This window comes from Treponema primitia ZAS-2 (assembly GCF_000214375.1).
Lineage (GTDB): Bacteria > Spirochaetota > Spirochaetia > Treponematales > Breznakiellaceae > Termitinema > Termitinema primitia.
Genome location: NC_015578.1, coordinates 3690334 through 3748004 on the forward strand (window position 1 = coordinate 3690334; position 57671 = coordinate 3748004).

The following is a 57671-nucleotide window of genomic DNA, read 5'->3' on the forward strand; positions in this document are numbered from 1 at the left end:
AACCGGGACCTCCTGGCCTGGATGCAGCGGGTAACGGATCAGCAGTTTGACGAATTTATCCCCATTCTGGAAAAACAGGATCTGCTGGTTTCCACCAACACGGAATTTTCCGCCCCCCATATCGCCGAATATTGTAAAAAACCAATCATCAGAACAGCCTTTGCCCCCTTTATCCCGGGGCGTAAGATACCGCCTCCGGTCATGCCCTGGCCCAGACCAAACCCCCTGATAGTACCGCTGCTCTGGGGCGGGCTGAACCTGGGAGTTAACCTGCTGACCGTGGGTATTATCAACAAAAACCGGAAACGCCTGGGAATGCCCCTCTTCAAGGATCAGGGGGAATACGCCCCCTCCCATGCGGAAAACTTCCTGATGTTCAGCCCATCCCTGGGTTCGGTTGATCCGGACTGGAAATACCCCTGGCATATCGGGGGCTACTGTTTTGACGATGCCATTCCCTACGAAGAAAAAAAATTCCAGGAATTAAAGTCCTTTGTTCAAAAGGATGATAAGCCGGTACTGTTCTTTACCATGGGAAGCTGTAAAACTAAGAAGAAAGAACTTATCTGCGCATGGCTTTTGGATATTTGCCACCACCAGGGGTATAAATTAGTGATCGGTTCAGGATGGTGGCATACCGGAGAAGCCCTGGCGGGACAGGAGAACATATTCCTCATGGATTGTATCATCCCCCACAACCTGGTCTTCTCCCTCTGCGACGGCATCATCCATCACGGCGGAAGCGGGACCACCCACAGCGCTGCCCGGGCAGGAAAACCCCAGATGGTACTGCCCATTTTTGTGGATCAGCATTACTGGGGGGACCGGGTACACAGCCTTGCTGTGGGACCTGATTATTTGACGGCAACTCATGTGACAGAAAAGAAACTGGAAAAACGGGTTCTGGATTTAATGAATAACCGGGACTACAAAAAAAACGCCACGGCATTAGGAGAAAAGCTCGGTCAGGAAAACGGCATTCAGGCGCTCAGCGATTATATCAGCCGTTTCAACGCCCGGTAACAGCAGGATTCAATGAAAGTATTTTTAGTAACCAGAGGGGCCCAAGGGGATGTATACCCCTATTTTGCCATAGCCGAAAAACTGGTCAGAGACGGGCATGAAGTTACCTTAAGCTTGCCCCAGGTCTTTGAGGTACACGCGAAACAGTTAGGTTTTAACTACGTCCTTCAAAATTACGATGATATCAACACCCTCATGGAAACTTCCACCAACAACCGGGAACTCATGGCCTGGATGCACCGGGTAACGGATAAACAGTTTGAAGAATTTATTCCTATCCTGGAAAAGCACGATATCATGGTTGCCACCAACACGGAATTTTCCGCCCCCCATATCGCCGAATACTGCGGGAAGCCCATACTTCGCACGGCCTACGCCCCCTTCATTGCGGGGCGCAAAATACCGCCCCCGGTCATGCCCTGGCCGAAACCGAACCCCATCATCCGGCCCATGATACTCTGGGGCGCCCTGAACATCGGGGTCAATATAATGATCGACGGGATCATCAACAAAAACCGAAAACGCCTGGGGATGCCCCTGTTTAAGAACCAGGGGGAATACGCCCCCAGCCGCTCGGATAATTTTCTCCTCTACAGCCCTTCCCTGGGTTCGGTTGATCCTGACTGGAAATACCCCTGGCATATCGGGGGCTACTGTTTTAATGACACCATTGCCTACGATCAGGAAAAGTACGGAAAACTCAAAGCCTTTATTGATAAGGACGACAGGCCTGCACTGTTCTTCACCATGGGGAGCTGTAAAGCAAAAAAGAAAGACAGTATTTGTGCGTGGCTCTTTGATATATGCCGCCGGCACAATTACAAGTTCGTAGTCGGATCCGGGTGGTGGCATACCGGGGATGAGCTCCTCGGCCAGGATAACATATTCCTTCTGGACAGTTTTGTTCCCCACCATCTGGTCTTCCCCCTCTGTGACGGGATCATCCACCACGGCGGGAGTGGAACCTCCCATAGCGCCGCCAGAGCGGGAAAACCCCAGATGGCCCTGCCCATCTTCATCGATCAGCATTACTTCGGGAATCAGATTTACGATTTGAAGATAGGACCTCATTACCTTGACGCCACCAAGGTCACCCTGGGGGAACTTGAAAAGCGGACGGTGGACCTGTTAAGCAACCCGGTCTATAAACAGAACGCCGCTATCCTGGGAACAAAGGTCCGTAACGAAAACGGCGTCCAGGCTATTTGCGATTATATTTACCGCAAGGTTGATGGGGTAACGGAATTTAAGGCTGCATCCGGTTTTTCATCTTAAGCCGCATAGCTTCAAGACGGTTCAGGGCATCCAGGAGGGTCTCTTTTTTCTTGGCAAAGTGGAGCCGTATCAGATGGCTCACGGGCTCCCGGAAAAAACTGGAACCCGGTACCGCACCGAGACCCACCTTACGGGCCAGGTCTTCACAAAAGCTAACATCACTTTCATAGCCGTATTCGGAAATGTCCAGCAAAATGTAATAGGCGCCTTCAGGATTAGTGTGGGGGAGCTTAAGATCATCCAACCCGTTAACAAAGATATCCCGCCGTTCTGTGTATTCCTCCTGTAAGTGACGGTAGTAATCCTCTCCAAAGCGGAGTGCCGGGACAACCGCCTCCTGCAAGGGCGCTGCGGCACCCACGGTGAGAAAATCGTGGACCTTCTTTGCAGTATCAATAATTTCCGGCGAGGCAATGATATACCCCAAACGCCAGCCGGTGATGGAGTAGGTTTTAGAAAGGGAGCTGCAGGAAAGGGTGCGCTCCTCCATACCGGGAAGAGAAGAAATATAAATATGCTCATTGGGAGCGTAGATAATATGCTCATAGACTTCATCGGTGATCACATAGGCATCGTACTTTTTCGCCAGATCCGCGATAATCCTCAATTCCTCCCTGGTGAACACTTTTCCTGTGGGGTTAGAGGGATTGCAAAGGATCAGCGCCTTGGGGTTTTGCTTAAAGGCAGCTTCAAGTTCATTAGGATCAAAGCGGAATTCCGGCGGACATAGGGGCACATAGACAGGTTCAGCCCCGGAAAGGATGACGTCGGCGCCGTAGTTTTCATAAAAGGGGGAAAAGATAATCACCTTATCCCCGGGGTTTGTCACGGTCATCATGGCAGCCATCATCGCCTCGGTACTGCCGCAGGTGGTTACAATCTCAGTATTGGGATCGATGGAACGACCCATATACCGGGACTGTTTTTCCGCCAGGGCTTCCCGAAAGTTTTGGGCGCCCCAGGTTACTGAATACTGATGGGGTCCTGTCCCGGCAATTGCCGCCAGACGGTCCGTAATTTCCTTTGGGGGATCAAAGTCCGGAAAGCCCTGGGAAAGGTTCAGGGCATTGTACTGCATAGAGATCCGGGTCATACGCCGGATGACCGAATCGGTAAAACCCTTTGTCCTGTCGCTTAATGGTCGCATAGAAAAACCTGGAAACAATTAAATAAAGTACATATAAGACTCGTCGGGGTCCACGGTGCCCACCACTGAAGCCAAGGTTTTCCGGTCTATTACCTGGGAGATACGTTCGTTTAAGCGATCAAACACCGTAACCCTGATGCAGCGCTGGAATTTGTTATCCGGGCTGCCGGGAAGGGGGGGATCAACCACCAGCATGTCCCCTTCCAGTTCCCGCAGGGCGTCACCAATAAGGATGTCCTGGGGCCGCCGGGCCAGGGCATAGCCCCCGGAGGCGCCCTTAACTGAACGGATAAAACCGGAACGTCTGAGTATCACTGCTACCTGTTCAAGGTAACGTATGGATATTTTCTGCCGCTCTGCCACGCTGGCCAGGGCTACATGGGATTCGCTGGTATGTTCCGCCAAATCAATGAGCAGCCGGATTCCGTACCGTCCCCGGGTTGAAATCTTCATATAGCGTACTCCATCTTGTCCATGGCATAGTATGCTTCTACCAGGTTTCCCAGGCTGATTGCATCAACACATTCGGTAATTTCATGGTAAAGTTCGCTCCAAGTCAGGATACTGATACAAGTTTCCTTATAAGGGCAGGTACTATTGTCATTAACACAGGCCACCAGTTCCAGGGGGCCCTCTACCGCCCGCAAGACATCCCCCACGGTAATTTCCTCCAAGGGGCGGCCGGGAAGATATCCTCCCTGGGGTCCCCGTATACCCTGCACTATTCCTGCTTTCCGCAGGGGAATAAAAAGCTGTTCCAAATAACCATCGGAAATCCCGGTTTTCTCCGCAATAGAGCGGGTACTTGTATATTCTCCCTGGGGCAGAAGGGCCATGTACAGCAGGGCCTCAAGAGAATAGCGTCCCTTAGTAGAAATTCTCATTTTTTACTCCTATTTTTCTTTTAATCGGAAGGAAACGCAAAGCGTTTCCCTTACTCCTATTTTTCTTTTAATCGGAAGGAAACGCAAAGCGTTTCCCTTACTCCTATTTTTCTTTTAATCGGAAGGGAACGCAAGGCGTTCCCCTTACTCCTATATACATTTTGAAAAAGCGCCGTCCAGATCCGTAATAAGATCCCCGGCGTCCTCAATACCTACGGACAGGCGCATGAGCCGATCATTCACTCCGGCGGAAAGCCGCATTTCTTCCGGGATAGCCCCGTGGGTCTGCACCAGTGGATAGGTCAGCAGTGTCTCTACCCCCCCAAGGCTTTCTGCAAAAAGAATGAGTGAAATGTTTTTAAGAAGAATCGGCACATCATCCCTGTTCTTCAGATAAAAAGATATCATACCTCCGAAGCCCCGGGACTGGGACTTACTCAAACTGTACTGGGGGTGATCCTCAAACCCGGTATAAAACACTTTTTCTACCCGCTTGTGTTCTCGCAGCCAGGCAGCGATACGGTAGGCGTTTTTTTCATGCTGCTCCATCCTTATCGATAGGGTTTTTATCCCCCGCAGGACGAGCCATGCGTCAAAAGGCGCGAGGGTGGCGCCTTCGCTTTTATGGGCATTGGCCAGGGGCTCGGCCAGATCCTCCCTGGAGTGGACAAGAAGTCCCGCCAGGGTATCGTTGTGCCCTGCCAGGTACTTTGTCCCGCTGTGGACCACAATATCCGCACCCAGGTCCAGGGGGGTTTGGTAATAAGGGGAAAGGAAAGTATTGTCCACGATAAGAATGCCCTGCTGTTTATGGATAAGATCCCCAGAGCGGCGGATATCACTAACCTTCATCATGGGATTGGAGGGGGTTTCAATAAAAATCCCCCGGGTATTGCTCTTCATCGCCCCTTCCACCAGGGCAAAGTTACTGGTATCGATCCAGGAAAAGCTAAAGCCGTACTTGGCGTAGTATTCATGGAAGAGCCGGTAGGTGCCGCCGTAGAGATCCTCCGACACAATAATGTGATCCCCGGGCTTGAACAGTTTTATTACCGATGAGATAGCCCCCATACCGCTGGCAAAGGCAAGGCCGTATTTCCCATGTTCCAGGAGGGCAATAGTCTTTTCCAGTTCCGACCTAGTGGGGTTGACGGCTCGGGAATAGTCAAATCCCGTGGACTCATAGAGCCCAGGGTGCCTGAAAGTTGAACTCTGGTATATGGGCGTGCTGACCGCCCCGGTATGGGGCTCAAACAGGGTAGCCCCATGCACGGTAACGGTTTTAATCGACAGTTTACCGTAAGGGGCCGTACAGGGAACCTTGCCGCAGTCGGCGGCATCCTTGTCGGAATGTTGATTTATACCTTCATGTTTATCGGGCATACACTTTTCCTATTTCAATGCTTCATCAAAATCTTCTATCAAATCCTCCGGGTCCTCAAGGCCCACGGATATCCGTATCAGGGTATCGGTGATACCCAAGCGCAGCCGTTCTGCCTCTGGTATGGAGGCATGGCTCATCTTCACCGGATAGGAGGCAATGGTCTCCACCCCCCCTAGGCTCACTGCAGCGGCGGCGTATTTGACTGTGCCAAGAAAACGGATCGCCTGTTCGGTGGTCTTCGTCTTGAAAGAGAGTACCGCCCCTGCGCCGGAAGACTGGGCCTCGTTGATCCCCCGGCCGGGATGATCCGGCAACCCGGGATAAAACACGGCGTCCACGTTTTTATGCGCCTTGAGCCAGGGCGCCAGTTTGCGGGCCCCGGCTTCCTGGGCTTCCAGGCGCACCCTGAGGGTCTTGATCCCCCGCATGACCAGCCAGGTATCCCAGGGGCCGGGCACGGCGCCGAAGCCGTTCTGCATCTGGTAAACCCGTTTCCCCAGTTCCTCGGTCCTGGTAACCGCCAGGCCGAAGATCACGTCGCTGTGGCCGCCGAGAAATTTGGTAGCCGAATGGACCACGATATCCGCGCCCAGCTCAATAGGCCGCTGAAGATAGGGGGTCATGAAGGTATTGTCCACGATGGTCAGGAGCCCTGCTTCTTGGGCAATTTTTATACACCCCGCCAAGTCGGTGATCTTGAGCAGGGGGTTTGAAGGGGTCTCCAGAAACAGGGCTTTGGTATTAGGCCTGATGGCCCTTTTCACCGCCCCTAAATCCGTGGTATCCACCGGGGTGACTTCAAGGTTCCAGCGTTTGTAGAAGGTGTTGAGGATACGCCAGCTCCCGCCGTAGATATCCTCGGCGGCGACAATATGGTCCCCCCCGGAAAGTATGCCTAAAACCGAAGATACCGCAGCGATGCCGCTCCCAAAGGCATAACCTTTGGCGCCCCCCTCCAGGTCTGCGATGATTTCTTCCAGGGCTTTCCGGGTAGGATTCCCCGAGCGGGCATAGTCAAATTCCCGGTGCTCCGAAAGATCTCCCTGATCAAAGGTAGAGGTCTGGTATATGGGCACCCCCAGGGCGCCGGTATTGCCCCCGACGGAAAAATCCGTTTCAAAGCCGTTGTGGATGAGCTTCGTTCCCCTCTTCATGAACCATCCTTATTAGTAGTTAAAAACCTATATAAATTGTAGGATATAATTTGACTTAAATCAAGGGCCAAAGGGCGCCAAAAAATTCAAAGGTATTGACTTTCCCTGCTGTTATAATATACTAACACAAGGAGCCATTTTGTCAAAATCCATACGCTTGACCTGACGGCTCTAAAGAAAGGGAATTACATGGTTTTATCAGACGCGCCCAATGGGGCTTCCTTCAGGGTGGTTAAAGTCGCCCTGAGAAAAGAAGTCGGCAAACGTCTTGCCGATATGGGTTTTACCGAGGATGCTGAAGGTGCCGTGGTCCGTTCCGGCTTTTTCCGCGGACCCTTACAGGTGCGAATCCGGGGTTATGATATCCTAATCCGCCGTGACGAAGCCGGGGGCATTGAAGTTCTTCCGGTAGGCGACTGGTCTGCGGTGAAGGATGCCGGAAAGATCCTCCGCCGGAAAAAAATAGCTACTCGCAATGCCGACTTCAGTCGGCAAGTTCCCCGTGCGAAGCTTGAGCCCCCTCCTAAGGCTCCGGAAACTCCGGCAAAGCTCCCTGCCGAGACGTGCCATGCCGGGAAATAAAAACACCCTGCGAATAGCCCTGGCCGGAAACCCCAATGCAGGAAAAACCACCCTGTTCAATGCCCTCACCGGGGCTCACCACAAGGTGGGGAATTACCCCGGGGTTACGGTGGAAAAACGGGAGGGCATACGCATACGCCGGGAAAAACAGTACCATTTTATCGACCTGCCGGGTATTTACAGCCTGACCGCCTATTCCATCGACGAGGTGGTGGCCCGGGACTTTATCCTGGATGAAAAACCTGACGTTATCGTGGATGTGCTGGACTCCACCAACCTGGAACGGAACCTCTACCTCTGCCTCCAATTTCAGGAACTGGGCATCCCGGTCATCGGCGCCCTGAACATGAGCGATGAGGCGGAATCAAAGGGCATCTTTATTGACGACAAGCAGCTCACCCTGACCTTGGGCATACCCCTGGTGAAAACCGTGGGCCCCAAGGGTACCGGCGCCGAGGCGCTCCTGGACTGCATAGATCAGGTGATGGCCGTAGAAGAAGGTTCGCCGGCTAAAGCCGACACCGGCAGCGCCAAGAGCCAAAACGCCGGGACCTCTCCGTCAGAAGCCGGCCTGGCCCTCCCGGACAAACGGCTCAGTTACGGCGCTGAGATTGAATCCCGGCTTGAGACGATTCAGGAAGCCATTGCCTCGGATACCTCCTTTGCGGCAAAGTACCCTGTCCGCTGGCTGGCGGTGAAGCTCATTGAAAAGGATACCAATGCGTACCGGCGGCTACAGGAGCATCCCCAGGCCGCTTCGATTGAAACCGCCGCGCGGGAAGCCGTGGTCTGGATCGAAAAGCACTTTGGCAAGGATGCGGAGATCATCATCTCCGAACAGCGTTACGGCTATATACGGGGGGCGGTTAAGGAATCGGTACAAATTGTCAGAAAACCCGATTTTTCCGTCACCGAGGCTCTGGACCGGGTGATCATGAACCGGTTTTTGTCATTGCCCATCTTTATCCTGGTCCTCTGGGCGGTGTTTCAGCTCACCTTCCTCCTGGGGGAATACCCCATGGCCTGGCTGGAAGCCCTCTTTAGCCTTTTAAGCGGCGCCATCATGAATGCCATGCCCGCAGGCCTCCTGCGCTCCCTCCTGGTAGACGGGATCATAGGCGGCGTGGGGGGCGTCCTCTCCTTTGTCCCCCTGATAGTAATACTGTTTTTCCTCCTTTCGATACTGGAAGACGTAGGCTATATGTCCCGGGCGGCCTTTGCAACAGATAAACTGCTCCACAGCTTCGGCCTCCACGGCCAGTCGGTTTTCCCCATGATGCTGGGCTTCGGCTGTTCCGTCCCGGCGATCATGGCCTCCCGGACCCTGAAAAGCCCCCGGGACCGTATCCTCACCATACTCATCACCCCCATGATGAGCTGCGGGGCAAAATTGCCGGTCCATGTGCTTCTGGCAGCGGCCTTCTTCCCGAACCATGCCGCCAACGTGATCATGCTGATCTATGCCCTAGGGGTCATCCTCAGCCTCTGCTGCGCCTTTGTGCTGAAGAAAACTGTGCTCAAAGGGGACCCCACACCTTTTGTGATGGAACTGCCCCCTTACCGCTCTCCCACTCTGCGAGGCATACTCTGGCATGTGCAGGAAAAAACCTGGCTCTATGTCAAAAAAGCGGGGACCATCATCCTGGCCTCGGCGATCCTGATCTGGGCCATCACCAGCTTCCCCGCCTACGAGCCCCCGCCGGGTTTGGCCGAAGATTCGGTCCAGGCAACAGAAGCGGCCCTGGAACACAGCTACGCCGGCCGGCTGGGCAAATTCATCGTCCCCATTTTCCGGCCCATGGGCTTTGAGTGGAAACTAGCCGCCGCCTCGGTCACTGGCTTTGCCGCCAAAGAGGTGATCGTCTCCACCCTGGGCATACTCTACCGGGTCGGGGCCGAAGAAACCGAGGAAAGCGAAGGCCTCAGAGACGCCATCAGGCAGGACCCGGACATGAGCCCCCTGGCAGCCTTTGTGTTCATGCTCTTTACCCTGATCATCCCCCCCTGTTTCGCCGCCCTGGCAACCATCAAGGCGGAAATCGGCTGGAAGTGGCTGGGATTTGAGCTGGTCTTTCTCCTGGCCCTGGGCTGGGTCCTCTGCACCATCGTTTTCCAGGTCGGGAGCTTGATTGGTTTAGGAGGCTTATTGTGAATACCATGATTGAAACCGGGGTTATTGTTGCTGTTATAGCCTTGGCAGCAGTTTTTGTGATTTTACGGGTAGTGAAAACTTTTCGGAGTAGGCGGCCTTCCTGCTGTTCCGGGGATGGGGGGAAGGCTGTAAAAAAGGACGCTTGTCCGCATTGCGCGGGGAACTCCGTTGCAAGTAGCGCGGGGGAATAGTGGCGAACTTTTTACGCCGTATATCTGTTCAGTACCTGGGGCTGATAAAGGCCTGCATAACCATCATTTCTTCATCCATATAGTGTTTGTCTATACAAAACTCCTAAATTTCAACAAATTTCCCGGCGTTTAAAACAATTGTTTTCAGCCAATCAATGTGGATTATCGTTTTCTTTGCAATATTTTAACAAACTCAATAAAACTAATTTCTTGATTAGCCAATTGGTTCAAATACTGTTCATTCCCTGAAATAAAGGCTTTGATCTGTTTCAATTCATCATCACTTAAATTGATTTCAATATCCTTTACCAATATTCGGGGATGTTCTTCAATGCTCATGGAAACCATTTTTGTACGATCTATTTTATCATCAGTATTGGACTTAAATTTTAGTCGTTTATACTTTCCGATATTTTCCCATGCACCAATATCGTCCACTAATAGCTCTACCGGCAATCCGCTTTCCTCTTTAGACAAGCGGCTCATATATTCCATCCGTATATTTTCAGCAATATTCTCATCTTCCGTTTGTAGCCCATTGTCCCAATAATCACCTTTACCAATGTTTTCAATAAAATGCTGATGATCGGTTTTTACTTCAACCCAAATCTCATTTATCCTCAATATATCAAACCATGAAAAAATATGACAATCCAACAATTGATGTATACCATACCCTATATAATACTCGTCAAATTGACCGCTAAAGTACTCGCCATTCCAGTTGGTATCATCTTTCAAAAATCTTAAATATTCCGGGCCAAATCTACCATCAATAATATCATCGGTCCATAAATATTCCGGTAGCGAGGAATACAGTACCCAGTAAATACCTTCTCCCCGCTCCGTTAATTCTCCGGTCTTATTGTCAATTTCAAGAATAAATGGCGATAACTTTATCCGAATGTTAAAATCATCCAAAAAACTATCATTTGAATTTAGTTTTTTGGTTAATTTATCATACAGTATTGCTGCTTCATCATATGCTTTCTTAAATCCGCTAATAATTTTATCGTTCAATTCAAGAAAATGCCTTTTGTTCTTTTCAGTCCAGGAAAAATGTCTATCAAGCTTTATACGTCTTTCTAACAATATTTTTTCCAATAAGCCGGTTTCACCCTTGTTGTAATATGGATGTAGCAATTTATGATATTTACAAGCCATATCTTCAAGGTCGGTGACAGAACACATATCACGGAAATATAGACTTTTTTCTTCATAGGTTTGATTTAGCAGATTATTAAAAAAATCCCTATCATATATTTCACTCATTCATTTATTTACCTTACCATACTTATTTACATGAAACTTTCTAACAGCCTTCATCACGCCAAAATGAAGCGGCAAATCTTTTAGTTTGTCAAAAGTTACCCATTTAAATTGTGAAAATTCATCAAAAGGGGTCGGGTTAATTCGTTTACCAATTTTGACCAGATATGTTTTCCAACGGAAGAACCAGAGGGCATTTATTGAGACCACACCCGTTAAGGTATTGCCCAATTCTGACAGGATAAAACCCGTTTCTTCTTTAAATTCACGGACTGCTCCATCGTAAAAAGACTCGCCTTTTTCAACTTTTCCGCCAGGAAACGACCATTTGCCTTTGCCGGGATTTCTTGTCCGTTTTCCAAGAAATACTGATACATTGTTAATTTCATCAACATGAAAAAGAGAAATACCGGCGCCTTTATAACCACGAAGAAATTTTAATATACGATATAAAAACGTATGCTTGTATTTAGGCATTAGTGCGTCTCCTTTTACAGTAAGAAAAATCTAAGTATAAGTACTACCCATCACGAAAATATTGTTCAAAAACATCCCTAGCCTCTTTTATTGCAATTCTTTCATTGTTTTACCATTGTTGTTTTTCCACACATCTTGACCATTTACAGTTGAACCCAAAATAATGGATGCTGGCTGACTAGGACTACTGAAAATTGTGTTCTCTGTAAATTTATATTGGTCGTTTTCAAATACTAAAATACCGGCATCAATTAATTTTTCTCGATTCTTTTTGTATATAAATGAAGCTGTTACATCCTTACATACAGTAGAATCCTTTAGGACAATATAATGATTATTTTCAATAACCATTCTTGCATAAATTCCTTTCGTTTTATTGTCAATGATAAAAGTATTAGTTTCCAGAATTATCTGTGCAGTAGTCGGTGATAGACATAAAAACCCACATAATGGTAAAACCATTTTTAGTTGTCTGATGAATTCATCGACAATACTTTCATCGGCAAGTGATAAAGTTGAGAGCGTTGGTTTTGTCGCATTAAATATCTTAGAGTTTTTTGCCGAGTCAGATAACTGATAAAGCTTTGACTCCATGTTTTTTATATGCGCTTTTGTGAGCTCACCATCTTTAGTCGAAACAACAACAATGCATTCCTTAAATTCCAGCTTATCAGTTTTTAGATGTTGATTTAGTCTTTCCCGTAAAATTTCTGCCTCACCGATATACACACTATCAGAAAAATTGACATCATCACTATCATAACGTAATATATAAACGCCTGGATTTTCCAATTCTTTTCTTTCAAGCCATTCTGTAATACAGGCAATGGGCGAATATAACACCACCATTGACGAGCCACCAATGTCAATAATCTTTGGGCTATTTTCCGTATCATCCATTTGAAAGATTGTCACTTTTTTAGCCATTTCAATTCCTCCTTAATCCAGTACCCATCCGGCTTTTACCATTTCATGAACATCAGAATAATATTCCACATTCTCATCTTTGTCAACAACGGTATAAACACGGTTCAACGCATTAACCAGAGTAATATGCCCGTAAGTCCCATCATTGCGTTTCAGCATGACTCTACTCCTGGTCTCTAAGTCAACACCAAAAACAAGGTCGGGCAAATCATTTAATGTCCTTTTGATGACTTCATCACTCCACGGCCAGATTTCTTTTGGCTTGGGTGGCGGCTCTTTCAAATTCTCGTAGGAAGCTTCAAGATCACCGGAATTCACCTTGATATATATTCCAATCATATTATCAAAGGTGGTAAGAATTTCCTCATAGTCAATGTCGTTTAATTTGACAGCCTTTCCAATGAAAATCGCTTCTACACCATCAGACGTTTTATTATTGATTTTCTGCACCTGGGTAATATCTACTATACTTCGATTTACTTCACGCCACATCGTATAATCAGAAAACAAATCAGGTGATTTATCATATAGCTTGTTAAAACTTTTATAACATTTTTTTAATTTAGGATCGTCTCTACGGAATGCATACATCCCTTTGTTTTGCAAAGGAAAAGATAAGCCGTACCAAAGTCTATCGGTACTATCAAGGGAAAGGCTAAACATAAAATCACGATGGCCTCCAAAAAGCAGTACCCAATTTCCCCACCATTGGAGAGTATCTTCGCTAATTAAAAAAAGGCGCTGAATTGCTTTTTTCCCCTGTAGTCCCATCTTGTACCGTATTACTTGAATCTCTCCAATGCGGTGAGTTTTTGCCTTTTCGTTCAGGATTTCACCTATTTGCGTAATCTTCATCTTTTCCTCCTTATAAAATAGTATCTGCCTCTGCGAGATTGCGCGGAAACAAGGGAATCCTTCGTATAACGGAATCATACGCTTTCTTCATTTGAGTTGCACAGGACATTGGCGATATCAATCCGGTTAATGTTCCCAACCCAGGACACAAAACTTTTTTTATCGTATTCTCATTGTCTTTATTAAACTTGTTAATTTCTATCAATGCAGCACGAAAAGCCAAATATGCATTTATTGTTTTAGATACATCTTCGGGCAATCTCATCGTGGGAGCAGATATTAAATATTTAACATCTTTATTTTTAGTTTTAATCACCAATGCACTTCCAACAGGAAGTTCACCGTAATAATCTTTTTGGATAGTCTTTTGTAATTTTTTCTGTAAATCCCATCCGAAGTAATGGCTGTACACCAAATCAATACCACCATCCATAAAACCAAAAGAGTTAGCCGGACTGACTATAGCATCTGCTTTTGCGTCAAATATATTTCCACAAGATACCTCAACATCTGAATACCCATTAAACACAGTAGCCCAGGCGTCTACTATTTCTTTAGATAAATCCCTCAATAAAATTTTGACATTCATTAATGAAATCCTCCTAAGAATTCGCAACATCGGTTTCTTTTTAAGACAAAAACCTATTTATCAGAACAATATATCTTTCAATAGCGCCTTACTTTTATTTTTCAAACTCTAATTTCTAAACCTTTTTTGCCAAAAGTGGCGAACGTTTACTATTTCCTTTCTGATAAAATGTTTGCAGCTGTTCTATTTCAAACCTCATTTTATCAACCAATTCCGGGGGACTTAAGACTTTAACCAGATGTCCCAGTGACAATACCCACCGCTGAATTTCCTGAAACTCAGTTGATCTAAAGCTAACTTGTACCGTGTTATCATCAAGGGCTTTCACTGTCTGTTTGGGATGAAACGTGGCTTCACTTGCAAAAGACGTAGCATCTTTCTGAAACAACAATTCAAAAAGATACATCTTATTATCAGCAGGATGGACATCCGCAGAATTTTTTATATGATCCTGAATATTGAAATTGACTGGAAGTTCAAAATAAGTACCTGTACCAAGCACTTTTTTGAACTTCTTTACAGAAAAAATACCCGATTTCCTATCATCGTTGCGATCAAGTGCAAGCAGGTAATAAATATGGTTCTGATAGAAAATATGTACAGGTTCAAGAGTTAGTGTAGAATATTTTCTATTTTCGGCAATCCAACATTGGGCTTTAATAACCTCTTTTTTAATAATGGCTGAATTTATTTCAGTAATAATATCATATTCGTATGAAATTCCAGGGTTAAAAAAATCACTGCCATCAAAATTGTTGACTGGTAAATCCTTATCATATTTGTCCGGGACTACCGCAAGCAGTTTCTGGAATATCTTTTTGAATTTTGCCTCATAAGAATCTTCATCTTCTTCACTGTAAAATCTGTAGTATTGTTTAATTATCTCAAGTTCGGCTTCTGTGAAAAGAATACTCTTAATAAAGAAATTGGGTTCCGTATAATAAAAGCCATTACGGTCACGGTCGAATTTCAAAGGAGCCTTGTATACATCACGTAAATAATCAATATCCCGGTTGATGGTACGGATACTGACTTCTAACTCCTTTGCTAAACCAGGGCAAGTGGGGTAGGAACCTAAACGGATTTTCTCATCAATTTTGAGTACCCGGCTAATTTGTATTTTTTTTTCGTTTTCCCCACCTTTCATTTGGCAATCCTCCTCTTTATAGTTGAAAATATAGCACAGCATCATGCCATATACTGTCAGGGTGAAAAAAATTTAAAAAGGCAAAATAAATTATTGCCATGACAGTATTTGGCATAGTACTTAGAGTATATTGAGTATGTATGTTATACAAGAGGAATAAGGTAGTGGGTTAAAATCGCAAAAAGTGAGTCATTATGACACATTTTTTAATAATGGCATTATTTTAGTCCAGAGTAATACGAGAATCCACCTGAAAAAATAAAAGGAGGTTGATCTTGGACGATGGTATAGGACCTGACATATCGATTTTATATAAACAGGCGAGTAGCTCCAACAGTCAGAGCGGGACTCTTATAAGGTCACGGTTGATGGTGCAAATCCATCCTCGCCTAAACTTTTTAGGTAGTATCAGGGTTAAATAAAATTGAAAGCACAATTAAACCAGGTGAGGACGAATGATAATGTATGTACAAGAATACCTTGATGATATTTCAGCGCAGAATATTTCTAAATACCTGCAATTATCAAATGAAAATGTGCTTGAAAATAATATAGCGTATTTCATGAGCTTTATTAAGAGAAATCATATCTGCACACAATATGTATGCACAACAACACGTGAAAAAGCATTGACATTTCTAAATAAATTGACAGACTATTTTAAGATAGAGTTTATCGATATTGATGAACTCTATAATGAAATAAAATGCAAAGCCACAATATTTATTCAGAGATCGTCCGAGTGGAACATAAAACCCATTACCTTGATCAGAAAAGGCACTGATCAATCAACCTTAAAATGCTATACCGCAAATACAATTTATACAAATTCATGGGGCTATAAATCAGAACAATCAGTTGCCAATATAGTTGTGAACAATGAAAGTGTTATTTGGATTAGTACTGAACATGAAATGCCCCAATATTTTATCTACAAGGATGGTATATTTTTTTGTGTAAAATACCGGCATAAGGAAATTAATATAAAAAGAAATCTTGTTTATACTTTTAGAGAAATGGGCAACATGGATAATTCAAAACCCGATGATATACTAAATAATTATGACAAAATATCAATTAGTCCTATTGAAACTACTATTAATTTATCAGGCTATTTCTTCAAAGGCTTTTTTTATAAAGGGTTGTTATTTGACCGATACTGGAAAAGTGATTTATCGATGATAAAAAACATAGAATTTCTGGGAGATTTTATAAAGGTTGAAATAGAAAATTTAACCTATCCACATAGTAATTATGTTTTATTGGATATTGATAATTGTAAAATTATTAACAAAATGTCATAATATAGCCTATACTATTTGTAAGGATTATACATATCGTCAAAATCCTTTAATTTAGGCAGCTCTTTTATGAGCATTTCGGGATTTGCTATTATATCATTACTGGTAACATCTAAATATTCAAGCTTTTTAAGGTTAGTAATCCAACTGGGAATTTCTGTAATCCAGGTGCTATGAAGATTGAGGATTTTCAATTTTGTTAAATTCCCTATAAAATCAGGTAATGTTTTAAGTTTATTATGACTTATATCCAGCTCTGTTAAATCCTTTAGTTCGCCAATAAAATCAGGAATCCTGCCAAAAGAACTGAGACTGACTTTCCTTAACGTTTTAAGATTTTTCATTGACACTGGAAAACAAAAGTCGGGGGTAATGCTAGTGTAAATAGTTAAACATTTAAGAGATTTAAAATTACCAAAATAATCAGGCAAGCTGGTTAATCGCGTTTCTGCAATAAAAAAATCCTTTAATGATAAAAGGTTCCCAAATGATTCCGGTAGAAAAGAAAACCATGAACCCGGCCCTATTTTTTCTTCCAGTACGGGATGGTTATGTCTTTCCCAAAGCGTGAATAATTCGAGAGAACAAAGTTCGCCAAATGTCTCCGGTAAAGTTCTTAGCTTGTTTTCCGATAGCCTGATTTCTTTTAATTTTTTAAGACCACCAATTGAATCCGGTAATTCCGTTAATTCGTTACAACTTAGGTCTAATAAGGTCAACTCGGGAAAATGACCGATCCATTTTGGCAATTGGATAAGGTTATTGCAGGTTAAATCAAGTTTATTTATCCAAGGCACGCCAGCTAATTCTTCCGGCAATTCGTTGATATAGAGAAATGACAAATCCAAATTTTTATAGTGCTTTTTTTTGCACCGATCTATTCGATGTAAAAATTCCTTTCGATTAAGTTCATTCTGTTTTTCAACAAGGGCAGGGAGATGTTTTATGTCATAACCACGGGTCTCTATTCGTTTAAGTTTAGGTAATTCAAGTATACTCTGCGGGACTTCTTTTAAGTCAACTATACTGATATCCAATACTTCCAGCGTGGTAAGTTTGCTGATAAAAGATGGAACCCTTTTAACGCCGGTGTTATCAAGAACCAACTTTTTTAAATGCGTTAAATTGGTCAAACTGTCGGGCAATTTTCGAATCTTCTGATTTGTACTGAGGTCAAGAATCTTTAAACTTTCCAGTTCACCAATCCATTCAGGCAAAACTCTAATATCCGTACATATTACAGAAAGGCTTGTAAGCCATGTTAATTGCCTGATTTCTTCGGGGAATAGATTAAGATATAAATCATAGCCAATTTCGAGGGATTTTTCATGTTGTTCTCGACATTTCTCGATTTTCTGAAGAGCTTCAAGTATTGCGTCTTTTTGCTTAATCAAAGCCTTTTCATTTTTCTTCTTCATTATGTACCTCCACGTTGGAGATTTGTACCCTCCATCAGGTCTTTACAATAAAATACACCACATAATATGACAAATAATGTCATGGCTTGATCTTTTTGATAAGAAAAATAATTATCTCTCCCCACACTCCAAACTTAGGACGAATAAATAAGCCGCTTTGGTAAAAAAGCAGATCGTTCATTTTCCGTCAACCGACTCCAGTATCTCCAGGGCCCGCTTAAATTCAAACTCCTGCATTTGCTGAATCAGCTCCCCACCTTCCTTGAGCGGAAAGCTTGCGCGTATTTCGTCAATCAGCTTAAGGCTCCCGGCATTCCCCGCCGCCAGCAAAGGCCTGAGCCGCCCCGCCAGTTCCCGTATCTTCACCGGGTCCGCTACTTGCAACGCCGACTTTAGTCGGAGAGTTCCCCGCCCAGGGGGCTCCCCGATCAAAGCCGATGCCGGAAATTCCTCCGTAAAGGCGCCATCCCCGCCGCTACCGGCCCCTTTTCTGTCTCCCGCCGGAATCAGGGTATCCAGCTCTTTCAATACTGCGGCGAATTCCGCTCCCGCCTGTACCATCAGTTTTTCTGCCGCACTGGGATTCTTCTCGGCCAGGGCTTTCTCAATCTCAGAAGAAAGCTGCCGCAACCGGCCGGCGCCAATGAGGCCGGCGGTGCTTTTCAGGGTATGGGCCAAGCGATGGGCCAGGGGCATATCCCCGGTTTCCAGGGCAGTGCGTATCTTTACTATGTCATCGCCATGTTCCTTGCGGAAACTAAGCAGAAGCTGATTGTAGAGTTCTTCGCTTCCCCCAATATCGCTGACCGCCTTATCCCGGTCAATGACAGCAACACTTTCCACTGCGGAAACAGGAGCAGCAGGTTTTGCGTCACTGCTATGGATTTCAACCCAGGTGCATTTGCCCGGGGGCAGCCACTTTTCAAGCTTTCGGTTAAGTTCCGCAGCGTCAATAGGCTTGGAAATAAAGTCATTCATCCCCCCGGCAAGGAAACTCTCCCTGGCCCCGGAAACGGCGTTGGCTGTAAGGGCGATGATGGGCATTTTCCTTAGCCAGGGATCCTCCATGGAACGGATACATTTGGTCGCTTCAATACCGTCCATACCGGGCATCATGTGATCCATAAAAACCAAATCGTAGTTTCTCTCTGACACCTTTGCTATAGCCTCATCGCCGCTTTCGGCGGTTTCCGCATGGATATCGTGGGTGGCCAGAAAAGCCAGGGCAACCTTGAGGTTTATCCGGTTGTCGTCTACCACAAGCACTTTGACATCTCCGGTAGCCTTAATCTGTGCGTTCAGGCCCTTCCGTTCAATCCGCTCAGGGTCCCCCGGAACCAGGGGCAGCAAAACTGTAAATGCCGATCCAGCGCCGTATTCGCTTTCAAAAGAGATTTCCCCGCCCATCATGGTGACTAGGTTTTTGGTGATCGCCAGCCCCAGGCCTGTGCCCACAATGCCCCTGTTACGATCGCTGTCCAACTGCTGGAAATTCCCGAACAGCTTAGGAAAGTCCTCTTTCTTGATGCCGATCCCCGTATCCTTTACGGTAAAGACAAGATAGTCCTTGCCATCCTTTGCCGTAACGTCCACCGTAAAGTCAACATAGCCCTGACGGGTATACTTGATAGCGTTGTTAATAATATTGGTAAGTATCTGGCGAAGTCGCACATCATCGCCGTAGATAATCTGCGGGACCCTGGAGGTGAAGGAATGGCGGAAATCCAGGTCTTTGGACTGGGCGGTGAAGCGGCTCATGGAAGCGATATTATCGTAGAGTTCCATCAGGTTAAAATGCACCGGGGACAGTTCCATCTTCCCCACTTCGATCTTTGAAATGTCCAGCACATCGTTGATGATCTGCAGCAGGGCCTTGGACATCTTCTTGATGTCCGTAAAAAAATCCCGCTGGGTGTCGTCCAGGTTGTCGGTACGCATGAGATCGCTCATGCCGATGATGGCGTTCATGGGGGTGCGGATCTCGTGGCTCATGGAAGCCAGGAAGCGACTTTTGGCCTCAGAAGCGACCTGGGCGGCCCGGGTCTCCACTTCCAGTTCCCTGCCACGTTCATCCGCCTGGTGCAGCAGGTCCTCGGACTCCTTGAGCTTTCGCAAGTCCCGGGTATAAGCTACTACCCGGTAGTCATCCTGCCAGGCAACCCGGACCAGGATTACTTCGGCAGGGATAAACTCACCCTTACTGCTGCGGTGCATCCATTCAAATTCCAGACGCTTCCCGGTGCGGTAGGTTTCAGCTATTTCCCGGGATATACGCTCGTTGCTTATGGAGCCGTCCATTTGGATGAACACAGAAAATCTGCTGAACCCTTCTATGAGTTCCTTTTTTGTCGAAACGTCAAAAAGTTTCAAAGCCTCCTGGTTACAGTCCAATATATTCCCACCGGCATCCCAAAAGGTGCAGGCCAGGGGGGTAGCATCGAACATTACCTTGATCCGGTCATTGGATTCAGCTTGAAGCAGTTCTGTTATATCATGGTAGATAACCAGGACCCCGTCAAAGTTGTCCCCTTCATCCAGAATAGGGGTACTGTTGATACTGTAACTGCGACTGTACCCTTTGCCGGTAAAATCAATGCGGGCAGTATCAGTGATAGTTTTATTGCCCTGTTTGACCCGGGCAAAGCGATCCAGGGATTGTTCCAGAAAGACCGGATCGCCAAAGAAGGCATACACCTCATCAAAAAAACGCCCGCGTATGCTGATAAAGTCGTTTATCCCGGCAAGTTCCAGAAAGGCATTGGAGCAGTAAAGGAAGCGGCCTTCCGCATCCAGGAGGAGGATCACATCAGGGCTGTTTTCCAGCATCAGGGAGAGGTACTTTCCCTGCTTTTCCCAGATACGCCGCTGTTCTCCTTCGTTGGTCAAGATACCACCCTGTTAATTTATATAGTAGCCTTAGCGGCCCTGAAACTGTCCCATCTTTGAAAACATGGATTGTGCTGCCGCGGGATTTCTGCTCAGCTTGGACATCTTCTTCATCATGGTCCGCATCTTTTCGAATTTTTTGAGGAGCCGCCCCACCTCCGCCACGGAGGTACCGGAACCCCGGGCTATCCGGGAACGGCGGGTGGGACCGATGATAAGGTGATTTGCCCGTTCCTTCCGGGTCATGGAGGAAAGAATCGCTTCCTGGTATTTCAGTTCCGCTTTGTCGATATCCTCTTCGCTGATTTGCCCCGACATGCCGGGGATCATCTCCAGCATTGATTGGAGGGAACCCATCTTCTTCATGGACCGGAGCTGGTCCAGCCAATCCTCCAGGGTGAAGTTCTCCTTCTCCATTTTTTTGCGAAGCACTTCCGCTTCTTTCTGGTCGATCACTTCCTGGGCTTTTTCCACCAGGCTGACCACATCCCCCATGCCCAGGATGCGGCTGGCCATGCGCTCGGGGTGGAAGACTTCAAAGTCCTCAGGCTTTTCCCCGGTACCCACAAACTTCAGGGGCTTGCCGGTAATGGTCTTCAGGGACAGGGCCGCCCCGCCCCGGGTATCGGAATCAAACTTGGTGAGGATCACCCCCGAAAGGCCGATTTTCTCGTCAAAGGTCTTGGCAATATCCACCGCAGACTGGCCGGTCATAGAATCCGCCACCAGGAGCAGTTCGTCGGGCTTGGCTGCATTCTTAAGCCGGGCAAGCTCCTCCATCATAGGCTCGTCTATCTGAAGCCGGCCCGTGGTATCCACAATAACCGTGTCGATAAGGTTCTTCTGAGCCCAGTTCCAGGCGTTTTTGAAAACAGCAACACTATCTTTAGCGCCGTCCTCCTTGTGCACCGGGACGCTGATTTGAGTACCCAGGACCGCGAGCTGTTCCATGGCAGCGGGGCGCACCAGGTCGCAGGCTACCAGCAAGGGCTTGCGGCCGTCTTTCTTGAGGCGAAGGGCCAGCTTAGCGGAACTGGTGGTTTTCCCCGAACCCTGGAGCCCCAGCATGAGGATCACAGAAATAGTGTCCGGTCCCTTTAGCTGAAGGTCCTGGGCGGATTGCCCATTGGCGTTCAGGGTGGTGTCCCCCAGGTAACCGGTCAGCTTATCGTGGACTATCTTGATAAACTGCTGGCCCGGGTCAACCGAGCGGAGGACCTTTTCCCCCTTGGCCTCTTCAATGGTAGAATTAACAAAGCGCCGGACCACCCGGAGGTTTACATCCGCCTCCAGCAGTGCCAGCTTGATGGCTTCAACCGCATCATCAATGTTCTTCTCGGTGATCGTAGCCTTGCCGGAGACAATCCTGAGGGCATCGGAAATCTTCGCCGTTAGTTTATCTAACATGTTTTACTGCATCTCCTCCAGGAAGGAGTTCAGGAATTCCTGGGGCTCAATCTCCCTGTTTAGTATCTGGTAGAGCCCGGTGGATATGGGCATCTTGAGTTTGAATTTTTCCCCCAGGGCCTTGATGTGCTTTGCGGCCACCACACCTTCGGGCAGATAGCCGATCTCAGCAATCCTGTCGATAATATCATCCAAGCCGGCAAAGGGTTTAAGAATATTTTTCTCTATTATTTCCCTGCCGAAGCGGCGGTTTCTGCCAAAAACAGAACGGCAGGTAACATCCAGGTCCCCCACCCCGGATATGGATGTGAAAGTTTCCGGGTGAGTTGCCCCCATGGCCATGCCCAGGGTTTGTATCTCGTTGAGCCCTGCAGCAAGGAGCAGTGACTCTGTCCCGTCACCAAAGATATCCTCGGCCCCGGAACTAGTAGTTCTGTTTTTCAAAGCATCCAGCATCCCAAAGGTGATGGCAATAACGTTCTTAGCCGCTGCCGCTACCTGAACCCCCCGGACATCAAGGGACGAAAAAACCAGCAGCCGGGGGCTTTTTAACAAATTTCTGAACCTTATGGAATTCTTGGGGCTTTCGCTGGCGGCGATAAGCCCGGTAACCTTGCCCCGGGATACCTCTTCGGCATGGCTGGGGCCGGCGATATACACCAGTGACTGGCGGTAAAACCCCGGCAGGTAGTCCTCCAGGGTTTCCAGGATCAGCCGAGGGCCCTTGGGCGAAGGGAGGAAGCCCTTGGTGATCACCGCGATGGCAGTTTCCCCTTCCCGTATAGAAGGCGCCGTCAACAGTTGTTTTGCCGTATCCAGAAGGTAAAGCGAAGGGGTCGCCAGGATCAAGTATTCTTTGCCATTGACCACTTCATTTATATCGTCGCAGGCCTGGAGATTGTTGGGCAGGACCACATCGGGCAGATACCGGGAATTGGTATGCCTCTGGTTAACGTCCTCCAGGACAGCTTTGCTGTGGCTCCAGATCAGTACATCGTTTCCCTTTTCGGCGATAACCTTTGCCACCGCAGTTCCCCAGGCGCCCGCCCCCAAAATGCCTATTTTTGTCATACCGTTCCTTTACCATTCATGGGGGTGATAGCTGCCCTCTGACTCACTGTAGCAACTCTGCGCTGTGAATAGGCGCAGTAATGCTCCGTATTTAAAGAGTTTTTGCAAGTTTTACAAATTCCTCCACCCGTTCCGCAATAAGGGCAATGCCCCCCTGCCAGAAAGCGCCATCCTCAATGTCGAAGCCCGCAGACTTGGCCACATCCACGGCGGAAGCCTGCCCGGTGAGCCTCAGCATCTTCCGGTACCCGGAGGCAAAACCCGTCTTGCCCCCGGCTAATCCCTGGCCTTCTTTCTTTGCCCGGGCAAAAAGACCCAGGGAAAAAAGCTGCCCAAAAGCGTAGGGGTAATTGTAAAACGCCAGGCCTGGATTGTAATAGTGGCTTTTTACCGCCCACATATAGGGGTGGAGCTGCTCCGGGTCCAGTCCGTCACCATAAGTCTTTTTCTGGGCATCGATCATCAGGGCGCAAAGTTCCTCCGCCGGCAATTCACGGTTTTCCCGCTGCTCAAAGAGGGCCTGCTCAAAGTAGAACCGGGAAAGTATGTCCACGATTACCTGACAGCAGTCCTTGAGGTTCCCCTCAATAAGCCCGACCCGTTCATGATCATCAGTAGCGTTGCCCAGGGCGCCCTCAAAGATGATGGTCTCAGCAAAGATGCTGGCGGTCTCAGCCAGGGTCATGGGATAGGCCGCCTGAAAGCGGTTTAGATCCTTGATCAGCTCGTGGTGCCAGGCATGGCCCAATTCGTGGGCCACCGTAAAGACCGAGTCGAAGGACCCCTCGAAGTTGCAAAGTATCCGGGATTCGCCCCGGGGCAATTCACCGGGGTGGCCTGCCAGGGGAAAATCGGTACAGTAGGCCCCGCCGATCTTGCCCTCCCGGCCCAGGGCGTCTATCCAGGACGAATCGACCGCCCGCCGGGCAAAGGCCCCCATATCCGGGTCAAAGGCGCCGAATTGTTCAATGATAAATTCCGTTGCCCCGGTCCAGGTCCACTTTTTGGTAATACCTCCGACTGGGGCAAAAAGGTCGTAGAAAGCACAACTTGCAACGCAGTTCCCCGCGCAGGACTTGAGCCCCAGCAGGGAAGCCTTGGTTTTAAGGTAGCGCCGGAAAACCGGGAGGGACCCTTCCATGGCGACGATAAGCGCACCCAGGGCCTTTTCGCTCACCCGGGACTGGAAGGCTGATTTTTGCAGTATCGATTTCCATCCCCGCCGTTTACCCACAGTCAGGGAGCTGCCCTTAACGCCGTTCAAGGATGAAGCTAAGGGTATTTTCATGGAAGCCCAGGCTTCAAGCTCTGCCCGGTAAGCCCGTTCCCGCACTTTCCGGTCCGGGCTGTGGGCCAGGTCCCGCAGGGCTATCACGGTCTTTCGCTCCCCGGTGTCCCGGTCCCACAAAGCCGTTGCGGTGGAGGAAACCGCCTCCTGGAGCCGGCCCCAGGCATCTCCCCCGGACCGGGCAAGATCATTGGCCAGATCCTCCAGTTCAGGGCTCATCTGGTAGGCGGCTTTTTCCAGGCTCTCCCGAATAAAAAAATCAAAGGGTTTCAGAGCCGGCTCCGTATCCAGGGCCTTCAAAACCCTATCCTTAGCCTCCGCAAGGCGGTTCCGAAAAATCACCGCCCCCTTCCCCAAAGGCAGGGCCGCCGCATCAATGGCATTTATCTCCGCCAGAGCCCGGCTATCCCGGGTATCGGCGGTGTAGATCGCCTCCGCATAGGCGGAAAGGTTCTCGTTCAGGTTCCCCGCCTCCTCATAGACCCCTATCAGGGCAAGCAGGGCCGCCGCAATCCCCGATTCGGGCAGGGGCGTTCCCAGCAATTGCAAAAAAGCTGCGATCTTCCCCTTCAGCAGTTCCAAGTCCCGCCGATATTCCGGTGAGTCAAAGGAGGGGTAAATCGTTGTAAGGTCCCACTTTGGGAGGGCTTCCGTTTGGGCATCTCCGGTTTTAATACCACTGGGCATTGCCATCCTCCCATTCAATAATCTCTTCGGGCTTGAAAAACAGGGCTATTTCCCGTGCCGCGCTGGCCGGGGAATCTGAGGCGTGGACAATATTGAGCCTGGTCCGGTAGGCGTAATCCCCCCGGATGGTTCCGGGCAGGGATTCCCGGGTATCAGTGGGCCCCACCAGGCGGCGTACTGCGGCAATCCCATCCTCCCCCTCCAAAATCATGGCCACCACGGGCCCTGAGAGGGTATAGGCCAGGAGCTTTTCGTAAAAATCCTTCCCCTTATGCTCGGCATAATGGGCCTCTACCATGGCGGTATCCATTTGTAGCAGCTTCAGGGCAATAAGCTTAAGCCCCTTCCGTTCAAAGCGGCTCAATACTTCCCCCACAATCCGCCGCTGCAGGACCCCGGGTTTTAGCATAACAAAGGTCTTTTCCATAAGAGTAAGTGTAATGTATAAGAAATATTTTTCATAGATTCGTATTTAAAGGCGGATACTCATTTTCTCACCAAACATTCGGCCCCGTTCCCTATCAGGTCCTCCCGGCCCGCCATACGTAGCGCTTCCAATACCAGGGCTTTCTGCTCAGCATGGTTGAACTGCAATAGGGCCCGCTGAAGCCGTTTCTCCCGTTCACCCCGGGGCACAGAAATACTTTCCATGGTCCGGGGGTCCAGGCCGGTATGGTACATCACTGTAGACAATGTTCCCGGGCTTGGGTAGAAATCCTGGACCTGGTCCGGCACAAAGTGGCTCTTTTTCATAAACAGGGCCAGCTCCACAGCGTCCGCCAGGCTTGAGCCGGGGTGGCTGGAAATAAAGTAGGGGATCAGGTACTGCTTCAGCCCCAGCCGCCGATTTGTTTCTGCATAGTCTTCCCGGAATTTTTCGTAGGTTTCAGCTTTTCCTTTCCCCATAGCGGCCAGTACCCCAGGCGTTATATGTTCCGGTGCAACTTTGAGCTGTCCGCTGACATGGTACTTGCAGAGGGTTTCCAGGAATTCCTGCCCCGACTGTGTATCCAGTTCCAGATAGTCAAAGCGGATGCCGGATCGGATAAACACTTTTTTAACGGTGTCAATATTCCGCAGGGCAGTCAGGGTTTCGATATAGGGCCGGTGATCCGCCTTTAGCTGGGGGCAGGGCTTGGGGTAAAGGCACTCTTTTTCCGGGCAGAACCCGCCCTTAGCCTGTCGCTTACAGGGGGCACGGTAAAAGTTGGCCGTGGGCCCTCCCACATCGTGGATATAGCCCTTAAAGTCCCGGTGACGGGCCAGGGTTTCCGCTTCCCGGACCAGGCTTTCCCGGCTTCGGGAACTTATGGCCCGGCCCTGGTGGGAAGTGATGGCGCAGAATGAACAGCCCCCGAAACAGCCCCGGCTTGAGACCAGGGAAAACTGCACCTCTTTCAGGCCAGGGATACCCCCGGCTGCATCGTACATGGGGTGAGCCCGGCGCTGATAGGGAAGTTCGTAAATGCTATCCAGTTCAGGGGCAATAAGGGGAAAGGCCGGGGGATTCTGGATCACCCAGCGGTCCCCATCGGATTTCTCCGCCAGGGGCTTTGCGGTTTGAGGATCCCCCTGGAGCTTTTGCAGCATGAAGTGTTCCGCATAGGCCCGCAAAGACCCGGGATCGGCGCCCTTAACCGCCTCGTAGTCCGGGAGCCGCACGCAAGCGGCTATCTCCGGCGGCTGGCCGTGGGAACGGACGCAGGTACCCCGGACATCCCGGATGGTGGAAACCGGCTCCCCCTTTTGGAGGCGCCGGGCAATCTCTAGGATCGGCCGCTCCCCCATGCCGTAGACCAGGATGTCTGCCTTGGAATCCAGCAGTATTGAGCGGCGCACCGTATCGGACCAATAATCGTAGTGGGCAAAACGACGGAGACTGGCCTCGATACCCCCGATGATCACCGGTATGTCCTTATAAGCAGCCCGGATGCATTCTACGTATTTCAGGGTAGCCCGGTCAGGGCGGAAACCTGCTTTGCCGCCGGGAGAATAGGCGTCTTCGGAGCGGGGCTTCCGGGCGGCAGTGTAGTGGGCCATCATGGAGTCCATGGCGCCTGGGCCGACAAGAAATCCCAGCCTGGGACGGCCTAAGACGGTGTAGGATTCGGGGGTTTTCCAGTCCGGCTGAGGTATAACACCAACCCGGAAACCCTGGGCTTCAAGGTAGCGTGAGACAAGAGCAACGGCAAATGAGGGATGATCCACATAGGCGTCGCCGGAAATGAAGATAAAATCACAGGATTCCCAGCCCCGCCCCTTCATTTCTTTGGAATTTACAGGGAGAAACCGGGAATTTTCAGGCCTGCCGAGGATTTTAGACCCCAACGACCGCCTTAACTTCGGGGATTTCCTTCTTTAGGTAGTTTTCAATCCCCATTTTAAGGGTCATCTGGGCCATAGGGCAGGAACCGCAGGCTCCGGTCAGCTTCAGGGAAACGGTCCCATCATCGGAAAGGGACACAAATTCCACATCCCCACCGTCATTCTGGAGGGAAGGGCGGACATTGTCCAGGGCGAGCTTAACTTGTTCTTCGAGCATGGTAATCTCCTATTATTTATATGTTCCTTATAATATACTATAAATTAACAATATAAACTAATTAAGTATACATTTTTTTAAAGTCCATTGAAAGAGTGGTTCAGAAGGTTTACTATATTATTATAACATAATCGTGAATAGCCGATCCCCGGCATGGGGCGGAAATAATTTGGGAAACAGGGAGCATCTAATGAGTGAAAGTCTTGATTTCACAATTGAAGAGCTTGGAAACCGTAATATCCATTCACCTATCGCTATGTCCAAGACTTACGGTGATTTAATCGCGAATTATGTGCGGGACGACGAGTTTGTCGTGATTAAACCCCAGGTAAGCCTGGGGGAACAGCCGCCCCTTAAACGAAGCGATGTCCTGGAATTAGCCGGGCCCCGGGAAATGATCTACTTTACCCCCCACCACGTGCATGCGGGGATTGTAAGCTGCGGCGGCCTCTGCCCGGGGATCAACGACGTCATCCGGGCCATTGTGCGCTGCCTGGTCCGCTACGGGGTAACCCGGATTTCCGGCATCCGCTTCGGGTATAAGGGCTTCCTGCCCGAGTACCACTTCGATGTCATTCCCCTGGACCAAAAGAACGTGGATGATATCCACAAGCTGGGTGGTACCTTTCTGGGGAGCGCCCGGGGTGGCGGCAAAGAAGTCGAAAAAATTGTGGATGCCATGGAACAGCTCAACATGAACGTGCTCTTTACCATAGGCGGGGATGGAACCCAGCGGGGATCCCTGGATATTGCCAATGAAATTGAAAAGCGGGGGCTCAAGATAGCCACTGTGGGTATCCCCAAAACGGTGGATAACGACTTTTCCTTTATAGAACGTTCATTCGGTTTCGACACTGCGGTCTCCAAGGCGGTAGATGTGGTAACCGCCGCCCACATGGAGGCTGTTTCTGCGATCAACGGTATAGGCCTGGTAAAGGTTATGGGTCGGGAATCGGGCTTTATCGCCGTGCATACCGCCCTGGCCAGCCATGAAGTAAATTTCGTGCTCATCCCTGAAGTACCCTTTGACCTGGAAGGTCCCAATGGCTTCTTCCATCACCTGGAAATGCGCCTGCAACGGCGAAACCACGCGGTGATCGTCATCGCCGAAGGTGCCCTGCAGGATCAGCTGATAAAGGAAGTCAAAACCGATGCAGGTGGAAACGTTAAGATGGAAGATGTGGGCTCCTATATGCGGGATCAGATACAAAAATATTTCAGCGACAAAAAAATCGAAATCAACCTAAAGTACATCGATCCCAGCTACATTATCCGTTCAGCCCCTGCCTCACCGGTAGATTCCATCTACTGCGAACGGCTAGGCAATGCCGCTGCCCACGCAGCCATGGCGGGAAAAAACAAGTGCATCATCGGCCTGGTAAACGGCGAATTTGTGCACCTCCCCACCAAGGTTGCTGTTTCCCAGCGCAACCATGTGGACCCCGAGGGCAGCCTCTGGCGGGATTGCCAGGATGCGACCCAGCAGCCGGTGATCATGCTAAACAATTACCAAAGCGAAGGCTTTACCGCCGAATATAATTTTAGCTAACTGAGGGCTATGGTGTGGGCCTTGCCAAAGGGATGGAAGGTTCCATACAAAACATCCGGCTCGTCGCCGCTCATGGATTCTCCGGGATGGATGGACAGGGTGGTTACCATCCCGTCACTGTGGGTAATGGCGAGTTTGTCAAAGCTGCGGATTAGGCCGTAATACAGGGCCTGAAAATTATGGTCCAGTTCCGAAAGCGTATCCTCCCCCAGAGTTGACCTATCTTGTAGGAAACGGATGATCACCCGGCATTCTGCCATGGCCTCTTCCTGCCGTATCAGGGGGGCAAAGTCCAGACTGGTATGAATGGTCCGCATGATGCCCAGGAGCAGGGGGTTTATTGCCGTATCACACGAATAGTGTTCCCCCGCCGGCTTATACCAGCGGAAAATAGCTTTTCTAACCGCGCTGCGGCTCATCATAAAATTATTCCGGTAAAAAGAATCATCATAATCTTCAAGCCCCTCATCAAAAAAGGTGTTGAAGTCATCCTTGCCGATTTTATTATAGATATCAAAATTGGTCTGATCAAAAACAAAATCTTCAAACCCCGCCTCAGGCTTGGCTTTCTTAAAATCCAGCTTGCTCAGCTCCGAATAGACCACCCGGATCCTGGCATAGCGCCGGTCAAGCCGCCGCCGCACAAGCCCCGGCGCCCCGGCAGGATAAGACGTTCCAGCACTGCTCGCGCCACTTGCAACTCCGACTTTAGTCGGCAAGTTCCCCGCGCTACTTGCAACGAAGTTCCCCGCGCACAGTTCCGCTATGTCCGCCAATACCGGCGTTTCCTCCCGCACCCCCGCAGGCATAGCTTTCAGAAGCCTGAGGAATTGAGCTACCAGGGAATCCTTTGATTCCATGTCAGCAGCGCTCATAGATTTCGTGGAAGAAGAGGGTCGCCGCCTGGGCAACGTTGAGACTTTCTATGGCCCCTGTGCCGGGGATACGCACCAGGGCGGAACAGCGTTCCTTGATTTCAGACGGCAGCCCCGTCTCTTCATTGCCCACCACCAAGGCTATGCCCGGCCGTTCCCCCAGGGCCGCAGCCTTTTCCCGGATCACCCGATCCAGGTCCCTGACCCGCAGCCGGGCCCGGTGATCCGCCCCGATGATGACCATGGATTTCCCCGCGCTTTTTAGAAAGAACGGAACATTTCTCAGTTTCCGGAACTCCACGTGTTCCATGCCCCCCTCGGCAACCCGGTAGGCGCTGGTAGTAAGCTGGGCAGCCTCGTCGGTATCGGAGATCACCACATAGGGGACGTCGAAAAAAGCGGCGGACCGGACTATGGCCCCCAGGTTATGATCGTTCCCCACAGAAAACAGGATGACCCCCGTCTTCCCCTCCCGGGCCCAGGCATCAAGATCCTCTTGGGACAGGGGCTCCACCGGGATCTCCTCGATCATGGCAACTATCCCCTGGTGCCGGGTGCTCTTGCAGACCCGTTCCAGTTCCTCGTCCTCGCAGATCTTGTAGGGCCGTTTCCATTCCGCTAGCTGCTTGCACAGCTTTGTGAAAGCCGGCAGCCGGTCCTCCCGGAGAAAAAGCCGGTTGATCCGTTCAGGGTGGACTTCGCCCAGGGCGCTTACCGCATTAAACCCGCAGACCGCCAGCTCATTGGTCAGTCTGTTACGCATAGCCTTCCCATTAAATTACCTCCTGGTTTTATACCCAATTTTCTACCTTTAAATTCTTTATCCTTTCAAATTCTTTTGTGTTATTTGTCACCAATGTCATACCCAGTGATTTTGCATGGGCTCCTATTAACATGTCTAGCGGCCCTATTAAACATTGCCTGTCTTTTAAGCCCTTCTTTATTATTCCATATTCTTTCGTTGCCTTTTCATCAAAACTTTTTATATCTATTATTGACAAAAATTCGATTAAGGCAATTTGATTCTTTTCTTTATACATACTATTTTCATTACCAAATTCCAATTCAGCCAATGTTATTGTCGAAATTGCCAGGCCCTTTTTCCATCTTGATTTTAATTTTTTCAATACATTGGGATTTTTCTTCTTGATAATATATATACATATATTTGTATCAAGCATGTACATTATAACTCTTCTCTTTCCTGATCTGCGCCCTGATATCTTCCTTCGCTCATAAAATCTTCAGAAAATCCATTAAGCCCATGTAAAAATGTTTCCCATCCCTTATCAACAGGAAATAGCATGACAGCGTCCCCTACCTTCTGAATATATACATTTTCACCTTTAAACTGATATTCTTTAGGGAGTCTTACAGCTTGGCTCCTGCCATTTATAAACAAACGCGCTGTTTGCAAACCCTTAGGGCTTACTTCTGATTTAGGTTTAACCGGTGCATGCATATAGTACCCTCCTGTAAATAAGTATATATCATGATATATACCTTGTCAAGTGTGGTAAATTTTTACCACCTGAAGTTTTAAAAAATTTCTACATTCTATACCCCGCTTCTGCTGCCGCAAATAGCGGGGTATCAGCAGAGCTACTGCTTGCTCAATACCAGCATCAGGGGCAGGTGATCGCTTAAGCCCTGGCCTGTCCGGGGGCTATAGGAACTTGGAACCCCCTTGGCATTGACAAAGGGCTCCTGGTCCAGCACCCGGCAAAAACTGAAGTCCCAGCCGGCTTGATCAAAAAACTGCTCTGTCAGCAGAAAATGATCAATGGTCTCCCAGTTGTTTTTATAGTAATAGGAACCGTTCAGCAGCTCCTGGCCCCAGGGCGAGTAAAAGGCAAGACCATCAAAGTTTGCCGCGGACGGCGGCTTTTCCCCGCTGATGATGAGGAAGTCCCCGGTACTTTCCGCAGTACTTCCAGTTCCGGCTTTAGCCGGCCCGACTTCAGTCGGCGAGCTTCCTGCATATAGACCGGCCACTTGCAACGAAGTTCCCCGCGCTACTTGCAACGAAGTTCCCCGCGCCACGTGCAACGAAGTTCCCCGCGCATATTCGGCAGCCTCCGGAGCATCGGGCATGAGGGCGCTCAATACTTTGCCGTCCCTGCGGTAGAATTCGTCGTGGTTTTCGTTCAGATCCCCCATAATGACCCCAGGTATCTTGGGATAATCCCGCCGGATCTCCACAATACGCCGGAGTATAACCCGGGCGGATGCCCGGCGCAGGGTTTCGGTCTGATCATCCCCGCCCAGCTTGGATTTCCAGTGGCATACAAAGAGAACCAGGGGGGTGTCCTGGGGTCGCAGCCAAAGTTCCAGTACCGGCCTGGGGGCAGTTTGCTGGTCCCAGGTGATCCCGTGGACCCGGGTCTCCGTGAAGGGATAGCGGCTCAAAACCCCCAGCCCCAGAGAGGAGCCTTTGTTCTTGGAGAAATAGGTCCAGCCGTAGCCGTACTTTGAAAGCTCCCCCTTGGCAAGGGCATCCAGGCACTGGGAATTTTCTATTTCCTCCAGAGCCAGGATATCCGGCGGCCCCCCGTCAATGCTGGCTATTGCCCGGGACAAGGCGCTTACCCGGGCAGAAAATTTGTCCGATCCCCAGCCGGCCTCGTTAAGGTATTCATCGTACTCGGTCCCGGCCTGATTCCCGTCAAACAAGGCCTGTACATTCCAGGTAACTATCCGCAGATTCCCCGGGACAGGACCGGTGCCGCCGTTTTCCGATGGTGAGGTAAGACTGCACCCGGCACTCAGTGCAACGAGAATACATACCGCCCATACACACCGGACGCGTTTAAATAATTGAAAATACATAAGAGCCTCCTACTCCCTATCAGGGGGTAGGAGGGAAATTTACTTTAAAGGTTTGAAAAAAAGATGGGCGCCGCTAAAAAAACGGATAGTTTTTAAGGTACTATGTTGAATTCCTGAACAACCTGAATGTCTGAACGGACAACGGAAATTCCGGGAACCTCTCTGGCGGCGTTAAGCGCATTTTCTATAAGAACCTGCGAACTGGCCACCCCGAAAAGGGTAAGCTCCCCGCCGGAGACCGCCGCTTCCAGGAAGTGGATGGCCAGCTCCCTTTCATACAGAATATGATGAATGGCCTGCTGGCCCAGGATCATCTCCTTGAGACGTGCCTCGTTCTGGGCTTCCGTCTCCTGGCTAATAATGTGATCCCGAAGGTCCTTGATGATCTTCGCTGCCAGGGCTGGGTGCAGATTCCCCATATTCAAGGTCAGGTGATAATTGGAGCCTTCCCGCCAGTCAATATCAAAAAAATACCGGTGGAACCCGAAGCGATCATGATCGCTCTGTTCAATGATCTGCCTGGCCCGTTTTTCGTCGCAGTGGAAATAGCTCTTCACCCGCTCATAGCGTATCTCCGTGGGCGCTACCAGGAATACAGAAAGAACCCCAGGAATATTCTTAAACACTGCAGCGGCCCCCCGGCCGATAAAAACGCAGCTCCCTTCGGATGCTTCGGCAAGCATAGCCGTTTTCAGAAAGTGGAGATAATCGTCCCGGTCCTGGGATAGGGAAGCAAAAAACGACGGTTTCCGTTCATCGTATTTTTCAAGCTTGGTTCCCACAATCCCAAAGGATTTGATCCGTTCCTCCAACTTGAGCTTGTCAACAAAACGATAGCCCAGCAGTTTTGCCAATTCAGTAGCCGTCTCATCACCCAGAGCTGCCAATTGACGGGAAATTGTAATGATTGCCATGATACCTCCTTGGTCAAAGGGTTCCTGTGACCTACATACCAAGCATAAAGCTTTGACAGGAACTTGTCAAAAGATTTAGAAAAGAACTCATTGCACCTCGGGGCTTAAAAGGGTATTTTATAGCCATGGAAAACGACAATGGGCCAGCGGCCCACCTTATTTGGAAAGAAACAGGACGGCAGGAGGTTTACCGCTGCAAGGTTCTTTCAATCCGGGATACCACCTGCCTTTCCCCGGAGGGCGAAACCGCCGTATTTTCGGTTATTGATGCCCCGGATTGGGCTATCGTGATACCGGTAATCGAAACCGAGGGGGGTCGGGAATTTGTCATGGTCAGGCAGTGGCGTCATGGATCACAGGAGCTAAGCCTGGAATTTCCCGGCGGGGGGTTTGAACCCGGGGAAAATGCCCTGGAAGCCGCCGCCCGGGAACTGCAGGAGGAAACCGCCTATGCACCAGGAAAAATCCGCAAGATCGGGGAATTCAGCCCGAATCCGGCGCTTATGTCCAACCGGGTCCACTTCTTTTTAGCCGAAGATTTAAAGCCCCTGGAAAGCCAGGATCTGGATAAGGATGAATTTGTTGACGTAGAACTGGTAAGCGCCGCTGAGGTATTCCAAGGCCTGGGGCGTCCACCCTATATGCACGCCCTCATGGCCTCGGCTTATACCCTTTACTTACAGGCCACAGGTCACCGGATAGGTTCGTAGGCCTTATTCGGGTCCCAGGTTCCTTCCCGGCGCTCACCCTGGAGGCTGGGAATATCCAGTACCATCCCCGGCTCAATCACATTTGGGTTATCCGGGTTGGGAAATTTTGCCTTGTTCGCATTGTAAATCAAACGCCACTTATGGGGATCCCCGTAGGCCCAGGGCCGTCCGGCGATATTCCAGAGGCAGTCCCGGGAAACTGCCCAGGGACGCACCGTATACCGGGCGGGCAATTCCGGCTTGCCGCCGACTAAAACCGGCGCTCCCGAAACAAAGGCCAAGGCGTCTACCGCCCGGTAGGCCGCAGCAATGGCTTCATCCCATTCTTCACCTTGACGGAAAGAAAGGGCCTCGCTATATGCCTGCTCCGCAACGCCGTATTCATCCGGATAGGTCTGTGAAACGCCAATGGAATCCGCCCAATCAATACGGCTTTTAGCCGCAGTAATGGCGTCCTCGGTCTCCCTGATTTTCAACTGTAGTGCCACGTATTCATCGGACAGCTGGGCATAACGGAGCGCCTCGGCTGCGTAATTAGCGGAGGCATCGTAATCGCCGTACTCGTAACTTTCCTGGGCCAGTTTAGTGAGCCGTACACTCTCCAGATAGTACCGGTTATTCTGCAAATTACCGGGAATCGGCTGGGAAAATACCAGGCTGGTTCCGCAAACGAATAGTATTATCAATCCAAAAAGCAATCTCCGTTTCATTCCGCGACTCCTTGCAGAACCAATTCCGCATCCCGGGCGGTTTCTTCGCTTAGGCTCACCCTGAGTTCGGCATTCCGTATAGCTGTTTCGGCAATCACCCGCTTATCCTCCGCTACCCGCCAGGACTGGACAAACAGGGGGACAGACTGGGTGTAGGCTTCCGAAGCTTCCCAAAACTGTTTCGATCTCATGGCGCTAAGGGCCCGGTTATAAAGATCCTCCGCGGCGCCGAATTCCTTCCGTGCCGCCACATTGGCCTTCGCCGCCAGGGCACGCTGCCGTTCAGCTTCGGCGTTGTTTTGCAATTCCGAAACGGCGCCCGCCCACCCGGTGTTAATAACCCGGTTGTACCGGAGTAAAGCATCTTCCGCGCTGTTTTCCGCCAAATCCGTATCACCCCCGTCATAGGCAGCTACACCCCGGTCCAGGGCCTGATCGGCAAGCTCAAAATTATCCAAATCGTACTTGGCAAAGCCCCTCCGGCGTATCTCCTCCCGAAGGGCAAACGCCCCGGCGCCCATGCTGAGGGCCCGGTACCGGTCCAGGGCTTCAAAGGCCGATTCCGCCGCAGCATAATAATTTTCAGCCGGCTCCCCTACCTCGTACAATTCAATTGCCTGATCTACAAACTTATCCGCTGCACCAAGCCGGTCCGGGCTCAAGTCCAGGATTCCCCCTTTGATCGCCTCGTCCCGGGCTTGCAGTATCTCATTCTCCAGATCCCGGTAAAAAAAGGGCAAACTCTGACGGGCTGTATAATCGTAGGCCTCGGCAACCCACTCATAGAGGGTAACTGCCTGGTTAAGCTCGCCCAAGGTTGTATCCCGGGCCTCATTCTTGGCGGCATCGTACCCCTCCTCCGCCGCCTGCCAATCATCGGGACGGTAATAAGGGCTTTCAATATCCAAAGCCTGCTGCCTTGAGGTTTCAACCCTGGACACTGCGGTATTTAGGCGATCAAGGGCCTCCTGGTTCGGGGGCTCCAAATTGGGGTCCCGGGGAGCCGGGGTGCTTGGCACAGAAGGCGCCGGGGGCGCACTTTGTTGCTGCTGCGGCTCCCGGGGAGGCGGCTCGTTTTCCTGCGGCGGCGGCGTACTGCCGCAGGCTACGATCAATATTGAAACAACTATTCCCGTTAAAATACCGGGGAATGGACTACTTCGCATAAAAACTCCTATATTCTATTTAATTATCGTATATCACTTAGATGATAACAACAAGCTTGCAAAGAAAACCATGATTCGAATCACAGTTTCAACAACCCCCTTTGCTAAAAACAAGAAATATGATTATTATACTAATGTACTATAATTTTCACCAAATGAGGTTTTTTTATGCCCGAGATTACCTACGACATTCAAAAAAATTACGGTGTTCTTTCCGAAGAAAAAAGTGGCTGGAAAAAAGAACTAACCCTAGTATCCTGGAACGGCCGGAATGCCAAATTTGACATCCGAGACTGGTCCCCGGATCATGAGAAAATGGGGAAAGGCATTACCCTGACCAGGGAAGAGGCGGAGAAACTGGTTGGATTCCTGCAAGCCGCCTTCGCCCAGGAAGGGTAAGCCATGGATCTGCACGTTTACACCGATGGGGGCTGTTCAGGCAACCCCGGGCCGGGCGGCTGGGCTTATGTGATTCTCGGACCTGAGGATAAAATCCGTGAAAAGTGGGGCGCCGAAGCGGAAACCACCAATAACCGGATGGAACTGTACGCAGCCCTGGAAGCCCTGGAAGCCCTGGTAAAACTGAAGATTAAGGCCGAAGCCGTGACAGTTTATACGGATTCCCAATATGTCCAGAAGGGTATGAGCCAATGGATACACTCCTGGAAACTCAACGGCTGGCGAACCAGCGACAAAAAGCCGGTAAAAAACCAGGAGCTATGGCAGCGCCTGGACGAACTATCCCTCAAATTCCCCCTGAAATGGAAATGGGTACGGGGCCACGCGGGGAATGAATACAATGAACGCTGCGATCAAATGACCCAGGAAGCTATTGCTTCTATAAAATGAAGCGCTTTCAAAATGCAAAATTTTGAAAGCGCTTCAAACGGGTTTAATATTTTCTGACAGGTTCCCAGCTACCGGAGACGGCTGACGCGAATAGGGCGTCCAGAACAGCCATATTGGCAATTGCATCGCTGATGGGGGTGGGAACTTCGGTTTTATTGATAATTGCTTCGGCAAAGTTGTCAAATTCCAGCAGGTATTGATCGACTATTTCGGTTTCTACCACCCGTCCACCCAAACCGGAATTGACCGTCAACTCCCCGGGTGTGTCTGCGTATGAATTAAAAGGCACCTTCACGGAAAGGGCGCCCCCGGTCCCCAGGGCGGTAACCCGCTGATAGGGGTAAGCCTGGGTGCCAATAGTAAAGGAAGACACCCGCCCCCCGCCAAAATCCAGAAGGGCGGACACCAGGATATCGGTCTTAAACACCGGATCCCGGATAAGGGTTGCCACCACCCGTTCTGGCTCCCCGCCCATGAGCAATCGGGCACTGGACACGGTATAGCAGCCTATATCCAGGATCGCCCCGCCACCGGCAGCGGCAATATTGCGGATATTGCTCCCATCCTTCAGATTATAGGAAAAAAGTCCGTTGGTTGATACCACAGTCCCGATTTCCCCGCATTTTACAATCTCCGCAGCCCGCCTCCATTGGGGGTGGAACCGGTACATAAAGGCTTCCATCACCGGAACGCCCTTTTTTGCACAGTATTCCGCCGCTTCCACCGCTTCCCGGGCGTTGAGACCCAGGGGTTTTTCACAAATCACCGGTTTTCCTGCATCCGCAGCCTTCTTGATCAGCTCCAGATGCAGGTAATTTGGCAGAGGGGTATAGACAAAGTCAATATTCGGGTCCGCCAGCAGTTCCTCATAGGACCCGTAGGCCCGGGAAAAATCCCATTTTTGGGCATAGGCCTTAGCTTTTTCCAGGTTTCTGGAGGCTATCCCATAGGGCTCCACCAGTAAAGACGATTTAAGTGGGGTTGCCACCCGTAATTCGTAGTGATCGGAAGTCCCAATCACCCCCATTCGTAATTTTTCCATAGAAGCCTCCAAAAATTACGAAATTATACCTGGTTTTCCTATTGCCGTTAAGGCCTATATTTAGTATTTTATACACAGGTCCCATAAGATGGGCAATAATCCATTTCAGATTAAACCGGTTTTTCGCAGAGAGAGATAATCTTCCCTTTTGTGCCCGAAAAACCGGTAATTAAAGGGAGAAAAAGAACATGGCTAAACAGTTGTTGTTCAACGAAGACGCCCGGCGCAAGCTGCTTGCCGGGGTTGAGCAGATTTCCAAGGCCGTTAAGGTCACCCTTGGTCCCAAGGGCCGGAATGTCCTCTTGGACAAGAAATTCGGAGCCCCCACGGTAACCAAGGACGGCGTTTCCGTAGCAAAGGAAGTCGAACTTGACGACCCCTACGAAAACATGGGCGCCCAGCTTCTCAAAGAAGTGGCCACCAAGACCAATGATGTGGCCGGCGACGGTACCACCACCGCCACGGTGCTGGCTTATTCCCTGGTAAAGGAAGGCCTCAAGTCCGTAGCCGCCGGGATGACCCCCATTGAGCTGAAGCGGGGTATCGACAAAGCGGTAGAAATCGCCGTAGACGAAATCAGGAAGAATTCCAAGGAAATCAAGGACAAGGAAGAAATTTCCCACGTCGCCTCGGTTTCCGCCAACAATGACAGTGAAATCGGCAACACCATCGCCGATGCCATGGAAAAGGTTGGAAAAGACGGAGTCATCACGGTTGAAGAATCCAAGACCATGGACACCACCATTGAGTTTGTGGAAGGGATGCAGTTTGACCGGGGTTATATCTCCGCCTACTTTGTCACCGACCGGGACACCATGACCACCGTCTATGAGGATGTGTTTATACTCATCCACGACAAAAAAATCTCCTCCATGAAAGACATGCTTCCTCTGTTGGAGAAGGTTGCCCAGACCGGCAAGCCCCTGCTCATCATTGCAGAAGACGTGGATGGTGAAGCCCTTTCCACCCTGGTCCTGAACAGCCTCCGTGGCACCCTCAAGACCGTGGCCGTCAAGGCCCCGGGCTTCGGCGACCGCCGCAAGGCCATGCTGGAAGACATTTCCGTCCTCTCAGGCGGCCAGGTTATCACCGAAGAACTGGGTCTCAAGCTGGAAAACACCGACATTTCCCAGCTCGGTAAGGCCAAAACCGTCAAGATCGACAAGGATAACACCACCATCATCAACGGCTCGGGCAAACAGAAGGACATCCAGGACCGGATCGCCCAGATCAAAGCCCAGATCGAAGACACCACTTCCGATTACGACCGGGAAAAACTCCAGGAACGGCTTGCCAAGCTGGCCGGCGGGGTTGCGGTGATCAACGTAGGCGCCGCCACCGAGGTGGAACTGAAAGAAAAGAAGCACCGGGTCGAGGACGCCCTGAGCGCCACCCGGGCCGCCATTGAAGAAGGCATAGTCCCTGGAGGCGAACTCGCCCTGATCCAGGCCGCCATTGCCCTAGACAAAGCGGACACCTCCGGCCTCACCGACGACGAGAAGGTAGGCTTCAAAATCGTCAAACGCGCCCTGGAAGAACCGATTCGCCAGATCGCCGAAAACGCCGGCCAGGACGGCGCGGTAATTGCCGAACGGGCGAAAAATGAAAAGAAAGGCATAGGCTTCGACGCCGCCAAGCTGGAATGGGTAGACATGGTAAAGGCCGGGATCATCGACCCCGCCAAGGTCACCCGCTCCGCCCTGCAGCACGCCGCCTCCATTGCCAGCCTCCTCCTGACCACCGAATGTGCCATCACCGACCTGCCTGAGAAGTCAGCCCCGGCCCCGATGCCCGGTGGTGGTGGAATGGGCGGCATGGGTGGTATGGATTACTAAGCCGACCTCAAGTAACAAAAAGTGAACCAAGGGCCGCCGTAAGGCGGTCCTTTTTGGTTTAAATCGCCCATTCCACCACCCAGCCCCGTTTTTTTAACGCTAAAAAAACGGGGCTGTAAATTTTGTGAATCCCAGTGCATACTGGGTTACTATTTTAAACAGAGGAATACTAGTATGGAAGGTACAGGAAAAATGAGATCCGGTAGCGTTCAGGATTCGGTCTACGCAAATCTCCGCAAAAACATCGTTACCCTGAATTTGGCCCCCGGTACCGGGATCAGCGAGAAGGAAATAGCTCTCCTGTATAAGGTCAGCCGTACCCCGGTACGGGAGACCTTTATCCATCTGGCCAATGAGGGGCTGTTGCAGATCGTTCCTCAAAAAGAGACCATGATATCCAGAATTGACTTTTCTCGGGTGGAACAGGAATTTTTTTTGCGGGAAAACCTGGAGATGGCGGTTTTGGAGCCCTTTATCAGCAAATCAAAGGCGGAGCATTTTACCGCCCTGGAACAGTTGATCAGGATGCAGAAAAATGCCTTTACCGATGGCGATACCATTGCCTTTATGGAGTTTGACGATGCATTTCACCATACCTTTTTCAGCGCCGCAGCTCAGGAGCTGAGCTGGAAGGTGCTGGAACAGATGAGCGGCCATTATTACCGGGTACGCCTTTTGGCTATACGGCTCAAGGGTATAGCCGAGGGGGTGGTGGGGCAGCATAAAAAGCTTCTAGGGACATTAAAAAAGAAGGACCTTAGCGGCGCCAGGGATCTTCTTAAGCTGCACCTGCACAAACTGGGGAATGAGGAAAAGCTGCTGGAGAAAGAATTCCCCGATTATTTTATCACCAAAGATAGTGGGGACGCTTTTGATGTTGATTTTGGCGGGTTTTCCATGCCGGGAAAAAGGTCCCGGGAATGAATTGGGCTCAGGACGGAAATTTTTTTTTCTTGACGGCTACCATACAAGTATGTTAGAATTCATCCATTGTGACCCTGAGGGGTAGACACATAATAGGAGGGGAATATGAAAATTGTAAAAGTATCGTTGTTTGCGCTTCTGGCGATGGTTTTGGCCATTGGCGGAGTATTTGCAGGCGGCGGCCAGCAAGGCGGCACTTCCGGGGGAAAGGTTGCGGTTACCTTTGCGGGGACCGAAGGTGCCACCAGCGGACAGAGCCGGATGATGCAGGAAGTGGCGGACACCCTAAACGCCACGGGCCGTTTCGATGTTAAAGTCTATGTAGCGGGGGCCCTCCCCGGGGACACGGACAACCTAGTAACCCAAGCGCGGCTTGGGGTAAACCTTGTGGTACCTTCGGATCCCGGACGGCTGGCAAGCCAGTTTAACATTCCGGACCTCAATATTCTCATGGCCCCCTATGTGCTTACGGATTATAAACTTCTGGAAAAACTCCCCCAGACCGCTCTGTATAAAGGATGGCAGGCGGAGTTAGAGAAACAGGGACTTGTACTCATTGCCGATATGTTCAATGGCTTCCGGAGCTTCTATACCATTAAACCGGTTAGCAAGGTGGCGGACCTCTCGGGGCTCAGGCTTCGGGGCTTCGGTAATGCCATAGGCCAGGCTCTAGCCAAGTATTTGGGCTATGCCCAGACCACGGTGAACGCCACGGATATTTATGCCGGGGTGCAGTCCAAGACCTTGGATGGCTGCGAGATCCAGGCTTCTACCGCCGACAGTTACCGTCTCTATGAGGTTACTCCCTATCTGGCCCTTACCAAGCACTACATGCTTCAGAGCAGTTTTGTCTGTGGAAAAGCCCTGCTTGACGGCATGCCTGCTGCAGACCGGGAACTCTTTGTCAAAACCGTCTATGACGCTGCGGCGAAGTATTCGGCCATCATAGCCCAGGAAGAACAGGGGTATTATGACGGATTCAAAACCAAGGGCATTACGGTTACCGAAGTTGACCTGGCGGAATTCCAGAAAGCCATCGATCCCCTCTATACCAATAACGATCTTAAATTGACTACAGGCCTTAAAGAAACTCTGTTCAGGGAACTGGGTCTGTAACGAAAGGGGGTAATTTCAAAAACAGTATTTTGAAATTACCCAATACCCTGCTTATCCAGGCAGGGTATGTCATGGGGGTCACATGCGTGCATTATACCGGTCTCTTTGTAAAGCCGAGACAGTCCTCTGCGGGGTGGGGTTTATTGGCTTGGTTTTCCTGGTCTTTCTGTCTGCCATTCTGCGTTTCTTCCGGGTTTCCATGGCTTGGAATATTGATGCGGCCATGCTCCTTTTGGCTTGGACCGCCTTTCTGGGTGCCGATATTGCCTACCGTTCAGGACAACTGCTGGGTATAGATTTGGTGACCCGTAATCTGCCGAAAACAATGCAGAAAATCTGTGAGATTTTTCTGTTTCTCATTATCCTGTTTGCCCTGACTGTCATTGTTTTCTTTGGAATCAGGCTAGCCGCAGCGGAGTGGATCCGGCGTTACCAATCCATGCCCATCCCCTATTCACTGGTAACCCTGAGCATCGTCGTTGCTGCAGCTTCCATGATCCTTTCTACAATTCTCAAGATCAAGCGGTGTATTCTCAGCTTTAATAAAGATGATGCGGAAAAACCGGCCGGCCAAGCCGGTCTAACCTGAGGAGCAAGCCATGTCATTCCTACTGCTCTGTTTTGTTCTTTTCCTTGTTTTGGGTATGCCCATTGCCTTTGTCATCGGTATCGCAGGGTTGGCTTATTTTACTGTGACCCCCGTATTGCCCTTTGAGATTGTAGTCCAGCAGATCGTTTCTCAAAGTCAATCCTTTGCGTTTCTGGCGGTGCCTTTTTTTATTTTCGCAGGTAATCTAATGAATGTGTCGGGCATCACGGACCGCCTCCTGGGGCTGGCCCGGCTTTTGACCCGGCGCATGTACGGCGGCACAGCACAGATAAGCGTAGTGATGAGTACCCTTATGGGGGGGGTGTCCGGCTCCGCCACTGCGGATGCCGCCATGGAAACCCGGATCCTCGCCCCGGAAATGATGCGCCTGGGGTACAACAAGGGGTATATCTGCGCGGTAAACTGCATCACCGCCTTAATCACCGCCACCATACCGCCGAGCCTGGGGCTGATCATCTTCGGCTTTGTGGGTGAAGTTTCTATAGGCCGGCTTTTTGCGGCGGGGATCATTCCCGGCATTCTCATGATGTGCTTCCTCATGGCCACCACCTCAATTACCTCCCGAATTAAAAAGTACGATCCTCCAAAGACGGATGCCCCCAAGCTCTCCACAACGGAACTACTGGCCAACCTTAAGGATTCTGTCTGGGCCCTGCTTTTTCCGGTGATCCTGATCGTCGGCATCCGCTTCGGTCTCTTTACGGCCTCCGAATCCGGTGCTTTCGCAGTGGTCTACGCTATCATCATCGGAAAGTTTGTCTACAAGGAACTTACCTGGGAAAAGTTCAAGGGCGCTCTCTTCACCACCCTTAAGGATAACGGGGCGATCATGCTTATTATTGCCATGTCCGGCCCCTTCAGCTATGCCATAACCTGGGTACAGCTGCCCATCGCCATGAGCAACCTGATCTTCGGTATCACCGATAATCCCCAGCTCCTCACCCTGATCATGCTGGGCTTCCTCTTTATCTCCGGGATGTTCGTGGACAGTAACGTTAACTTCCTGCTCCTGACCCCCATATTCCTCCCCATGGTTACAAAGGTGGGGATGGACCCGGTACACTTTGGGGTGCTTATGGCGACCATGGTTACCCTGGGGGTTATGACACCCCCCATTGGCTCGGCCCTCTATACGGTCTGCGGCATCATAGGCTGTCCGCCCGAGGAATATTCCAAGGAGGCCCTTCCTTTCCTCCTTGCAGTGATGTTGGAACTGGCTATTCTGGTATTCCTTCCCCAGGTAGTTCTCTGGATACCAAATATGATATTTGGGATAGCACGATAATTGAGTACAGAGGTATTTTTATGCAGATGACCATGCGTTGGTTCGGAACCGGATATGATTCAGTTAAACTCGAATATATCCGTCAGGTCCCGGGTGTAACCGGGATAATTACAACACTCTACGGCGCTTTGCCCGGAGAGGTCTGGGAAAAAGAAGCCATCGCTGCTTTGAAGGCGGAGGTGGAAACAGCGGGATTAAGCATCGCAGGTATCGAAAGCGTTAATATCCATGACGCGATCAAAACCGGCTCCCCTGACAGGGACCGGTATATCGACAATTATATTGTCACCCTGGAACGGCTGGGAGAGGCAGGGATACACCTGGTTTGTTATAACTTCATGCCTGTCTTTGACTGGACCCGGACCGACCTGTCCCGGAAACGAGATGACGGCAGCACCACCATGGCCTACGATCAGAAAATAATCGACACCATCGATCCTGCGGCTATGACCAATTCCATCAACGCCCAGTCCAAAGGTTATGTGATGGCCGGCTGGGAGCCGGAACGGCTGGGCCATCTGAAAGAACTTTTTGAGATGTACCAAGGGGTGGACGGAGAAAAACTCTTTGGCAATTTACAGTACTTTTTGAACCGCATCATGCCGGTCTGTGATAAGTATGGCATCAATATGGCTATTCATCCGGATGATCCCGCATGGTCTGTTTTCGGCCTTCCCCGGATTGTGGGCGCTAAGGATCAGCTGCTCCGGCTTATCAAGGCGGTGGATAATCCCCACAACGGGGTAACCCTCTGCACCGGGAGCCTAGGGACCAATCCCAAAAACGATATTCCCGATATTATTACTGCGCTAAAGGGGCGCATACATTTTGCCCATGTACGGAACCTGCGGCATAACAGTCCCGGTGATTTTGAGGAATCGGCACACCTTTCCCGGGACGGATCCCTGGACCTCTTTCAAATCATCAAGGCTCTCTACGATATTGGCTTTGATGGGCCCATCAGGCCCGATCATGGCCGCGCAATCTGGGGGGAGGTCTCCATGCCCGGCTACGGTCTTTACGACCGGGCTTTGGGGGCCACCTATCTTAACGGCCTGTGGGAAGCTATCGAAAAGATGTCCCGATAATTTTGTTGAACCCAGAGGTGGGATATGCTTTTATTAAATAAAAAAACTGTGAAAGAACAGAAAGTAGAATTTGAAAAGGCAGGGATCAGGGTCCCGGATTTTGATATCAATGCCCTGGGGAAGCGCAGTTTTGATGCGCCGGTCTGGGTGCATTTCAGCGTAGGAAACCTGTTTAAGGCCTACCATGCCATGCTGGCCCAGCGGCTTATAGAAATGGGCGCCATGGATCGCGGCATTATTGCCGTCGCACCTTTCGACCACGAGCTTATAAAAAAGGTATTCCTGCCCCATGACAATCTGTACATACATGTGACCATGAAGGCCGATAGCAGCCTTGAAAAGTCTGTCGTCGCCAGTGTTACCGAGGCGCTTGCTGCGGACAGCGCCGATCCTGCCCAGTGGGAACGGCTAAGGGCGATTTTTTGCGCCCTCAGTTTGCAGATAGTATCTCTGTCAATTACCGAGAAGGGCTATGATCTCAGGAATATGGACGGTTCATTCAAACCGGAAATTCTGAAGGAATTTGAAGCAGGCCCTGCCGCCCCGGTTCACGGGATGACCAAGCTTACCGCGCTGCTGTACGAGCGTTATACCAGGGGAAGCGGTCGGCCCCTGGCCCTGGTTAGTACCGACAACTTTTCCCATAATGGGGATAAGCTCAAGGCCGCAATATTGGCGGTAGCCGGAGAATGGAAGGCCCGATCCTTTGTGGATCAGGGCTTTGTAAACTGGCTCTCGGATCCGGCAAAGGCTGCATTTCCCCTCACCATGATAGATAAGATAACCCCTTATCCATCAGAAAAAGTGCGGGATCAACTTGAAGCGATAGGCCTTGGAGGTATGGAAATAGTCGATACCGGCGGACATTCAGCGAACGCTCCCTTTGTAAATACCGAAGAAGCGGAGTACCTGGTAATTGAAGACGCTTTCCCCAATGGGCGCCCTCCCCTTGAAAAGGCCGGAGTTTATTTTACAGACAGGGCAACCGTTGATAAGGTTGAGAAAATGAAGGTCTGCACTTGCCTCAACCCGCTCCATACGGCCCTTGCGATTTTTGGCTGTCTGTTGGGCTACAGTTCTATTGCTGCTGAAATGAAGGACCCGGACCTGGTAACCCTGGTTAGAAAAATAGCCTATGATGAGGGGATGCCGGTGGTTACCGATCCTGGTATCATAAAGCCCGCAGATTTCGTACGGGAGGTGCTTGAAAAACGTTTTTCCAATCCCAATATCCCCGACACCCCCCAGCGTATAGCCACAGACACTTCCCAGAAACTGGGCATACGTTTCGGTGAGACCATCAAGCTGTATACCCTGAATCCGGCGCTTGATATTAAAAAACTGGTCCTGATCCCCCTGGTTTTAGCGGCCTGGTGCCGGTATTTACTTGGCCTTGATGATCAGGGCAAGGCTTTTGCCCCCAGCCCTGATCCCCTGCTGGTAAATTTACAGGAAGCCCTGGAAGGGGTCGCCTTGGGAAATCCCGGTTCGGCGGCAGGAAAACTAAGGCCCATTCTTTCCAACCAGAAAATATTTGCGGTAAATCTGTATGATGTAGGACTGGGTAAACCTGTGGAAAGCTATTTCGCAGAATTGCTGACCGGGCCAGGGGCAGTGAGAAAAACACTGCAAAAATATCTGGAATACTAAGAGCGAGAGTAAAATGAAAACGATTTTTATGGACGGGAATTTTCTTCTTTCAACAGAAATAAGCAGGAAGCTCTATCATGAGGCTGCGGCGGGGGAGCCGATCTTTGACTATCACTGCCACCTCAACCCTAAGGAGATCGCGGAAAATCGCCGCTTTGCAAACCTGAGCGAAATTTGGCTGGCCGGAGACCACTATAAATGGCGGGTCATGCGGGCTAACGGCATTGATGAGCGGCTTATCACCGGGGATGCCGACCCCTACGACAAATTCCTCGCCTGGGCAGAAACAGTTCCCCGGCTTTTAGGGAACCCCCTCTACCATTGGAGTCACCTGGAACTACAGCGTTACTTTGATATTTATGAACCATTGAGTAAAGCCAATGCCCCCCAAGTCTGGAATGCGGCTAATGAAAAACTGAAAAATGACGAGGCCCTTTCGGTGTACGGGATTTTCCGCCGCTTTAAGGTGTATGCCGTGGGAACCACCGACGATCCTGCGGATGGCCTTGAATGGCATGATACAATCAGTGCCGCTGGGAAAACAGAAACAAAGGTATTACCATCATTTAGACCGGATCGGGCTTTAAATGTTGAGAAACCGGATTTTCCTGAATATATAAACCACCTTGGAAAAGCTGCGGGGAAGAATATCACTAATATTGATGATCTGCTTGCTGTTTTGCGGGATCGGATAAATTTCTTTGATAAACATGGCTGTTGTGCGGCGGATCACGGTCTTGAATATCTGCCCTTTGAGACCGCAAGGGACGGAAGTACAGGATCCCAGTGGGAAAAAGAGGCAGGAGCCGTCTTCGCTAAGGCTCTTTCCGGCGGAACTGCGGATAGGCAGGAAGTCGAGTCCTTCAAGACCTTTGTCCTCTGTTTTCTTGCCGGGGAATACCATGACCACGACTGGGCCATGCAGCTGCACCTCTCCGCCCTGCGGACCATCAATACCCCTATGCTCAAGATACTTGGACCTGATACAGGTTACGATGTGGTCCACGATCATCCGGTAGCCGCCAAACTTTCCCGGCTCCTGGATACGGTGGAAGAACGGGGTAAACTCCCAAAGGTCATTCTCTATAGTCTCAATCCCAAGGATTTTTATCCCCTAGCCACGGTGATGGGATCTTTTCAAGGTGACGGCATACCTGGTAAAATGCAGCTTGGTTCGGCATGGTGGTTTCTGGATCATCGGGATGGCATGGAAAACCAGATGCGGCTTCTGGCCAATACGGGGCTGCTCTCCCGTTTTGTGGGGATGCTTACCGATTCCCGCAGCTTCCTTTCCTATCCCCGGCACGAATACTTCCGCCGTATACTCTGTAACCTCATAGGCGGCTGGGCTGAAAACGGCGAAGTCCCGGATGATTTCTTCCTTCTGGGAGACATGGTAAGGGATATCTCTTTCAGAAATGCTTTGCGATACTTTGAAAATAGTAATAATAGTAATAAAGGAGTTTATTATGGAAAAAATAATTGAAGAATTGGGAAAGATCGGAATAGTTCCGGTAATCAAAATTGACGATGTTGAAAAGTCGGTTCCCCTGGCAAAGGCCCTAATCGCCGGAGGCATTCCCTGCGCGGAGGTCACCTTCAGGACTGCCGAAGGGGAAGAGGCCATACGCCGCATAAACGCTGAGGTTCCCGATATCCTGCTTGGGGCGGGTACGGTACTAAGTACCGATCAGGTTGACCGGGCGATTAACGCGGGGGCGAAGTTTATTGTGAGTCCGGGATTCAACCCGAAGGTTGTGGCCTACTGTATTAAAAAAGGAATCCCCATAGTGCCCGGCTGCTCTAATCCTTCAGATATTGAACAGGCCCTTGAATTTGGCCTTGATGTGATAAAATTTTTCCCTGCGGAACAGTCCGGGGGGCTTGAGTATATCAAAGCCATTGCCGCTCCCTATACCCAGCTCAGATTCATGCCCACCGGGGGAATAAACCAGAATAATATTGCTAAATATACCGGCTATGAGCGGATAGTGGCCTGCGGAGGTTCCTGGATGGTCGGCGCGGACCTTATAAACACCGGGGATTTTGATCGGATAACCCAGCTCTGCAAAGAGGCGGTTCAGGCGGTTCTGGGATTTTCAGTTGCCCATTTTGGTATCAACACTAAAAATGCAGAAACGGCGCTTAAAGCAGCAAATCTGTTCAGCGCCCTTTTCGGGTTTACCCTTAAAGATGGTAATTCGTCGATCTTTGCCAGTGACAATATAGAGATCATGAAAGAAACCGGCCTGGGCGCCAACGGCCATATAGGCATCGGGACTAACAGTTTACTCCGGGCTATTGCCTGGTTTGAACGGCAGGGTATAAAATTTAACCCGGGCAGCGCCAAAAAAGACAATAAGGGTAACATAACGGTGATCTATCTGGAAGAAGAAATCGCCGGATTTGCGGTACATTTGGTACAAAGAAAATCAACAACCTCGCCCTAAAAGCTCCCCTGCGAAAGCAGGTTCTTAGGTATGTTGTTCTTATAAGGTATTTGTATTCGGGGTTTAATACCCTTTTTACGCGCCCTAAAGGGCGGGGTATTAAACCCCTCAACACGAATAAAAAATTAATTATCAGGAGATTATCATGGGAAAGATCGTTACTTTTGGTGAAATTATGCTGCGCCTTGCCCCGGAAGGGTATTACCGTTTTGTCCAGGCATCCAGCTACGGCGCTACCTACGGCGGCGGGGAGGCCAATGTGGCGGTGTCCCTGGCGAACTTTGGCGCCGATGCCGCCTTTGTTACTAAACTGCCGAAACACGAAATCGGCCAGGGGGCGGTGAACAGTCTGCGACAGTTCGGTGTGGACACATCGAAGATAGTTCGTGGGGGCAGCCGGGTGGGCATTTATTTTCTGGAGAAGGGCGCTTCCCAGCGGGCTTCCAAGGTTATCTATGACCGCGCGGGTTCCGCCATTGCAACTGCGGAGCTGAAGGACTTTGACTGGCCCTCTATCTTTGAAGGGGTTTCCTGGTTTCACTTTACGGGAATTACCCCGGCTCTGGGGGATACGGTGGCGGCTATTACCCTGGAAGCCTGCAAAACCGCAAAGGCCAGGGGAATTACGGTCTCCTGCGATCTTAATTACCGGAAAAACCTCTGGTCCCGTGAAAAGGCAGGAGAGGTGATGGCAGGCCTCATGCCCTTTGTGGATCTGTGTATTGCCAATGAGGAGGACGCATCGGATGTGTTTGGTATTCACGCCCGGAACAGCGATATTAACTCCGGCAAGATCAACCGTGAAGGCTACCAGGAAGTGGCCAAGGCTCTGACGGAAAGATTCGGATTCAAGAAAGTCGCAATAACCCTGCGGGAATCTTTTTCCGCCAATGATAATAACTGGGCAGCCATGCTCTACGTTGACGGAACAGCGTATTTCTCAAAAAAATACCCGGTTCATATCGTGGACAGAGTAGGAGGCGGCGACAGTTTTGGCGCCGGGCTTATCTATGGAACATTACAGGCTTATGCTCCCCAGGAAACGGTAGAATTTGCAGTAGCCGCAAGCTGCCTGAAACATTCCATTGAGGGCGACTTTAACCAGATTTCGGTGGAAGAAGTAACGAAGCTTGCCGGAGGTGACGCCTCAGGGCGGGTACAGCGCTAAACAATTTTGCCTAACTCCATAATATCTACAAATTCCCGGTATATACTTACCTCAGAAACAATGAGGAAGGTGTCAGATGAAAAGAAATATCGCCCTATATGGACTCCTGATGGCCCTGGTTTTAATCCTCCCGGGCTGCAGCCGGGGTAATTCGGCAAAATCCCTAGATTTCGCCGTCAAAACCGGGGTGGCAGTCCCCAGTAACAGGGCTGGTCAAACTGCAGGAAACCCGGTGAACAGGATACCCGTTGCCGCGCCCGCCGCGCCTTACCGGAACCCGGCGGTGATAGACGGCGCCGGACAAAGCATCGCCACCACATTCACCTCCCGCCGCTATGCGCCCATCACGGTGCAGGCGGGAATCCCGGTCAAGTGGACCATCAAGGTGGAGCCGGGAAACCTGACCGGCTGCAATAACGCAATAATAATCCCGAAGTTCAAAATTAGGCAGCGTTTGCAGGTCGGGGAAACGGTGGTGGAGTTTACCCCCACTGAAACCGGGAATATCGCCTATTCTTGCTGGATGGGGATGATACGAAGCGTCATCACCGTGGTGGATGACTTGGCCGCTGAAAGCTCAGGATCCTTCCAGCCGGCCCTGTACCGGCCCGGGGAGGCGGTATTGCGGACTGCGGCCCTTGGGCCTCGTGGGGATTCCGCCCTTGAAGAGGATGAAGATGATTTTTCCGGCTTTGGTGGGTCTGGTGGTTGTTGCGGGGCCGGGGGGTTTGCCCTTGAAGGGGACGATCCTTACTTGGATCAGGATGACGGTTACGCCTGGAACCAGGATGATTTTGATGATCCGGGGGATGCCCTTGCCCAAAACGGATTCGGCGGTGGTTGCTGTGGCGGCGGTTCGAGAAGACTTTAAAAAAATACATCAATAAGGATAAATGAATGAAAAAATGCGTATTATTAATTGTAGGGGCCCTGCTGGTTTTGGCGGGCTGCAACCGGGCACAGACCGGGAGCAGGGAGTCCGATGAGGCCCTGGAGGCGTTTAATGCCATAGTCAAGGCAAACCTGGGGCGAAAGGGCTACCATGATGCCCTCAAGCATTGGGGGCTTTCCCTGCCCGGGGGTGGGAAGTTCGAGTGGACCAAGGATACCGGGGCGAACAACATCGACTTTGCAATGGTGATCCCTGCGGAGCCTTTTATCCGGGCGGGACTGGATGTGACGCGCCTTGATGGGTCAGGCTATGTGTTCCAGGCCTCTAAAACCGAGGGCGGGGAGGTCTTGCCGGACTTGTTATTGCATCCTTACAACGTAAGTGATAAAAAGGAGAGTGCCCAAGGTTCAGAAGACGCCTTCAGACGTATCCTCAAGCAGAAGAACAGCCTGGTTAAGTACCACGGGGATTTGCAGCATTACCGGCTTTTCCTCTTTAATGAGGGGGAGACGCCCTTTGAGGTGCAGTGGACGGAAAAACTGGGACTGAACGATGCGGATATCATCTTTGTGATCCCTGCGGACCCTTTGATCCGGGCAGGGCTTGATATTGCGAGGCTGGACAGCGGCTGGTTTTTTAAGGAAGCTGCCGGGGACACCGGCATGGGGGCCAGCCCCAACCAACTAGTGGAAGTTTATTCACTGGCAAATTAACATTTAAAAGGGGGACGGCATGACAAATAAAGTTTTAGCAATAGAAGGGATGACCTGCGCAGCCTGTGCAAAGACTGTAGAACGGGTGACGAAAAAGCTGCCCGGTGTGAGCGAAGCCAATGTGAACCTGGCTACAGAAAAACTCTCCATCAGTTTTAATGACGGTGAACTCACCATAAAGACTATCCAGGATGCAGTCGCCAAGGCGGGGTACAAGGCCCTGACCCAGTCGGTGAGCAAGGTCTTCAATATCCAAGGGATGACCTGCGCGGTCTGCGCAAAGACCATAGAACGGGTGACAAAAAAACTTTCCGGGGTGGAAGAGGCCAATGTAAACCTGGCCACGGAAAAGCTCAACATCCGCTTTGACCCGGAACTGCTGACCACGGCCATTATCAAGACCGCAATTACCAAGGCGGGCTACAAGGCTCTGGAGGATGCGGATGAAGGGGAACTTACAGGGAGAAAGCAGGGGGAGATCAGCAGCCTGCGGAACAGGTTCATCACCTCTGCGGTTTTTGCGGCTCCCTTGTTGCTCATTGCCATGATACCCATGATTCTGGAAGCCCTGGGGGTCATGCTTCCGGGCTTTCTCAACACCATGCGTTACCCCAAACAGTACGCACTGATACAATTCCTGCTCTGTACCCCGGTGATCATCGTGGGGCGGCGCTATTATACCGTAGGTTTCCGCAATCTGATTAAACTCAGCCCCAACATGGATTCCCTTATTGCCATCGGTACCTCCGCCGCTTACATCTACAGTTTCTACGGGGTGTACCAGATATTTTTCAATGGCAATGTAGACTATGAACTGTACTTTGAAGGGGCCGCAGTAATCCTGGCCCTGATCACCCTGGGCAAATACATGGAAGCAGTATCCAAGGGCAAGACCTCGGAGGCGATTAAGAAACTTATCGGCCTGGCGCCGAAACAGGCCTCGGTTATCCGGGAGGGCGTGGAGCTGCTGGTCCCCATTGACGAAGTAGAAGTGGGGGACATCGTGGTGGTACGCCCGGGTGAACGGTTCCCTGTGGACGGTATTGTCACCGAAGGGCTTACCGCGGTGGATGAATCCATGCTCACCGGGGAAAGTATCCCGGTGGAGAAAAAAACCGGCGATACAGTGATTGGCGCCAGCATCAATAAAAACGGTTCGGTGCATTACCGGGCGACCCGGGTTGGCAAGGATACTGCCCTGGCCCAGATCATCCGGCTGGTGGAAAATGCCCAGGGGTCCAAGGCCCCCATTGCCCGGCTAGCGGACATCATCTCAGGCTACTTTGTGCCTGTAGTAATGGTGTTGGCCCTTATCGGCGCCGGGGCGTGGTTCTTCTCCGGGGAAACCTTTGCCTTTTCCATCACCATCCTGATCTCGGTGCTGGTTATCGCCTGCCCCTGCGCTCTGGGCCTGGCTACCCCCACGGCGATCATGGTGGGTACCGGCAAGGGCGCCCAGTACGGTGTGCTGATTAAAAGCGGGGTCGCCCTGGAGACGGCCCACAAGATCCGCGTGGTGGTGCTGGACAAGACCGGGACCATCACTGAAGGCCGGCCCAAGGTGACAGATATACTGACCGCAGCGGGTGGCCCTGATGAGGCGGACCTGCTCAGACTTGCCGCTTCCGGCGAAAAGGGCAGCGAGCATCCCCTGGGAGAGTCCATAGTCAGGGCTGCTGAAGAACGGCACTTAGAGTTATTGCAAGTGGAACAGTTCCAAGCGGTTCCTGGCCAGGGTATCCACGCCACCATTCAGGGGAAGGCGGTGCTGCTGGGTAATCAGAAACTCATGGCGGAGAATAGCATCCCCCTGGAGAGCGTCGCTTCTGAGGCGGAGCGTCTTGCCGGGGAAGGGAAGACACCCATGTTTGTGGCGGTGGACGGCGCCTTCGGGGGCATCATCGCCGTGGCGGACACGGTGAAGGAGACCAGCGCCGAAGCGGTGGAACGGCTCCACCGGCTGGGGGTCAAGGTGGCGATGATCACCGGGGACAACAAACGCACCGCCGCTGCTATCGCCAAACAGGTAGGTATCGACACGGTCCTGGCGGAGGTGCTGCCGGAAGATAAGGCGGCGGAGGTGAAGAAGCTCCAGGACAGCGGTAAGAAGACCGCCATGGTGGGGGACGGGATCAACGATGCCCCGGCCCTGGCCCAGGCTGATGTAGGTATGGCTATCGGGTCCGGCACGGATATTGCCATGGAGTCCGCAGATATAGTGCTCATGAAAAGCGATCTTCGGGATGTAGCCACCGCCATTGAACTTTCCCGCAAGACCATCGTGAACATCAAGCAAAACCTCTTCTGGGCCTTTGCCTACAATACCCTGGGGATCCCCATTGCCATGGGCGCCCTCTTCCTGCTGGGCGGGCCCCTGCTCAATCCTATGATCGCCGCCCTGGCCATGAGCCTTTCCTCGGTGTCCGTGGTGAGTAATGCCTTGCGTTTAAGGGGTTTTAAGCCCTCGAAATTATAGTATAATGAGATTGAAGGAGTACAAGATGAAAACACTGTTGAAAATTGATGGAATGTCCTGCGACCATTGCGTCAAGCATGTTAAGGATGCCCTGGAGGAAGTGGCGGGGGTTGGTTCCGCCAAGGTAAGCCTTAAGGACAATTCCGCCGATGTGGAACACGGAGATGCCGTGACCCTGGACAGCCTGAAAGCCGCGGTGGTAGAAGCGGGTTACGCAGTAGTTTGAACACCGTCCTTGTGGTAGATGATGAGGCAAAGATACTCGACATTGTAAAGTCTTACCTGGAAAAAAGCGGGTACCGGGCGTTAACCGCTGGAACCGGCAAAGAAGCTCTGGCGGCGCTGCGGAGTAATAAGGTATCCCTGCTGCTGCTGGATCTGATGCTGCCCGATTTTTCCGGGGAAGAACTTTGCCGGAAGGTTCGCTCAGAGTCGGACATGCCCATCATCATGATGACCGCCAAAGTTGATGAGGAGAGCATCATCCGCGGACTCCGCATCGGTGCGGATGACTACGTTACCAAACCTTTCAGCCCCCGTCAGCTTATGGCCCGGGTTGCGGCGGCTTTGCGCCGGGCCGACGGCCCTTCCTCCGGAACTGGTCCCGGGGAAGGGCGCAACTTGCAACGAAGTTTCCCGCGCATTCTCTCCTGGGAAGCCTTGTCCGCTGATACTGGGAACCGGCGGGTAACCAAAAACGGGGCGACACTGCCCCTGACTCCCAACGAGTACAAAATACTGATCCTCCTCATGTCCCGGCCCCAGAAGATCTTTACCCGGGATGAGATTATCGACAGTATCAAGGGCGATGATTATGACGGCTTTGACCGGGCCATTGATTCCCATATCAAAAACCTCAGACAAAAAATTGAGGATGATCCCCGGTCACCCCGGTACATTCTGACAGTCTACGGAATGGGGTACCGGTTCGGCGGAGAAGACGGCTTATGATAAGTCTGCGGAACCGCCTGGTCCTGATCTATGCTTTGTTTATTTGCCTCTCAGTTTTACTGGTGGGTCTTATCATCAACCAGTTTGCAGGAAAACTCTTTACAGACTTTGTCACTGAAAATATCAACAGCGAAAGCAGGGAAATTATCAACTCCATAACAGATCAGTACGATCCGGGCACGAAAAGTTTTGATGTGATCAGCGTTGAAGCCATGGGGATGTACTTTGTCCACCGGGGATATATCATTTCCATTGAGGATACCCTGGGCGAAATAGTCTGGGACGCCCGGTCCTGCGATATGCAGCAATGCGCCATGGTGATCAACGAAATTGCTGATAGAATGGAGAGGGAGTATTCCATAGGCGGGGGTTTTCAGTTAATTCAATACCCCTTGGTCTACAACGATAGCCCTATCGGGCGTCTTAATATTGAAACCTACGGCCCTTTTTTTTACAGCGAAAATGAAGCTGCCTTTTTATCCGGCCTTAACAGGTTCCTGCTTGTTGCGGGGATTACTTTTGTACTCCTGAGTGTTCTGGTGTCCATCCTCCTGGCTGCGGGAATTTCAAAGCCGATTCTCAAAGCTGCAGAAGCTGCCCGGCATATTGCCGGAGGCGAGCTTTCGGCAAGAATACCCGACAGTTATACTATCCGTGAACTTCACGAACTTTCCAGATCGGTCAACGATCTGGCTTCAGCCCTGGAGAACGGAGAACGATGGCAAAAGCGGCTGACTTCGGATATTGCCCATGAACTGCGTACCCCCCTGACCTGCCTCCAGGGAAACATTGAGGCCATGATCGACGGGGTTTGGGAACCTACGGCAGAACGGCTGTCCAGTTGTTATGAAGAGATACGGCGGCTCAACAAGCTGGTAGAAGATTTGAACTTCCTCTCAATCCTTGAGCGGGACAATCTGATACTTCATAAAACTGAATTTGATTTGAACAAATTACTCAGTTCTGTTGTGGAACTATTCAAGCCGGAAGCCTTGGAAAAGGGTATAGAAATAACCCTTGTCAATTCCGGGAAACTGATGATTTCAGGCGATTATGACCGGCTGACCCAGGTGTTTATCAACCTGGTTTCAAATGCGATTAAATATACCGACCATGGCAGTGTTACTGTGGAAGCAGCAGCGAGCCTGAATGCCTCAGAAGGGTATTACTGCGAAGTGTCCGTAGCTGACACAGGGATAGGCATGGATGGAGAGGAGCTTTCCCACATCTTTGAGCGGTTTTACCGTTCCGATACATCCCGAAACCGCAACACCGGCGGTGCGGGGATTGGGCTTTCCATTGTTCAGACCATAGTAAAGGTCCATGGCGGGCAGATATTGGCGGAGAGCGAAAAAGGAAGGGGCAGCATTTTCAGGGTTCGCTTGGCCAGGGAACCGGATTAGTCTTTCAATGGATGCCCCTAGTCCCACGCAAACTCTATTCCCACAGTACCTGTGCCGGGTGAAATATCCCGGGTATTTCCCCTGAGCCCTGAACCGCTTCCCATGGGGTGGGGGAGGCTCAGGTTTTCTGCAGCGGCTTCAAAGGGGGATACCACCCGGCCTTCTATCTCATCCACATAACTCATTTCCCCGCCGGCTACAGGGACCTGAGTTCCGTTGATACGAGAGTACAGGACCTGCCCGTGAAGAACCCGGAGATTTACGGTATCAAATTCAAAGGATGTCCCCCGGACCGATGCAACCGCCGAAGGGCTTCTGATGGTAAAGTCGGTTCTCCCTCCGGAAGGAGGGGATACCTCTGCCCGGATCCTTCCGGTCTGGAGGGACAGGCTTATCGCTTCGCCCTCTTTATTCTGCAGTATTTCTTCCAGGCTTAAGCGGGTTAAAGGCCGCAGCATAACAATCGAATCCCCCAGGGAAATAACAGCGCTGCTTTTAAACCCCGATGAAATGAGGGTTGCTTTCTCTATCCGATCCCCGGGACCGGCGCGTACCCAAGTCCCATCCGGGCTCCGTATTTCCACCGTCCCGTTTACTTCCCAAAAAGTGCCAAAATCCTGGGCAAAGAGGATGCCCCCGGCGGATATAAAGATCAATACAAAAAAGCGGTTCCAGTATCCCATGATGTACCTCCCGGAATTTCTAAAATGAAAAAATGGTTTCTAAAGAGATCTGCCATTTCACGGCGGCATCTGAATTAAAAGCGTTCCCGGTTTGGGGTAGAAAAGCCCCGCCTTCCAGGACAAAGGA

At 50.6% G+C, this 57671-nt stretch carries 55 protein-coding genes and 1 tRNA gene (2 of these 56 only partly in view); 26 read left to right on the forward strand and 30 right to left on the reverse strand.

What is annotated here, in order from left to right; genetic code table 11:
• Both TREPR_RS15995 and TREPR_RS16000 read left to right on the forward strand, forming a co-directional pair.
• On the forward strand, positions 1-1023 hold the 3' portion of the coding sequence (locus TREPR_RS15995) for a glycosyltransferase (protein ID WP_015709392.1). It extends 201 nt beyond the left edge of the window; only the last 1023 of its 1224 coding nucleotides appear in the window; its start codon lies off the left edge, out of view; its stop codon occupies positions 1021-1023.
• A gap of 12 nt (positions 1024-1035) precedes the next feature.
• Positions 1036-2298 carry a glycosyltransferase gene (locus TREPR_RS16000; RefSeq protein WP_015709393.1) on the forward strand — a complete coding sequence of 421 codons (1263 nt, stop codon included), beginning with the start codon at positions 1036-1038 and terminating at the stop codon, positions 2296-2298.
• Here TREPR_RS16000 and TREPR_RS16005 read toward each other — a convergent pair.
• From TREPR_RS16005 to TREPR_RS16025, 5 genes are all read right to left on the reverse strand, one after another.
• Positions 2270-3445: a pyridoxal phosphate-dependent aminotransferase gene (locus TREPR_RS16005; protein ID WP_015709394.1), complete on the reverse strand. Its 1176-nt coding sequence runs from the start codon at positions 3443-3445 to the stop codon at positions 2270-2272. The genes TREPR_RS16000 and TREPR_RS16005 overlap by 29 nt on opposite strands.
• An 18-nt stretch (positions 3446-3463) precedes the next feature.
• Positions 3464-3898, reverse strand: coding sequence for an RrF2 family transcriptional regulator (locus TREPR_RS16010; RefSeq protein WP_015709395.1), 435 nt, complete (start codon positions 3896-3898; stop codon positions 3464-3466).
• Positions 3895-4329, reverse strand: coding sequence for an RrF2 family transcriptional regulator (locus TREPR_RS16015; protein ID WP_015709396.1), 435 nt, complete (start codon positions 4327-4329; stop codon positions 3895-3897). Before TREPR_RS16015 ends, TREPR_RS16010 begins: the two co-directional genes overlap by 4 nt.
• A gap of 150 nt (positions 4330-4479) precedes the next feature.
• A complete protein-coding gene (locus TREPR_RS16020; protein ID WP_015709397.1) occupies positions 4480-5712 on the reverse strand; it encodes a trans-sulfuration enzyme family protein in 1233 nt (410 codons plus the stop codon).
• A gap of 9 nt (positions 5713-5721) precedes the next feature.
• The gene (locus TREPR_RS16025; RefSeq protein ID WP_015709398.1) at positions 5722-6867 is read right to left on the reverse strand and encodes a trans-sulfuration enzyme family protein; all 1146 of its coding nucleotides are present in this window, start codon (positions 6865-6867) and stop codon (positions 5722-5724) included.
• Positions 6868-7056: 189 nt separating this feature from the next.
• On the opposite strand from TREPR_RS16025, the gene TREPR_RS16030 reads away from it, so the two are divergent.
• Together TREPR_RS16030 and feoB are read left to right on the forward strand one after the other, a co-directional pair.
• A complete protein-coding gene (locus TREPR_RS16030; protein WP_041611259.1) occupies positions 7057-7449 on the forward strand; it encodes a FeoA family protein in 393 nt (130 codons plus the stop codon).
• Complete coding sequence (gene feoB, locus TREPR_RS16035) at positions 7436-9601, forward strand: ferrous iron transport protein B (RefSeq protein WP_015709399.1); 2166 nt, start codon at positions 7436-7438, stop codon at positions 9599-9601. The genes TREPR_RS16030 and feoB overlap by 14 nt, the downstream gene beginning before the upstream one ends.
• Before the next feature lie 353 nt (positions 9602-9954).
• Here feoB and TREPR_RS16045 read toward each other — a convergent pair whose 3' ends face one another.
• From TREPR_RS16045 to TREPR_RS16070, 6 genes are all read right to left on the reverse strand, one after another.
• Positions 9955-11064, reverse strand: a complete 1110-nt coding sequence (locus tag TREPR_RS16045; protein ID WP_015709400.1) for a hypothetical protein — start codon at positions 11062-11064, stop codon at positions 9955-9957.
• On the reverse strand, positions 11065-11538 hold the full coding sequence (locus tag TREPR_RS18005; protein ID WP_015709401.1) for an NUDIX hydrolase: 474 nt from the start codon (positions 11536-11538) through the stop codon (positions 11065-11067).
• 87 nt (positions 11539-11625) lie between these two features.
• The gene (locus TREPR_RS16055; protein WP_015709402.1) at positions 11626-12465 is read right to left on the reverse strand and encodes a GIY-YIG nuclease family protein; all 840 of its coding nucleotides are present in this window, start codon (positions 12463-12465) and stop codon (positions 11626-11628) included.
• A 12-nt stretch (positions 12466-12477) separates the two neighbouring features.
• Positions 12478-13320, reverse strand: a complete 843-nt coding sequence (locus TREPR_RS16060; protein ID WP_015709403.1) for a hypothetical protein — start codon at positions 13318-13320, stop codon at positions 12478-12480.
• 10 nt (positions 13321-13330) lie between these two features.
• Entirely contained in the window at positions 13331-13909 is a 579-nt protein-coding gene (locus TREPR_RS16065) for a macro domain-containing protein (RefSeq protein ID WP_015709404.1), read from the reverse strand.
• A gap of 115 nt (positions 13910-14024) precedes the next feature.
• Positions 14025-15056, reverse strand: coding sequence for a helix-turn-helix transcriptional regulator (locus TREPR_RS16070; protein WP_015709405.1), 1032 nt, complete (start codon positions 15054-15056; stop codon positions 14025-14027).
• Positions 15057-15374: 318 nt separating this feature from the next.
• Between TREPR_RS16070 and TREPR_RS16075 the strand changes: the two genes are divergently transcribed.
• Together TREPR_RS16075 and TREPR_RS16080 are read left to right on the forward strand one after the other, a co-directional pair.
• Positions 15375-15448: transfer RNA gene (locus tag TREPR_RS16075), tRNA-Ile, on the forward strand.
• A gap of 63 nt (positions 15449-15511) precedes the next feature.
• Entirely contained in the window at positions 15512-16360 is an 849-nt protein-coding gene (locus TREPR_RS16080; RefSeq protein ID WP_015709406.1) for a hypothetical protein, read from the forward strand.
• Positions 16361-16371: 11 nt separating this feature from the next.
• Here the strand turns inward: TREPR_RS16080 and TREPR_RS16085 are convergent, their stop codons facing one another.
• From TREPR_RS16085 to TREPR_RS16120, 8 genes are all read right to left on the reverse strand, one after another.
• Positions 16372-17775: a leucine-rich repeat domain-containing protein gene (locus tag TREPR_RS16085; protein ID WP_015709407.1), complete on the reverse strand. Its 1404-nt coding sequence runs from the start codon at positions 17773-17775 to the stop codon at positions 16372-16374.
• A gap of 177 nt (positions 17776-17952) precedes the next feature.
• On the reverse strand, positions 17953-20661 hold the full coding sequence (locus TREPR_RS16090) for a PAS domain-containing hybrid sensor histidine kinase/response regulator (protein WP_015709408.1): 2709 nt from the start codon (positions 20659-20661) through the stop codon (positions 17953-17955).
• Between the two features lie 30 nt (positions 20662-20691).
• On the reverse strand, positions 20692-22068 hold the full coding sequence (gene ffh, locus TREPR_RS16095) for a signal recognition particle protein (RefSeq protein ID WP_015709409.1): 1377 nt from the start codon (positions 22066-22068) through the stop codon (positions 20692-20694).
• 3 nt (positions 22069-22071) lie between these two features.
• Positions 22072-23139 carry an NAD(P)H-dependent glycerol-3-phosphate dehydrogenase gene (locus tag TREPR_RS16100; RefSeq protein ID WP_015709410.1) on the reverse strand — a complete coding sequence of 356 codons (1068 nt, stop codon included), beginning with the start codon at positions 23137-23139 and terminating at the stop codon, positions 22072-22074.
• A gap of 91 nt (positions 23140-23230) precedes the next feature.
• Positions 23231-25114: a M3 family oligoendopeptidase gene (locus TREPR_RS16105; protein ID WP_015709411.1), complete on the reverse strand. Its 1884-nt coding sequence runs from the start codon at positions 25112-25114 to the stop codon at positions 23231-23233.
• Positions 25098-25541: a nucleoside-diphosphate kinase gene (ndk, locus tag TREPR_RS16110; protein ID WP_015709412.1), complete on the reverse strand. Its 444-nt coding sequence runs from the start codon at positions 25539-25541 to the stop codon at positions 25098-25100. The genes TREPR_RS16105 and ndk overlap by 17 nt, the downstream gene beginning before the upstream one ends.
• Positions 25542-25600: 59 nt before the next feature.
• Entirely contained in the window at positions 25601-27442 is a 1842-nt protein-coding gene (locus TREPR_RS16115; RefSeq protein WP_015709413.1) for a YgiQ family radical SAM protein, read from the reverse strand.
• On the reverse strand, positions 27432-27656 hold the full coding sequence (locus TREPR_RS16120; RefSeq protein WP_015709414.1) for a NifU family protein: 225 nt from the start codon (positions 27654-27656) through the stop codon (positions 27432-27434). The genes TREPR_RS16115 and TREPR_RS16120 overlap by 11 nt, the downstream gene beginning before the upstream one ends.
• Positions 27657-27846: 190 nt before the next feature.
• Between TREPR_RS16120 and TREPR_RS16125 the strand changes: the two genes are divergently transcribed.
• Positions 27847-29205, forward strand: a complete 1359-nt coding sequence (locus TREPR_RS16125; protein ID WP_015709415.1) for an ATP-dependent 6-phosphofructokinase — start codon at positions 27847-27849, stop codon at positions 29203-29205.
• On the opposite strand, the gene TREPR_RS16130 is transcribed toward TREPR_RS16125, so the two are convergent.
• From TREPR_RS16130 to TREPR_RS16155, 6 genes are all read right to left on the reverse strand, one after another.
• Positions 29202-30065 carry a hypothetical protein gene (locus TREPR_RS16130; protein ID WP_015709416.1) on the reverse strand — a complete coding sequence of 288 codons (864 nt, stop codon included), beginning with the start codon at positions 30063-30065 and terminating at the stop codon, positions 29202-29204. The genes TREPR_RS16125 and TREPR_RS16130 overlap by 4 nt on opposite strands.
• A 1-nt stretch (position 30066) precedes the next feature.
• Entirely contained in the window at positions 30067-30843 is a 777-nt protein-coding gene (locus TREPR_RS16135; RefSeq protein ID WP_015709417.1) for a TrmH family RNA methyltransferase, read from the reverse strand.
• A gap of 28 nt (positions 30844-30871) precedes the next feature.
• On the reverse strand, positions 30872-31267 hold the full coding sequence (gene vapC / locus TREPR_RS16140; protein WP_015709418.1) for a type II toxin-antitoxin system tRNA(fMet)-specific endonuclease VapC: 396 nt from the start codon (positions 31265-31267) through the stop codon (positions 30872-30874).
• Positions 31267-31542, reverse strand: coding sequence for a type II toxin-antitoxin system antitoxin VapB (gene vapB, locus TREPR_RS16145; RefSeq protein WP_015709419.1), 276 nt, complete (start codon positions 31540-31542; stop codon positions 31267-31269). The genes vapC and vapB overlap by 1 nt, the downstream gene beginning before the upstream one ends.
• A 140-nt stretch (positions 31543-31682) precedes the next feature.
• Positions 31683-32909 carry an endonuclease/exonuclease/phosphatase family protein gene (locus tag TREPR_RS19055; protein WP_015709420.1) on the reverse strand — a complete coding sequence of 409 codons (1227 nt, stop codon included), beginning with the start codon at positions 32907-32909 and terminating at the stop codon, positions 31683-31685.
• A 92-nt stretch (positions 32910-33001) separates the two neighbouring features.
• Positions 33002-33823 carry a cytidylate kinase family protein gene (locus TREPR_RS16155; protein ID WP_015709421.1) on the reverse strand — a complete coding sequence of 274 codons (822 nt, stop codon included), beginning with the start codon at positions 33821-33823 and terminating at the stop codon, positions 33002-33004.
• Positions 33824-33948: 125 nt separating this feature from the next.
• On the opposite strand from TREPR_RS16155, the gene TREPR_RS16160 reads away from it, so the two are divergent.
• Positions 33949-34533 (forward strand): NUDIX hydrolase, encoded by a 585-nt coding sequence (locus TREPR_RS16160; protein WP_015709422.1) that lies wholly within the window; start codon positions 33949-33951, stop codon positions 34531-34533.
• On the opposite strand, the gene TREPR_RS16165 is transcribed toward TREPR_RS16160, so the two are convergent.
• Positions 34515-35243 carry a LysM peptidoglycan-binding domain-containing protein gene (locus TREPR_RS16165; RefSeq protein ID WP_015709423.1) on the reverse strand — a complete coding sequence of 243 codons (729 nt, stop codon included), beginning with the start codon at positions 35241-35243 and terminating at the stop codon, positions 34515-34517. The two genes, TREPR_RS16160 and TREPR_RS16165, sit on opposite strands and share 19 nt — an antisense overlap.
• Complete coding sequence (locus TREPR_RS16170; RefSeq protein WP_015709424.1) at positions 35240-36409, reverse strand: hypothetical protein; 1170 nt, start codon at positions 36407-36409, stop codon at positions 35240-35242. Before TREPR_RS16170 ends, TREPR_RS16165 begins: the two co-directional genes overlap by 4 nt.
• A gap of 168 nt (positions 36410-36577) precedes the next feature.
• Here TREPR_RS16170 and TREPR_RS16175 point away from each other — a divergent pair, with 168 nt between their 5' ends.
• Both TREPR_RS16175 and rnhA read left to right on the forward strand, forming a co-directional pair.
• Positions 36578-36808 carry a YdbC family protein gene (locus TREPR_RS16175; protein ID WP_015709425.1) on the forward strand — a complete coding sequence of 77 codons (231 nt, stop codon included), beginning with the start codon at positions 36578-36580 and terminating at the stop codon, positions 36806-36808.
• 3 nt (positions 36809-36811) lie between these two features.
• Positions 36812-37258 (forward strand): ribonuclease HI, encoded by a 447-nt coding sequence (rnhA, locus tag TREPR_RS16180; protein ID WP_015709426.1) that lies wholly within the window; start codon positions 36812-36814, stop codon positions 37256-37258.
• Between the two features lie 43 nt (positions 37259-37301).
• Here the strand turns inward: rnhA and TREPR_RS16185 are convergent, their stop codons facing one another.
• Positions 37302-38300 carry a Gfo/Idh/MocA family protein gene (locus TREPR_RS16185; RefSeq protein ID WP_015709427.1) on the reverse strand — a complete coding sequence of 333 codons (999 nt, stop codon included), beginning with the start codon at positions 38298-38300 and terminating at the stop codon, positions 37302-37304.
• Positions 38301-38488: 188 nt separating this feature from the next.
• On the opposite strand from TREPR_RS16185, the gene groL reads away from it, so the two are divergent.
• The 16 genes from groL to TREPR_RS16265 all read left to right on the forward strand — a co-directional run bounded on the left by groL (position 38489) and on the right by TREPR_RS16265 (position 56861).
• The gene (groL, locus tag TREPR_RS16190) at positions 38489-40135 is read left to right on the forward strand and encodes a chaperonin GroEL (protein WP_015709428.1); all 1647 of its coding nucleotides are present in this window, start codon (positions 38489-38491) and stop codon (positions 40133-40135) included.
• A 192-nt stretch (positions 40136-40327) separates the two neighbouring features.
• Positions 40328-41059 carry a GntR family transcriptional regulator gene (locus TREPR_RS16195; protein WP_245534754.1) on the forward strand — a complete coding sequence of 244 codons (732 nt, stop codon included), beginning with the start codon at positions 40328-40330 and terminating at the stop codon, positions 41057-41059.
• Positions 41060-41164: 105 nt separating this feature from the next.
• Complete coding sequence (gene dctP, locus TREPR_RS16200) at positions 41165-42175, forward strand: TRAP transporter substrate-binding protein DctP (protein ID WP_015709430.1); 1011 nt, start codon at positions 41165-41167, stop codon at positions 42173-42175.
• An 82-nt stretch (positions 42176-42257) separates the two neighbouring features.
• Positions 42258-42764 carry a TRAP transporter small permease gene (locus tag TREPR_RS16205; protein WP_015709431.1) on the forward strand — a complete coding sequence of 169 codons (507 nt, stop codon included), beginning with the start codon at positions 42258-42260 and terminating at the stop codon, positions 42762-42764.
• Between the two features lie 10 nt (positions 42765-42774).
• Complete coding sequence (locus TREPR_RS16210) at positions 42775-44070, forward strand: TRAP transporter large permease (RefSeq protein WP_015709432.1); 1296 nt, start codon at positions 42775-42777, stop codon at positions 44068-44070.
• Positions 44071-44090: 20 nt separating this feature from the next.
• Positions 44091-45158, forward strand: a complete 1068-nt coding sequence (uxuA, locus tag TREPR_RS16215) for a mannonate dehydratase (RefSeq protein ID WP_015709433.1) — start codon at positions 44091-44093, stop codon at positions 45156-45158.
• A gap of 24 nt (positions 45159-45182) precedes the next feature.
• On the forward strand, positions 45183-46808 hold the full coding sequence (locus tag TREPR_RS16220; RefSeq protein WP_015709434.1) for a mannitol dehydrogenase family protein: 1626 nt from the start codon (positions 45183-45185) through the stop codon (positions 46806-46808).
• 13 nt (positions 46809-46821) lie between these two features.
• Entirely contained in the window at positions 46822-48294 is a 1473-nt protein-coding gene (gene uxaC, locus TREPR_RS16225) for a glucuronate isomerase (RefSeq protein WP_015709435.1), read from the forward strand.
• The gene (locus tag TREPR_RS16230; RefSeq protein WP_015709436.1) at positions 48278-49258 is read left to right on the forward strand and encodes a bifunctional 4-hydroxy-2-oxoglutarate aldolase/2-dehydro-3-deoxy-phosphogluconate aldolase; all 981 of its coding nucleotides are present in this window, start codon (positions 48278-48280) and stop codon (positions 49256-49258) included. Before uxaC ends, TREPR_RS16230 begins: the two co-directional genes overlap by 17 nt.
• Before the next feature lie 145 nt (positions 49259-49403).
• Entirely contained in the window at positions 49404-50426 is a 1023-nt protein-coding gene (locus TREPR_RS16235) for a sugar kinase (RefSeq protein ID WP_015709437.1), read from the forward strand.
• Positions 50427-50502: 76 nt separating this feature from the next.
• Complete coding sequence (locus TREPR_RS16240) at positions 50503-51297, forward strand: cupredoxin domain-containing protein (RefSeq protein WP_015709438.1); 795 nt, start codon at positions 50503-50505, stop codon at positions 51295-51297.
• Positions 51298-51323: 26 nt separating this feature from the next.
• Complete coding sequence (locus TREPR_RS16245) at positions 51324-52031, forward strand: hypothetical protein (protein WP_015709439.1); 708 nt, start codon at positions 51324-51326, stop codon at positions 52029-52031.
• A 19-nt stretch (positions 52032-52050) separates the two neighbouring features.
• Positions 52051-54507, forward strand: a complete 2457-nt coding sequence (locus tag TREPR_RS16250) for a heavy metal translocating P-type ATPase (protein WP_015709440.1) — start codon at positions 52051-52053, stop codon at positions 54505-54507.
• Positions 54508-54532: 25 nt separating this feature from the next.
• A complete protein-coding gene (locus TREPR_RS16255) occupies positions 54533-54733 on the forward strand; it encodes a cation transporter (protein ID WP_015709441.1) in 201 nt (66 codons plus the stop codon).
• A complete protein-coding gene (locus TREPR_RS16260; RefSeq protein ID WP_015709442.1) occupies positions 54730-55458 on the forward strand; it encodes a response regulator transcription factor in 729 nt (242 codons plus the stop codon). The genes TREPR_RS16255 and TREPR_RS16260 overlap by 4 nt, the downstream gene beginning before the upstream one ends.
• A complete protein-coding gene (locus tag TREPR_RS16265; RefSeq protein ID WP_015709443.1) occupies positions 55455-56861 on the forward strand; it encodes a sensor histidine kinase in 1407 nt (468 codons plus the stop codon). The genes TREPR_RS16260 and TREPR_RS16265 overlap by 4 nt, the downstream gene beginning before the upstream one ends.
• A gap of 17 nt (positions 56862-56878) precedes the next feature.
• Here the strand turns inward: TREPR_RS16265 and TREPR_RS16270 are convergent, their stop codons facing one another.
• Together TREPR_RS16270 and TREPR_RS16275 are read right to left on the reverse strand one after the other, a co-directional pair.
• Positions 56879-57544 carry a FecR family protein gene (locus TREPR_RS16270; protein ID WP_015709444.1) on the reverse strand — a complete coding sequence of 222 codons (666 nt, stop codon included), beginning with the start codon at positions 57542-57544 and terminating at the stop codon, positions 56879-56881.
• A gap of 19 nt (positions 57545-57563) precedes the next feature.
• Positions 57564-57671: the 3' portion of a hypothetical protein gene (locus TREPR_RS16275; RefSeq protein ID WP_015709445.1), read on the reverse strand. It continues 1170 nt past the right edge of the window; the window shows 108 of its 1278 coding nt (coding positions 1171-1278); its start codon lies off the right edge, out of view; its stop codon occupies positions 57564-57566.

Excerpts from the sequence above, each read along its gene's own strand:
- TREPR_RS16000 (WP_015709393.1), top strand. The coding sequence starts at position 1,036 with ATGAAAGTATTTTTAGTAACCAGAGGGGCCCAAGGGGATGTATACCCC.
- TREPR_RS16005 (WP_015709394.1), bottom strand. The coding sequence starts at position 3,445 with ATGCGACCATTAAGCGACAGGACAAAGGGTTTTACCGATTCGGTCATC.
- TREPR_RS16010 (WP_015709395.1), bottom strand. The coding sequence starts at position 3,898 with ATGAAGATTTCAACCCGGGGACGGTACGGAATCCGGCTGCTCATTGAT.
- TREPR_RS16015 (WP_015709396.1), bottom strand. The coding sequence starts at position 4,329 with ATGAGAATTTCTACTAAGGGACGCTATTCTCTTGAGGCCCTGCTGTAC.
- TREPR_RS16020 (WP_015709397.1), bottom strand. The coding sequence starts at position 5,712 with ATGCCCGATAAACATGAAGGTATAAATCAACATTCCGACAAGGATGCC.
- TREPR_RS16025 (WP_015709398.1), bottom strand. The coding sequence starts at position 6,867 with ATGAAGAGGGGAACGAAGCTCATCCACAACGGCTTTGAAACGGATTTT.
- TREPR_RS16030 (WP_041611259.1), top strand. The coding sequence starts at position 7,057 with ATGGTTTTATCAGACGCGCCCAATGGGGCTTCCTTCAGGGTGGTTAAA.
- feoB (WP_015709399.1), top strand. The coding sequence starts at position 7,436 with ATGCCGGGAAATAAAAACACCCTGCGAATAGCCCTGGCCGGAAACCCC.
- TREPR_RS16045 (WP_015709400.1), bottom strand. The coding sequence starts at position 11,064 with ATGAGTGAAATATATGATAGGGATTTTTTTAATAATCTGCTAAATCAA.
- TREPR_RS18005 (WP_015709401.1), bottom strand. The coding sequence starts at position 11,538 with ATGCCTAAATACAAGCATACGTTTTTATATCGTATATTAAAATTTCTT.
- TREPR_RS16055 (WP_015709402.1), bottom strand. The coding sequence starts at position 12,465 with ATGGCTAAAAAAGTGACAATCTTTCAAATGGATGATACGGAAAATAGC.
- TREPR_RS16060 (WP_015709403.1), bottom strand. The coding sequence starts at position 13,320 with ATGAAGATTACGCAAATAGGTGAAATCCTGAACGAAAAGGCAAAAACT.
- TREPR_RS16065 (WP_015709404.1), bottom strand. The coding sequence starts at position 13,909 with ATGAATGTCAAAATTTTATTGAGGGATTTATCTAAAGAAATAGTAGAC.
- TREPR_RS16070 (WP_015709405.1), bottom strand. The coding sequence starts at position 15,056 with ATGAAAGGTGGGGAAAACGAAAAAAAAATACAAATTAGCCGGGTACTC.
- TREPR_RS16080 (WP_015709406.1), top strand. The coding sequence starts at position 15,512 with ATGATAATGTATGTACAAGAATACCTTGATGATATTTCAGCGCAGAAT.
- TREPR_RS16085 (WP_015709407.1), bottom strand. The coding sequence starts at position 17,775 with ATGAAGAAGAAAAATGAAAAGGCTTTGATTAAGCAAAAAGACGCAATA.
- ffh (WP_015709409.1), bottom strand. The coding sequence starts at position 22,068 with ATGTTAGATAAACTAACGGCGAAGATTTCCGATGCCCTCAGGATTGTC.
- TREPR_RS16100 (WP_015709410.1), bottom strand. The coding sequence starts at position 23,139 with ATGACAAAAATAGGCATTTTGGGGGCGGGCGCCTGGGGAACTGCGGTG.
- TREPR_RS16105 (WP_015709411.1), bottom strand. The coding sequence starts at position 25,114 with ATGCCCAGTGGTATTAAAACCGGAGATGCCCAAACGGAAGCCCTCCCA.
- ndk (WP_015709412.1), bottom strand. The coding sequence starts at position 25,541 with ATGGAAAAGACCTTTGTTATGCTAAAACCCGGGGTCCTGCAGCGGCGG.
- TREPR_RS16120 (WP_015709414.1), bottom strand. The coding sequence starts at position 27,656 with ATGCTCGAAGAACAAGTTAAGCTCGCCCTGGACAATGTCCGCCCTTCC.
- TREPR_RS16125 (WP_015709415.1), top strand. The coding sequence starts at position 27,847 with ATGAGTGAAAGTCTTGATTTCACAATTGAAGAGCTTGGAAACCGTAAT.
- TREPR_RS16130 (WP_015709416.1), bottom strand. The coding sequence starts at position 30,065 with ATGGAATCAAAGGATTCCCTGGTAGCTCAATTCCTCAGGCTTCTGAAA.
- TREPR_RS16135 (WP_015709417.1), bottom strand. The coding sequence starts at position 30,843 with ATGCGTAACAGACTGACCAATGAGCTGGCGGTCTGCGGGTTTAATGCG.
- vapC (WP_015709418.1), bottom strand. The coding sequence starts at position 31,267 with ATGTACATGCTTGATACAAATATATGTATATATATTATCAAGAAGAAA.
- vapB (WP_015709419.1), bottom strand. The coding sequence starts at position 31,542 with ATGCATGCACCGGTTAAACCTAAATCAGAAGTAAGCCCTAAGGGTTTG.
- TREPR_RS19055 (WP_015709420.1), bottom strand. The coding sequence starts at position 32,909 with ATGTATTTTCAATTATTTAAACGCGTCCGGTGTGTATGGGCGGTATGT.
- TREPR_RS16155 (WP_015709421.1), bottom strand. The coding sequence starts at position 33,823 with ATGGCAATCATTACAATTTCCCGTCAATTGGCAGCTCTGGGTGATGAG.
- TREPR_RS16160 (WP_015709422.1), top strand. The coding sequence starts at position 33,949 with ATGGAAAACGACAATGGGCCAGCGGCCCACCTTATTTGGAAAGAAACA.
- TREPR_RS16165 (WP_015709423.1), bottom strand. The coding sequence starts at position 35,243 with ATGAAACGGAGATTGCTTTTTGGATTGATAATACTATTCGTTTGCGGA.
- TREPR_RS16170 (WP_015709424.1), bottom strand. The coding sequence starts at position 36,409 with ATGCGAAGTAGTCCATTCCCCGGTATTTTAACGGGAATAGTTGTTTCA.
- TREPR_RS16175 (WP_015709425.1), top strand. The coding sequence starts at position 36,578 with ATGCCCGAGATTACCTACGACATTCAAAAAAATTACGGTGTTCTTTCC.
- rnhA (WP_015709426.1), top strand. The coding sequence starts at position 36,812 with ATGGATCTGCACGTTTACACCGATGGGGGCTGTTCAGGCAACCCCGGG.
- TREPR_RS16185 (WP_015709427.1), bottom strand. The coding sequence starts at position 38,300 with ATGGAAAAATTACGAATGGGGGTGATTGGGACTTCCGATCACTACGAA.
- groL (WP_015709428.1), top strand. The coding sequence starts at position 38,489 with ATGGCTAAACAGTTGTTGTTCAACGAAGACGCCCGGCGCAAGCTGCTT.
- TREPR_RS16195 (WP_245534754.1), top strand. The coding sequence starts at position 40,328 with ATGAGATCCGGTAGCGTTCAGGATTCGGTCTACGCAAATCTCCGCAAA.
- dctP (WP_015709430.1), top strand. The coding sequence starts at position 41,165 with ATGAAAATTGTAAAAGTATCGTTGTTTGCGCTTCTGGCGATGGTTTTG.
- TREPR_RS16205 (WP_015709431.1), top strand. The coding sequence starts at position 42,258 with ATGCGTGCATTATACCGGTCTCTTTGTAAAGCCGAGACAGTCCTCTGC.
- TREPR_RS16210 (WP_015709432.1), top strand. The coding sequence starts at position 42,775 with ATGTCATTCCTACTGCTCTGTTTTGTTCTTTTCCTTGTTTTGGGTATG.
- uxuA (WP_015709433.1), top strand. The coding sequence starts at position 44,091 with ATGCAGATGACCATGCGTTGGTTCGGAACCGGATATGATTCAGTTAAA.
- TREPR_RS16220 (WP_015709434.1), top strand. The coding sequence starts at position 45,183 with ATGCTTTTATTAAATAAAAAAACTGTGAAAGAACAGAAAGTAGAATTT.
- uxaC (WP_015709435.1), top strand. The coding sequence starts at position 46,822 with ATGAAAACGATTTTTATGGACGGGAATTTTCTTCTTTCAACAGAAATA.
- TREPR_RS16230 (WP_015709436.1), top strand. The coding sequence starts at position 48,278 with ATGGAAAAAATAATTGAAGAATTGGGAAAGATCGGAATAGTTCCGGTA.
- TREPR_RS16235 (WP_015709437.1), top strand. The coding sequence starts at position 49,404 with ATGGGAAAGATCGTTACTTTTGGTGAAATTATGCTGCGCCTTGCCCCG.
- TREPR_RS16240 (WP_015709438.1), top strand. The coding sequence starts at position 50,503 with ATGAAAAGAAATATCGCCCTATATGGACTCCTGATGGCCCTGGTTTTA.
- TREPR_RS16245 (WP_015709439.1), top strand. The coding sequence starts at position 51,324 with ATGAAAAAATGCGTATTATTAATTGTAGGGGCCCTGCTGGTTTTGGCG.
- TREPR_RS16250 (WP_015709440.1), top strand. The coding sequence starts at position 52,051 with ATGACAAATAAAGTTTTAGCAATAGAAGGGATGACCTGCGCAGCCTGT.
- TREPR_RS16255 (WP_015709441.1), top strand. The coding sequence starts at position 54,533 with ATGAAAACACTGTTGAAAATTGATGGAATGTCCTGCGACCATTGCGTC.
- TREPR_RS16265 (WP_015709443.1), top strand. The coding sequence starts at position 55,455 with ATGATAAGTCTGCGGAACCGCCTGGTCCTGATCTATGCTTTGTTTATT.
- TREPR_RS16270 (WP_015709444.1), bottom strand. The coding sequence starts at position 57,544 with ATGGGATACTGGAACCGCTTTTTTGTATTGATCTTTATATCCGCCGGG.